This window comes from Micromonospora sp. CNZ299 (genome assembly GCF_002754415.1).
In genome coordinates, this window is record NZ_PEFG01000001.1 from 5,194,871 (window position 1) to 5,251,569 (window position 56,699).

The window sequence follows — 56,699 nt, forward strand, 5'->3', positions numbered from 1 at the left end:
AACGCTGCGCCCGGGCGGGAGGTCAAGAACGTCGATCAGGCTGGGGTCCTCGTCGACGGCATGGTGCAGGTGCCCGACCTTGCCGTCGCTTCCGCTCGCATCGGAAGCTCCGATCAGCTGCCAGACGCCGTCGTCCGCGTCGTGCCTGACGAACAGAACAGGCTCGTCGCGTTCGAAGACCTCAGGGGTCTGAATACAGCTGGTGCCCAGAAGCCAGTGCCGCATCCACCAGGCTCGCCGATCGCGCTGCATGACCTGGTCGGTGACCCACCAGACGAACGGCAGGTCCTCGTGGGCGCGCGACTGGGCCGCGGTCAGGTCCGGGCCGCCCTGCGGGACCCGCTCGAACGGCTCGTCGACGAGCGAGAACGCGTGACCGTCCTCGTTCGCGAAGATGACCGCGTGGAACGTGCCACCGCCAGGATTGCCGGCACCGATCCCGATGGACAGACGGGCGACGTGCGGGTCCGAGCCGGTGGTCCAGCCGAACGCGTACGAGGCAAGCTCACCATGCGGCCCCACGAACTCGCCGAACGCACGCCGGTCCATGCCGCTGACATCGGCCGTCGGCACCTCAACGAGCGCGCCCTCCAGCACCTGGATCTCCACGCCGGCAACATAGCGGATCGGGCCGTCACTGACGACGGCACCTGCACGGGAGCCGGTGGAGCGGCCCCGCCCACCGGCGCGGTGAGCGAGGTCGCCGGCATCGCCGTTCGCGGGCCCTACCGCCGTCGGGGACTGGCTGGCGCGATCACCGCCGAGATCACCCGGCGGCTGTTCACCACGGGCACGGAGATCACCTGGTTGGAGGCCTCCAGCGAGGATTCGTGGCGGATATACGAGCGCGTCGGCTACCGACCCGCCGGTGAACGGCTCTACATCGGTTTGGGCTGAGGTCCGAAACAGGCCCCGGGCCGAGGTCCACCGGCCAAGGCCCGGGGTCGCCTCTCCGGCACACGACGAAACACCCCCGGTCAGGGTTTGCGGGCAACCGCGCCGTACGCGCCGGGCACCGGTCCCGTCGACGCGGCGGCGACCGCCAGGAAACCGCTTACCAGTACGCTATTGACGCTCGTCACTGGCTGTCAGTACCGTGATGCGGGCAGCAAGAAAGCGCTTTCCGACCCTCACCGTCCAACAGGGAGCGAGCGCCCCCATGCCCCGACACCTCCGCGCGTTCTGCCTCATCCTGCTCACCGTCGCCACCGTGGTGAGCACCACCACCGCCCTGCCCGCCGAAGCCGCCCCACGCTTCCGGGTGCTCGTCTTCTCCAAGATCACCAACTTCTACCACGACTCGATCCCGGCCGGCATCGCCGCGATCCAGCAGCTCGGCGCCGCCCACAACTTCGAGGTCGTCGCCACCACCGACGCCGCCGCGTTCACCGACGCCAACCTCGCCACGTTCGACGCCCTGGTCTTCAACAACACCAACTCGCTCCCGACCTCGGGCGACCTGCTCAACGCCAGCCAGCGGGCCGCGCTGCAGACGTTCATCCGCAACGGCGGCGGCTGGGCCGGCCTGCACGCCGCCTCGGCCAGCGAGCGTGACTGGCCCTGGTACGAGGGCCTGGTCGGCACGATCTTCGACTACCACCCCGACTTCTCCTCCACCGGCGGCACCTTCCCCGGCCGGGTGAAGGTGCTCGACCGGGCGCACCCCTCCACCCGCAACCTGCCGGAGCTCTGGGAGCAGAGCGAGGAGTGGTACAACTGGCGGACCAACCCGACCGGCAACGTGCACACCCTCGCGCAGATCAAGGTGCGCGACGGGATCAACGGGCTGGACGAGGGCGTCGACCACGCGTACTCCTGGTGTCAGCGCTACGACGGCGGCCGGTCCTGGTTCACCGCCGGCGGGCACGCCAGCTCCCAGTTCAGCAGCGCGACGTTCCTGGAGCACCTGCGCTACGGCATCGAGTGGGCGGCCGGCGCTGTCGCCGGCGACTGCTCGGCCACCAGGACCAGCAACTTCGAGCGGGTGGGGCTGGTCACCGAGAACCTGGCCGACCCCTTCGAGTTGGCCGTCGGCCCGGACCGGAAGGTCTACTACATCCAGCGCACCGGCGCGCTGAAGGTGGTCAACTCCGACACCCTCCAGGTCACCACACTGCTGGACTTCGCGTACACCTCGGCGATGACCGACCAGTCCGACGGGCTGCTCGGGATGACCCTCGACCGCAACTTCGCGAGCAACGGCTGGATCTACCTGCTCTGGTCGGACAAGACCCTCAAACAGCTGAACCTGTCCCGGTTCACTGTCGCCAACAACAGCGTCGCGCTCTCCTCGGAGAAACGCCTGCTGACCGTCCCCACCTACCGGGGCGAGGGTCGGGCCAACTCGCACATGGGCGGGTCGCTGGCCATGGACGCGGCCGGGCGGCTCTACGCGGCGATCGGCGACAACACCGACCCGTTCGCCTCCAGCGGCTACACGCCCGTCGACGAGCGGGCCGGCCGCGCCGCCTGGGACGCCCAGGGCACCGCCGGCAACACCAACGACCTTCGCGGCAAGATCCTGCGGATCACCCCACAGGCCGACGGTACGTACACAGTGCCGAGCGGAAACCTCTTCCCGGCCGGCACCGCGAAGACCCGCCCGGAGGTCTACGCGATGGGCATGCGCAACCCGTTCCGGATCACCGTCGAGCCGCAGACCAACGCAGTGCTGGTGGCCGACTACGGCCCGGACGCCCGCGCCGCCGATCCCAACCGTGGCCCGGAGGGGACTGTCGAGTTCAACCGGATCACCGGTGCCGGCAACTACGGCTGGCCGTACTGCATCGGCAACAACATCCCGTTCAACGACTACAACTTCGCCACGAGCACCTCCGGGGCGAAGTTCAACTGCGCCGCGCCGGTCAACAACTCGCCCAACAACACCGGCCTGACCACCCTGCCGGCGTCGAAGTCCGCGCTGGTCTGGTACGCGTACTCGGCCTCCACCCAGTTCCCCGAGGTCGGCACCGGCGGTGGTGGGCCGATGAGCGGCCCGGTCTACGACTACGACCCGGCCAACACCCGCACCACGAAGTTCCCCGAGTACTTCGAGGGCAAGTGGATCACCTATGAGCTGACCCGCAAATGGTTCAAGACGCTGTCGATCCACAAGACGGCGCAGACCTTCAGCAACGCGCGCTTCGGCCCCACCGCCGTGGGTGACCTCCAGTCGATCAACGGGATCTTCGGCAACATGAGCTGGATCCAGCCCTTCGAGGCGGAGTTCGGGCCGGACGGCTCGCTCTACGTCATCGACTTCGGCGAGGGCACCGGCAGCGGTCGCGGCGGCAGCAACGCCGGCGCGGGCATCTACCGCATCGACTACGTCGCCAACGGGCGACCACCGGCCGTGAAGATCGCCGCCACCCCGGACAGCGGGCGCACCCCACTCGCGGTGACGTTCTCCTCGGCCGGGTCGTCCGCCGGTGACAGTTCGGCGCTCAGCTACGCCTGGGACTTCACCAACGACGGCAGCACCGACTCCACAGCGGCCAACCCGAGCCACACCTACTCGACCGCCGGCAGGCACACCGCCCGGCTGACCGTCCGCAACAGCGGCAATGGGTTGACCGCCACCGCGGTCACCGAGGTGGTGGTCGGCAACACCCGGCCCACGGTGACCATCACCGTGCCGGACGGGGGCTTCTTCGACTTCGGCGACAAGATCCCGTACACGGTGACCGTCACCGACCCGGAGGAGACCACCATCGACTGCTCGAAGGTCACCGTGCAGACGAAGCTCGGTCACGACTCGCACGCCCATCCGCTGGACGTCTACACCGGCTGCTCGGGGCTGCTCGCCACCGAGGCCGACGCCGGTGACGGGCACGGGCCGGGGCAGAACCTCTACACCGTGGTCACCGCGCAGTACACCGACGGCGGCGCGGCCGGCGGCGTACCGGCACTGACCGGCTCGACCCGGGCCCAGTTGCAGCCCAAGAGCAAGGAGGCCGAGCACTTCACCGCCCAGTCCGGCATCATCGTGAACGACCGGGCGACCGCCCGCGCCGGCAAGCGGCTCGGCGAGGTCGACCACAACGACTGGGTGGCGTACGGGCCGGTGGACCTGCGCAACGTCGGCTCGGTGACGCTCGGGGTGACCAACGGCGGGCTCGGCGGCTCCATCGAGCTGCGGACCGGCTCCCCCACCGGCACCCTGGTCGGCACGGCCACCATCGGTTCGACCGGCGGGTGGGACAACCTGGTGTCGCCCACCGTCACGCTCACCAACAAACCAGCCGGCACCACCACCCTGTACGCGAAGTTCGTCAACGCCGCCCAGGTCGGCGGCACCCCGGACCTGCTGTCGCTGGACTGGTTGCGGTTCAACGGCGCCGGGGTCAAACAGGAACCGGGCGGGACGCTCTCCCTCGCGGCCAACGCGGCCAGCGGCACCGCGCCGCTGACCACCACGCTCACCGCCACCGCGACAGCGCCGTCCGGGCAGAGCATCACCGACTACGCGTGGGACTTCGGTGACAACAGCGCCATCACACACGGGGCGACGCTGCGGTCGACCGCCCACAGCTACCCCCGCAAGGGGACCTTCACCGCCCGGGTGACGACCACCTACACCAGCGGGGAGACCCGCTCGGCCAACCTGACCATCACGGTCAACTGATGATCGAGCGGTGGCGGGCAGGGATCGACCTGTCCGCCACCGCCGGGCCCAAGGCCAAGAGGGGTCTGCTTGCGAGTCACCGAGCCTATCGGTCAGCAGGCGCTGCACGTCGGCGACGACCTGCTCGGCATCCCAGATCGCGGTGCGCAGCAACCGTTGCGATGGCGGCTGCCGGTATCCGGCCAGCCCCGCCAACTGCCAGCAGGTCCTGCGCTCGGCCTGCGACAACAAACCAGCCACGACGGCCCGCGCCGCCAGCCGTTGTTCGCTCCAGACCATCCTGAACACCAACTGCCGCCGGGCAGGGTTTACGCTGTGACTCACGGTCGCTGCACGATCTTCGGCTTCCTCACACCATCGATGATCATGCAAGGAGCCGTGCTCAATTGAGGCACGGCACCGGAGACGACGTGACGAACCAGTTCCAGAAAGCTATGCGGTTGATGCGCAGCAACGACGCACAGACCCAGGAGGACGGGTTCCACCAGCTGCGGCCTCACGTCGTGCAGCACCTCGACGAGCTGATCATCGAGTTCAACCGCGAGACTGCCCATGGCCTGCGCTGCTGGTTACTCGAACTGATCGGTGAAGCCCGCGCCGAACAAGCCCTGCCTGTGCTCATCGACCAGCTCCACGGCGACGACGAATCGCTGCGGTTCTGGGCTGTCAGAGGCCTCGAACGGCTCGACACCAAACAAGCACGTCGCGAGCTGTACCAGGCCCGCACTACCGGCTTGATCCCCTGACCCGCGAAGCCAGATCGCGAAGCGTCACTGGAGTACCAGGCCGTGCTTCTGAAGTGCTCGTGTTGGGCCTACTCGCAACGGTGGGTAGCCTGCCGGCATGGCAAAGGTTGTCACCTACCTGGAGATGAATAACGCCAAGGACCTGCGACCTGGAAAGGTGGTGGCGGACCTTTTCCTACGGCGCGTTGACGGTGGCCTGCCGCTCGTGCGTGCCACCACTGCTCAGGTCGGAGGCCCCTACGGGTGGCGGAGTGCGTCTCGCACGAATGAAGAGTGGCAGGAGCTGATGCAGTGTCGTCCGCTGCGCCAATACTGGCTCATCGCTCTGAAGGACGAGACCGTGGGGGTTGCAAATTTGGAACCCCAGCCTCAGGGAGATGTGGAGATCACCACCTTTGGGCTGTTGCCCGAATATGTCGGGAGGGGTCTCGGTGGCCATGCGCTGACGCTGACCATCCGGCAAGCATGGGACAGTGAGGCCGTGGAGTCTCCGGCTGTACGCAGGGTTTGGCTGCACACATGCTCGTTGGACCATCCGAATGCACTACGCAACTATCACCGACGCGGCTTAACTGCCTATCGCACGGAGGTCGAAGCCGAGTAGTAGTCACGCCAACGAACCCGACTCGAAGACGATTCGCCTACTGTCGTTGCCGTACTAGGCTTCCGCCATGCTGATCATCGATGGCGCGGGCCGGTGGACCGCACCCGCCGGGGCCGCCAACGACTGGGTCGAACAGCTGAGAGTGCCGGACCTGTCGGTGGGGACCTACTGCATCCCGGCGGGCGGTTTCGACGCCCAGAGCCCGCACACCGAGGACGAGATCTACGTGGTCACCGCGGGGCGGGCCCGGATCGTGACCCCGGACGGCGCCGCCGAGGTGGGCCCGGGGTCGGTGATCTTCGTGCCGGCTGGCGAGGAGCACCGGTTCGACGAGGTGACCGAGGACCTGGCGCTGCTGGTGGTGTTCGGCCCGGCGTACGGCTCGCGCGCTCCGGCGCCGCGAGCCGAGTAGAGCGGACGGGTCGCCAGCCCGGAGTTGATGTTGAAATCGCTTGGAGCTGCACCGAGGCGCCCCGGCCGAGCCAGCTTGACTGCGTCGCCGGCTCGGCCGGGGCGGACCACGTAACGGTCGCTCTCCATTGTCATGCCGTGTCTCCCGTGGGGCTCAGATGCGGGTTCATCCTCCACAATGGTTGCACGCTCGAACCATCTGGTTGTAGCGTCGAACCATGCAGCCTGGCGAGATCGACGCGGCGCAGGAGGCCCTGATGCGGTTCGTCCGCAACTTCGGCCTCCATCAGCCCGACCGGACTCCGTGCGGGCAGCCGCTGCCGGTCTCGGAGGCGCACGCCATGGTGGAGATCGCCCGGGAGGGGCAGATCCGGCAGGTGGAGCTGGCTCGCAGGCTGCGTCTGGAGAAGAGCACCGTCAGCCGCCTGGTCACCAACCTGGTCAACAGGGGCTGGTTGCACCGGGAGACAGCCGAGGGTGACGGTCGTGGCGTTCTGCTTCTGCTGACGGCCGCCGGCACCACCGCCGCCGCCCGGCAGGCCGACGCCCGCCGGGACCGGCTCACCACCCTGCTCGATCGCGTCCCCGACGACCAGCGCGCGGCAGTGGTTCGTGCGCTCCAGACCCTCGCGGAGGCCACCAATGAACCGTCCTGACCGCCCTCGTGCCCATCGGGCGCTGCTCCTGGCGGCCGTCGCGGCCGCCGCGCTCAGCGGGGGCTGCGCCGACGACCCGGCACCGTCGACACCGACGGCCAGCTCCAGCCGACAGGCCGACGTCGCCGAGCGAGGCGCGTCCGTCATGCCGTTCGATCTGGATCGCACCACGCACCGCTTCACCAAGACCGACACCGGTGGCGTGCAGACCGTGGTCGCCGACGACCGCCAGGACACCACCCAGATCACCCTTGTCCAGCAGCATCTGACCGCCGAGGTCGAGCGGTTCCGGCGTGGCGACTTCGGCGATCCCGCCCGCATCCACGGCACCGAAATGCCCGGCCTGGCAGCGCTTCAGGCACACGACGGGCGGATCACCATCGAGTACGCGACCACACCCGACGGCGCACAGGCCACCTACACCACCGACGACGCCGCGCTCCGCGATGCCCTGCACCACTGGTTCGACGCCCAGGTCAGCGACCACGGCGAGCACGCCACCCGCTAGACGCCACCGTCGGCCACCCGGGCCGCGTCTCCTCGCCGCCGCCAGAGCACGGTGCACGCCCCGGCCAGGGCCAGCCCGAGCAGCGGCGCGACGCCGACCCCGGCGAGCGTGCAGGCCACCGCCAGCAACGCGGCCGGCACCCAACACCAGGCGGGCACGGTCCGCGGCGCACGACCGCGCCGACGGGCCGCGGCTTCCACGGCCATCGGCACCACCAGCACCGGCAGCGCGGCGGCCAGGAGCGTCAACCAGGGCAGCACGAGGCGGTCGAAACGCGCCACCGCCAGCACCCCGCCGAGGACCGCGACGACCAGCATCGCCGAACGAGCCGGCACGCGGGGGGCCAGGCCACGGATCGCCAGCGCACCGGAGTACGTGGTGGTCAACGCGGCGGCGAAGACCGCCACCGCGACGAACAGATTCGCGTACGCGGCCAGGCCCGAGCCGGCGGCCAGCAGCGCGACCACGTCGGCCGAGCCGGTCCGCAGCCACAGGCCGGCGCCGGCGATCACCCCGAGCAGCGCGGGCCCGATCAGCAGCCCCACGCACCAGGCCAGGTCCCGCCGCCGGGCGAGGCCGACGCTGAAGTCCGGCGCGCGCAGCGCGAACACCGCCGCGTAGCCGATCAGCGCGGCGGCGTCGGCGAGCCCACCGGCGGCGAGGCGAACCGGCGCACCGGGTGGCGGCAGCACCGTCAGGCACCAGCCGACCAGGACCACCGCGCTGAGGGTGGTGAGCACGGCGACCCGGTTCCCGAGCCGGGCCGGCCCCCAGGAGACGGCCACCACCGCCACCTCCAGCAGCACCGGCCCGACCCAGCCCGGCAGGTCCGTCAGGGCGGACAGGGAGGCCCCGCCGAGCCCGACGTTGAACCCGTTCCAGCCGACCATCGACACGGCCAGCACCGCCGCCAGCAGCAGCCGTGACGTGTTGCCCAGGTAGGCGGGCAGCACCGCGGTCAGCGTTCCACCGTCGCCGAGCGGCCGGCGCAGGCCGATCCGGCCCTGCCCCCAGAGCAGCGCCGCCATCAGCACCCCGCCGACCAGCAGCCCGGCGACCGGCACCGCGCCGCCGTGCCGGGCCGCCATCGCCGCGCCGAGCACCAGCGTGGCGGGCGCGGTGCCGATGCCCAACCACGCGCCGACCGCCGCCGGCCAGCGCCGCTCGGCAGCCTCAGACAACGTGGCGCAGGTAGCCGGCTATCGCCGCGTCCAGCACCTCCGCGCCCGGCCGCGCCCACACCTCGGCGGAGAAGACCTCCACCTCGATCGGGCCGCCGTAGCCGGCCGCGTCGACCGCCTCGCGCAACCGGCGCAACTCGATGCACCCGTCGCCGGGCAGCGCCCGCCCGAGCAGCACACCCTCCGGCAGCGGCGTCACCCAGTCGCAGACCTGGAACGCGGCGATCCGGGCACCCGCCCGCGCGATCTGCGCGTACACCGTGTCGTCCCACCAGACGTGGTACGCGTCCACGACCACGCCGACCACCGTCGGGTCGAACCGCTCGGCGATGTCCAGGGCCTGACCGAGGCTGGCGATCACGCAGCGGTCGGCGGCGAACATCGGGTGCAGCGGCTCGATCGCCAGGCGTACCCCGGCGGCCTCGGCGTGCGGGGCCAGCTCACCGATCGCGTCCGCGACCCGCTGCCGGGCGCCGTCGATGTCCCTGCTGCCCGGCGGCAGCCCACCGGACACCAGCACCAGCTCCGGGGCACCCAGTGTGGCCGCCTCCTCGATGGCCAGCAGGTTCTGCGCGCGCCAGTCGTCAGTGGAGAAGAAGCCGCCCCGGCACAGCGACGTGACGGTGAGACCGGCGTCGCGGACCAGCTTCGCGGACCGGGCCAGCCCATGGTCGGCGACCGGCTCCCGCCACAGCCCGACGCCCGGCACCCCGGCGGCCACGCAGCCGGCCACCACGTCGGGCAGTGGCCACCGCTGGGCGGTCGCCTGGTTGAACGAGAACCGCGCGAGGCTCTGTGGGCTTGTCGTTCGCGACTGCGGGGCTCGCAGGACCGGCTCACTCCTCGCGCTCACTGCTCCACCCCCGCCACCGTGAACAGCGCTCGGGCGCGGGAGGCGGCCAGGTCGGCGTCCGGCAACAGTCCCGCCGCGTCGGCCAGGGTGAGCAGCGTGGCCAGATGTGCCGGGGACCGCCCGGACTGCGCGCCGCCGACCATGGTGAAGTGGTCCTGGTGCCCGGCAAGCCAGGCCAGGAAGACGATCCCTGTCTTGTAGTGCCAGGTCGGGGCCGCGAACAGGTGCCGGGCCAGCGGCACGGTCGGCGCGAAGATCTCGTCGTACGCCGCCAGGTCGCCCCGGTCCAGGGCGGCCAGCGCGGCGGCGGCGGCCGGTGCGATGGCCGCGAACACACCGAGCAGCGCGTCGGAGTGCCCCACCTCGTCGCCCCGGATCAGCTCCGGGTAGTGGAAGTCGTCACCGGTGTAGAGGCGTACCCCGGCTGGCAGTCTGCGGCGCAACGCGAGCTCCCGGCCGGCGTCGAGCAGCGACACCTTGATGCCGTCCACCTTCGACTGGTGTGCCTTGATCAGCTCGACGACCGTGTCGGCGGCCAGTTCCAGGTCGACCGCACCCCAGTAACCGGTCAACGCCGGGTCGAACATCGGGCCCAGCCAGTGCAGCACCACCGGCTCGTCGGCGGCGCTCAGCAGCTCGTCGTACACCCGGAGGTAGTCCTCCGGCCCGCGCGCCGCGGCGGCCAGGTGTCGGCTGCACATCAGCACCGGCCGGGCGCCGGCAGCGCGTACGTGGTCGAGCTGCTCCAGGTACGCGGCGGTGACCGCCGCCAGGGTGGCCGGGCCGGCGGGCAGCTGATCCGTGCCGACCCCCGCGACGATCAATCCGCCCGCCGCGCGGGCCTCGGCGGCACTGCGGCGGATCAGCTCCCGGGTCGCCGGGTAGTCCAGCCCCATCCCCCGCTGGGCGGTGTCCATCGCTTCGGCGACCCCCAGCCCGTACGACCACAGGTGCCGCCGGAAGGCGAGGGTGGTGTCCCAGTCCACCGTCGCCGGGGCGCCTGGCACGTTCTCCGCGGTCGGGTCGGCGACGACGTGCGCTGCCGCGTACGCGATCCGGCTGGTCGCCGGCGCGGCCGGGCGGGCGAAGCCGCTCCCCCCGGCCAGCCGGTGCCGTCGCCCGCCCGGCAACACCACCTCGGCGGTCATGAGCGCAGCTCCGGCACCTCGATGCGACCACCCTCGCGGGCGGAGCGCAGCCCCAGCTCGGCGAGCTGCACACCGCGTGCGCCGGACAGGAAGTCCCACCGGAACGGCTCACCGGCCACGACGTGCCGCAGGTACGCCTCCCACTGCACCTTGAAACCGTTGTCAAACTCCTCGTTGTCGGGCACCTCGACCCACTGGGCCCGGAAGTCCTCGGTGGCCGGCAGGTCCGGGTTCCACACCGGCTTCGGGGTGACCGCCCGGTGCTGCACCCGACAGTTGCGCAGGCCGGCGATGGCGCTGCCCTCGGTGCCGTCGACCTGGAACTCCACCAGCTCGTCGCGGTACACCCGCACTGCCCAGGACGAGTTGATCTGCGCGATGATGCCGCCGTCGAGTTCGAAGATCCCGTACGCGGCGTCGTCCGCGGTCGCCTGGTAGACCTGACCGGTCTCGTCGACCCGTTGGGGCACGTGGGTGGCGGTCACGCAGGACACGGCGGTGACCCGGCCGAACAGCTCCTCCAGCACGTAGTGCCAGTGCGGGAACATGTCGGAGGTGATGCCGCCGCCGTCCTCGGTCCGGTAGTTCCACGACGGACGCTGAGCGGGCTGCCAGTCGCCCTCGAAGACCCAGTAGCCGAACTCACCGCGCACCGAGAGGATCTGACCGAAGAAGCCGCCGTCGATGAGGCGCTTGAGCTTGCGCAGGCCGGGCAGGAAGAGCTTGTCCTGCACGACACCGGTGCGTACGCCGGCCGCGTCCGCCGCCCGGGCCAGGTCGAGCGCGGCGGCGGTGTCCTCGGCCAGCGGCTTCTCCGTGTAGATGTGCTTGCCTGCCTCGATGGCCTGCCGGATCGCCTTCTCCCGCTGCTGGGTCACCTGGGCGTCGAAGTAGATCTCGACGTCGTCGCGGGCCAGCGCCGAGGTCAGGTCGGTGGTCCAGTCGGTCAGGCCGTGCCGCTCGGCGAGCTCCCGGAGTTTCGTCTCGTTGCGCCCGACCAGGACTGGCTCCGGCCAGATGGTCGTGCCGTCGGCCAGCGCCACGCCGCCGGATTCGCGGATGGCCAGCAGCGAGCGGACGAGGTGCTGGCGGTAGCCCATCCTTCCGGTCACTCCGTTGACGATGATGCCGATCGACCTGCGGGTCATGGTGTTCCTTCCGTCGTGCTGGTCGTGCCGATCCGCGCTCAGTGGTTGGCGGCCGCGCTGCCGAGCAACCCACGCAGGTCGGTGGCGAGGCGGTCGAAACGGGGGTCCGACATCACCTGCGCGTAGTCGCGGTGCGCCGGCAGCTCGACCGGAAAGGTGCGGATGATCCGGCCGGGCCGGGCGCTCATCACCACGACCCGGGTGCCGAGGAAGACCGCCTCGGCGATGGAGTGGGTGACCAGCACCACGGTGGTGTCGGTCTCCCGCCAGATCCGGTGCAGTTCGGCATTCATCTGCTCGCGGGTCAGCGCGTCCAGGGCGCCGAACGGCTCGTCCATCAGCAGCACCGGCGGGGAGTGCAGCAACGCACGGCAGAGCGCCACCCGCTGCTGCATGCCGCCGGACAACTCGTGCGGCAGGGCCTTCTCGAAGCCGGTCAGGCCGGTCATCTCGATCAGCTCGTCGGCCCGACGGGACGCCTGGGCCCGGTCCATGCCGCGCATCTCGGCCTGGAGCAGGATGTTGGCCCGGGCGCCACGCCACTCCAGCAGCGCGGCCTTCTGGAAGACGAAACCGATCTCCTTCTGTGGGCCGCGTACCGGGCGCTGCAACAGCGACACCGCACCGCTGGTCGGTTTGACCAACCCCGCGACGATCTTCAGCAGGGTGGACTTGCCGCAGCCGGACGGACCGACGATCGTCACGAACTCCCCGGGCTCGATGTCCAGTGAGACGTCGTCCAGCGCGGTGGTCTGCGACCGTCGGGAGGTGAACCGTACGGTCACCCCGGACATCCCGATGGCGGTGCCGGTGGCTGCCGGCGCGGCGGTCACGGCGTCACCCCTGCGCCGCGTACGAGGAGTCCCAGTACGCGTTGGGCGCCCCCGGGTCCTTCAGCTCCGCGTAACGGGACATCAGGTCGATGGTCTCGGTCCACTGGGCCTCGGTGTTCACTCCGGGCGGGCCTTCGGAGCCGAGCAGCGGCAGGTTGAGGGTGAGCTGCTTGGTGAGCACCTCGGGAGCGGGCTCGTTCTCGGCGAGAGCGACCATCGCGCTGACCGCTCCGGCCGGGTCACGTGCGGCGTCGGCCCAGGACTTCTGGGTGGCACGGACGAACTTGCGGGCCAGCTCCGGGTCCTTCTGCAGGGTCTGGGTGTTGGCGATCAGCCCGGTGCCGAGCAGGTTCATGCCGTAGTCGGCGAAGAGCAGCACGTCGACCTTCTTGCCGGTCTTGCTCTCGATGGTCGGCGCCTGGTCGTGGAAGAAGCCCATGATGGCGTCGACCTTGCCCTCGGCCAGGGCGGCGATCTTGCCGGCGGCGTCCACGCTGACGACCTTGACCTCGTCCTTCTTGACGCCGTTCTTCTCCAGCCAGGCCGGGAAGGTGGCGTAGAGGGCGTCGCCGGGCGTGCCGCCGACGGTCTTGCCCTTGAGGTCGGCCGGGGTCTTGATGTTCTCCTCGGTGAAGAACTCCACCGAGGACGGGCCCTTCTCCAGGTACGCGCCGAGGCTGCGCACCGGCATCCCACTGGCCACCGACTTGAGCAGCACCGGGCTGTCCGCCCAGCCGAAGTCGGTCTGCTTCTGGGCGACCTGCTTGACCGTGTTGCCCGAGCCGTTGCCGGGCAGGATCTTCAGGTCGATGCCCTCGGCGGAGTAGTAGCCCTTCTGCAGGCCGTAGTAGAACGGCGCGTGCTCGCCGTAGGGCACCCAGTTGAGGGTGAGGGTGACCTGTTTGCTGCCGTCGGCGCCGGTCTTGCCGGCGGAGTCGTCCCCACCGCAGCCGGTGGCGGCGAGGAGCAGGGCTGCGGTGGCCAGGATGGTGGTGGCGGTGCGTTTCATCGGTGCCTCCGTGATGGGGTCGGTCAGGAGGTGGTGAGGGACACGCCGGCGCGGCGGCTGGCATGCCACGGGATGAGCAGTGCCTCGGCGATCTCGACCAGGACGAACAGGACGATGCCGATGGCGGACATCAGGATCAGGTCGGCGAACAGCAGCGGGGCGTCGAGGTTGCCGTTGGCCAGCAACAGGACGTAGCCGAGCCCTTCGCTGGCGCCCACGAACTCACCGACCACGGCGCCGACCACCGCGAGGGTGACGGCCACCTTCAGGCCGGCCATCAGGTGCGGCAACGCGTTTGGGAAGCGGATCTTGCGGAAGGTGCGCCACGGCCCCGCGCCCATCGTGGCGGCGAGGTCGAGCAGTTCCGGGTCGGTGGAGCGCAGCCCGGCCACGCCGGAGATGACCACCGGGAAGAACGCGATGAGCACCGCCAGGATGATCTTCGGGGTGAGGCCGAGGCCGAACCAGACCACCAGGAGTGGCGCGATGGCGATCTTCGGGATGACCTGTGCGAACAGGACGATCGGATAGAGCGCCTTGTCGAGGGTGCGGGAGTAGGCGATGGCCACCGCGGTGGCCAGACCCAGTGCGGCGGCCAGCACGAAGCCGAGCACCGTCTCGTAGAGGGTGACGAGGGTGTGTCGGGCCAGCTCGGACCACTGACCGGTCATCGTCTCCCAGACCTGGGCGGGTGTGGGCACCAGGTAGTTCGGGACGTACTCCTGCGCGGCCACGAACCACCACGCGGCGAAGACGACGGCGAGCACCAGCGCCGGACGCCAGAGCGAGTCGGCGAAGGCCGCCGCCCGGCGACCGAGCGTCGGTCGGGGTGGTCGGCCGCCGGTTCCGGACGGTCGACCGGCCGCTGTGGACCGGCCCGGACCCTCGGCGGGTTTCGACGTTGCGGAGGCGAGCGAGGCCGCCGGATCACCGCCCGCCGCCTCGGCGGCGGCCTGCCGGCCCGCCGTGTCCAGAGAGTTCTCGGTCACGCGGAACCTCCTCGGGGCCCGGCACGGCACCCGTGGAGGGGGCCGTTCGGCGGATCAGGCAAACGCTTTCCTGGAGCGTAGGCGGCGCCCTCACGCCGGGCAAGGCCTTTCCTCGATCTGTTTCCACCGATGCCTGGTGACCCACCGGCTGTCCCAAAGGGACAGTCAGACGGCCGCCGGGTAGGTGTCCAGCAGGCCGCACATGCCGAGCCGACCCCGCTCGACCGGCTCGTCCACCACGTACACCCCGGCCTCGGCCAGATGGCGGGGATCGCCTCGCCCCAGGGCGTCGAGCTGGCTGTCGGTGCTGGCGGCGGCCCGGCCCGCGCCGGCCTCCCATCGCTGCCGCCACCGCGCCAGCAGCGGCTGGCGCAGGGCGACCGCGGCGGCGTGGAAGGCGGCCAGCGCCGCCGGCCCGCCGGACCGCAGCGCCTGGAAGCCGGTCACCGCCAGATCCCGCCTGCGGTACGCGGCCCGCACGTCCGCGCCCGGCGCTCCCCCATCGGGTAGCGCGACCGCCGCGGCATACGCGCCCGGATCGGCCAGCACGTCGGGCGGGAAGGTCAGCACCGCGTCGCCGGCCTCGGGCAGGCCGCTGTTCTGCATGAGCACCACGATGGCCAGCCCGCCGGTGTTGACCAGACGGTGCACGGTGCCCGGCTCGAACCAGACCACCACCCCCGGCCGCAGGGGTGTCTCCCGGAAGCCGCTGGTCGTCAGGGTCTGCACCGCGCCCTCGCCGTCGGTCACCACGTACCCCTCGGTGCAGCACAGGTGCACGTGCGGCGTGCCGCCGACCAGGCCGTCCGGGGCGACGGTGTCGTAGACACGCAGCCGGGAGACCCCCACCCCGCCGGGCAGCGGGGCCGGCCCGTCAGGCATCGAAGTACTCGTCGGCGAAGCGATCGGACATGGCCGGGCCTCCCTGCGGGAAAGGGCTTTCTCTGCGGTACCGTGACGCTAGCCGGCACGGCGAAATGCCGTCAACAGACCAAGGGGGCGGGCCATGGCGACTCTGTCCGATGTGGCACGCCGCGCGGGCGTCTCCCCCGCCACCGCCTCCCGCGTCATCAACGGCAGCAGCAAGCCGGTCACCGACGAGCTGCGTGAGCGGGTGCTCGCCGCCGTCGCCGAGTTGCAGTACGTGCCGAACGCCCATGCCCAGCTGCTGGCCCGCTCGCACCGCAGCGCCGTGGGTGTGATCGTGCACGACGTCTCCGACCCGTACTTCGCCGAGATCACCCGTGGGCTGCAACGCGTCGCCACCGACCAGGGGCGGCTGCTGATGATCTGCAACAGCTACCGGGACCCGGACCGCGAGCTGGAGTACGTGGAGCTGCTGCGCGGTCACCAGGTGGCGGCACTGATCCTGGCCGGCTCCGGCTACCACGACGAGGCGTTCACCCGGCAGCTCAACGAGAAGCTCGCCGCGTACGAGGCCACCGGCGGGCGGGTGGCGGTGATCGGCCGGCACGAGCACTCCGGCGACGCGGTGATGCCGGACAACCGGGCCGGCGGCTACCTCGCCGGGCGGGAGCTGTGCGGGCTGGGGCACCGGGCGATCGGGGTGGTCGCCGGCCCGCGGATCCTGACCACCACGACCGACCGGCTGGCCGGCCTCCGGCAGGCCCTCGCCGAGCAGGGCCGCGAGCTGCCGGAACGGCGCATCCGGTACGCGGAGTTCGACCGCGACGGCGGCGCGGAGGCGACCGCACGACTGCTCGACGCCGACCCGGAGCTGACCGCGATCGTGGCGCTCAACGACTCGATGGCCATTGGCGCGCTCGCCACCCTCCGCGCGCGCGGGCTGGCCGTGCCGCAGCAGATCTCCGTGGTGGGTTTCGACGACATGCCGATCGCCCGGGATGTGACCCCGGCGCTGACCACCGTGCGACTGCCGCTGGTCGACATGGGGGTGCGCGCGATGTCCCTGGTGCTGGGTGCCGGAGCGCCGGCGCCACGGGTCGAGGTGCTCCCCGCCGAGCTGGTTCGCCGCGACACCGCCGGTCCCGCCCCGCGTTCCTCCCCCGCCACCGCCGCGTCGGCCCCGCGTGCCCGACGGGGTGACGCGGCGTCGTGACCGGAGCCAGCCCCACCCAGCGTGCCCTCCGGCCGGACGAGGTGGCGTATCTGCTCCGCGCCTCACTCGGGTCGCACGTCCAGGTCAGGGACTCCGGTCCACTGGACGGCGGCGGATACGCGACCGTCTGGTGGGCGCTGCTCGACGACGACCGCCGGGTGGTGCTGAAGCTGGCCCCGCCGACCGGGACGCCGCTGCTGCGCTACGAGCGCGGGCTCTGCGCGGCCGAGGCCCGCTACTTCCACCTCGTCGCCGAGCGCGCGCCGCAGGTGCCGGTGCCCGAGGTGCTGCACCACGGCACCGACCCGGCGTACGGCGAGTGGTTGGTCACCGCGATGCTGCCCGGCCGGTCGCTGGTCGACCTGGCCGAGGGTGGTGTCGACGATGGCCCGGCGCGCCACGACCTCGGGGTTGCCCTCGCCGCGTTGCACCAGGTCACCGGCGACCGGTTCGGGTACGACGACGACCGTCCCGGCGGGTCGACCTGGCGGGCCGCGTTCACGGCGATGCTCGATGCGTTGCTCGCCGACGCGACCGACTGGAACGTCCGGCTGCCGGTCACCCCGGCACGCCTGCACGCGCTGGTGCAGCGGCACGCCGCTGTGCTGGACGAGGTGCGCCGGCCGGCGTTGCTGCACTTCGACTGCTGGGACGGCAACGTGCTGGCCGCGCCCGACCCGGACGGCCGGTGGCGGCTGCGTGGCCTGGTGGACGGCGAACGGTTCCTCTTTGGCGATCCACTGCTGGACCTGGTCTCGCCACTGCTCTTCCGGCGTGTGGAGGAGGAACCGGAGCATCCCCTGCTGCGTGGCTACCAGGCCACCGCCGCCGAGCCGCTGCTGCTGGACGCCTCCGCGCGCCGCCGGTTGGGTCTCTACCGGCTGCACCTGTACGTGCTGATGACTGTGGAGATGCCCAGCCGCGGCATGACCGTTCGCACCCACGCGGGGCGGCATGCCCGGCTGGCAGGTCTGCTCGACGAGGAGATCGCCGCGCTCGCCTCGGCCTGACGGCCGGCGCGGGTGGCGCCCGACGCGTGGTCGGACGCCACCCGCCCTCGGTCAGGGCAGGTCGATCGGGCGCAGCACCCGGTCCACCGAGTGCGCGATCTGCCGGTTGCCCTTGTTGACGTCGAAGGTGACGACGCGGGCGTCCCGGTCGTTGGTGTCGGCGTCGATCAGGCGCACCTGGCGGAAGAAGTACAGGTAGGTGCGCACGTCGACCTCGACGGTCGAGCCGAGCGCGGTGCTCAGGTCCGTGCCGTCGGCCCGGACCGCCGTCTTGCGATCGATGGTGGCGCCCGGCACCACGTGGTAGAGCAGCACCGATTCGACGGTGTCGATGCCCAGCCCGGCGACGGCGGAGAAGGCCGCGCTCTCGCTCGGCAGCTTCTTCGCCTCCGTGATCTCGCGTACCAACTGCTGGAAGGCCGCGTCGGTGGGGATGAACGCGGTCAGTGCGACAGTGCCGTCGGTGAGCACCTTGACCGGCGAGTTCGGCTTGGCCTCCAGCACGGCCAGCACGGCCGCGGTCAGCACGTCGAAGTCCCGCGAGTTGCGGTCGAAGCCGCTGGTGTCCTTCGTGAGCACAGCGGCGAGTGAGGTCGTGCCGAGCGGCTTGGCCTTGCCGGTCGCCTGAGCGGCCGGCACAGCGATGGCCGTGGTGGCCAGCGCGGTGGCCATGGCGCCCACCGCCATCCTGGCGGCGAGTCGTGCGATCTTCATCAGCGGGCCTTTCGTCGAAGCGTCGGATCCGTGACGTCTCGTCACGACCCATGCTTCGCACCGGGACCGCTGCTCGGATGCACCCGGGGATAACCGATTGTCCGGGGCTCGTCGCGGGCTTAACCTCCCCCGGTGCTGATTCGGGAGTTCGTCGACCAGGACTGGTCGCAGGTGTGGCCGATCATCGAGGGGGTGATCGGGGCACAGGAGACCTTCACCTACGATCCGGCGATGACCGCCGAACAGTCGTACGGCATGTGGGTCGAGGTGGCACCAGGTCGGACGGTCGTGGCGGTCGACGGCGAGCGGGTGCTCGGCACCGCGAAGATGGGCACCAACCGGCCCGGGCCGGGCGCGCACGTGTCGACCGCGAGCTTCATGGTCGCCGCCGACGCGCGGGGCCGGGGCGTGGGCACCGCGCTGTGCCGCGATGCTCTGACCTGGGCCCGCGAGCAGGGGTACGCCGGCATGCAGTTCAACGCAGTGGCGGAGAGCAACCGGTCGGCGGTGGAGTTGTACCGGCGGGAGGGCTTCGCGGTGGTCGGCACGGTGCCGGGCGCGTTCCGCCATCCCGCCCTCGGCCGGGTCGGGCTGCACGTCATGTACCAGGAGTTCTGAGCGGCCGAGTCTCGCGGACGCCCGAATGCGGCTGGCGAATGGGATGTGCTGCTCGGTGCCTGTAGAGCTGCCCCATTCGTGGGGCGGGACTCCCGGTCCGCGGTTGCCTCGGTCCGCGCCCGGCGGGGGCGGCATCCGGGAGACGGCAGGTCGCCTGTCTGACCATGCGGGCGGGGCCGCGCCCCTGAGGGCGGGCCACGACCATGAGCGCAGGCCACGACCATGAAGGCCGGCCACGACCATGCGGTGGCTACGGGCGTGGCTGCCCCACTGACGGGGCAGCTCGACAGGCACCGCGGGACATGTCGCCCGGAGCCACCGCCCAGGCGGAGTGCCGACTCACGCCGTCGAGGGATGGTCCGCCGGTGGCTGACTGACCCCGCCCCGCACGACTGCGGCAGGTGGACGACGCGGCTCGGAGCCGGCGCGGCGGACCGGGCTGAAGAGGCCACCGACCGCTACCAGCAGGCACCCCGCTCCGGCCGCGAGCGTGACGGCCGCGACGCCGAACCGGGCGGCGGCCCAGGTCAGCACGACGGCGCCAGCCGGACCGAGCGCGTAGTGCGTGCTCCAGAACGCCGACGTGACCCGGCCGAGCAGGTGGTCAGGGGTGATCTCCTGGCGCAGCGACATCGAGCAGATGCCGCCGACGCTGAGGCAGCACAGGTACACGGCGGTCAGCGCGGTGACAGCGGGCACGCTCGTCGCGATGCCGACGCCCGCCACCGCGAACCCGCAGACCGCGTGGGCGCCGATCCACGTCGCGCCGAATCCGCGCCGTCGACGCAGCGGGGCCACCAGCAGCGCGCCGGCGACTGTGCCCAGCGCAGCCAGGCCGAGCACCGTGCCGACGGTGCCCTCGGAGCCGCCGAGGTCGTGGGTGACGTGGTAGATCAGCACGTCGACGAAGCCGTAGGTCAGGAAGATGAAGACCGACAGCAGGATGGTCAGCGCGCGTAGGACGGGCTGTCGCCACAGGAACCGCGCCCCGGCCAGGAACTCGGCCAGCGGCCGCTCCCGGGTCACCGTCGCGGCGCCGTCGGCCGGTGCGGGCCGTAGTCGGATCATCCAAAGCCCCGCCGCGGACAGCGCGAAACTCGCCGCGTTGACGGCGATGGCGGTCGACGGGCCGAAGCGGGCCGACACCACGCCGGCGAGCAGCGGCCCGAGGACGGCCGCCGCCGCGTACGTCGCCTGCAACCGACCGTTGGCCTCGGTGAGCCGATCACGATCGACGAGGTTGCGGATCGCGGTGACGGCGGCGACCTGGAACACCATGCCGGCGGCCTCGCAGATCGGCAGCACGACGAAGAGCAGCCACACCTGCGGGCCCGCCAGCCACGCCAGCGGCACCAGGCCGTACAGCACCAGACGGGTCAGGTCTGCCACGATCATCAGCGTGCGCCGGTCGTACCGGTCGACCAGAACCCCGCCGAAGATCCCGGCGGCGACGGACGCCGCGCCCGCGACGGCGGTGAGCAGGCCCATCTGCGCCACCGACCCGGTCGCCTGGAGCACCAGCAGCGGCACCGCCAGGTACGCGAACGAGTCGCCGGCCGCCGAGAGCGACTGCGCGACCCAGTACGTGCCGAAGGTGCGGTCCCGCCACAGCGGAGGCCGGTCCGCGCCGGCAGGTCGGCTCATGCGGCCGAGGGTAGTACGCATCGCCGATCCGGTTGGCCCGCACATGCGGGCACGGCGGCGGCCGCGGGAAGGATCCCGCGGCCGCCGCCGGAAAGCCCGAAACGGTCAGCCCTTGCGCAGCGGAGCGAGCGCGCCGCTCCAGGCGACCACCTGGTCGAGCGTGGTGGTCAGCGCGTCCTGCTGGAACTGGTTGGGCTTGAAGGTGCTGAAGTTCTCGAAGTCGGTGAAGAGCGACAGCGCGACCTGCGAACGCACGTCGGCCATCTGGAGCTCACCGGAGATCAGACGCAGGTGCTCCACGGCGCGCGCCCCGCCGACCGAGCCGTAGCTGACGAAGCCGACGGCCTTGTTGTTCCACTCGGCGTAGAGGAAGTCGATCGCGTTCTTCAGGGCGCCCGAGGTGGAGTGGTTGTACTCGGGGGTGACGATGATGAACCCGTCGTACGAGGCGATCGTCTCGGCCCAACGCAGCGTGTGCGGCTGGGAGTACTGACCCATCGAGGGCGGGTACGCCTCGTCGAGGTGCGGCAGCTGGTAGTCGAGCAGGTCGATCAGCTCGTACTCCGCGTCGGAGCGCTGCTTGGCGATCTCCAGCACCCAGCGGGCGACGGCTTCCCCGTTACGCCCCGGACGGGTGCTTCCGAGGATGATCCCGATCCTGGTCATGTGTGGTGCCCTTCCAGAGGTCCTTGCCTGACGGCCAGAACGCTAACCGGTGCTTGATTGGTCAAGCAAATACTCTCGTTATGGTCGTAGTCACACGGAGGGTAAGCATTTGCTCCGTCAAACAAGTATGATATGAGGATGTCCAACCCCTCCACGCCGACGCCGCAACCTCTCAACCTTGACGAGGAGGCCCTGGTCCGCGCTCTGGGCCAGGTGATGCACGTGTTGCCCCGTGCGATCGACGCAGACATGGTCGGTGACCGTCAGTTACCGCTCACCGAGTACACCGCCCTGATGAACCTGTCGGAGGCACCGGACCGGCGGATGCGCATGCACGAGCTCGCGGCGCTGTGCCATCTCTCGCTCAGCGGCATGACCCGCACGATCATCCGGTTGGAGACGCAGGGCCTGGTCAAGCGCGAACGGTGCGAGGAGGACGCCCGCGGCTGGAACGCCGTCCTCACCGACGCCGGCTTCGCCCGCCTCCAGGAGTCCTGGCCCAGTCACCTGGCCGCCGTACGCCGCCGGTTCCTCCAGCACTTCGAGGGCTTCGACCTGGCCGAGCTGGCCCACGCGTTTCAGCGGGCCGGCACGGCGGAGCCGACCCGCTGAGAGTCCACGGTCAGCGGGTCGGTGCGTGGGCCGCCATCGGGTTGACGAGGGTGCCGATGAACTGGAGAGCCGCCGACGGGTCGGCCAGATCGATCATCTGCTGGTTGTTGCGTAGCTGGAGCCGGTTGAGGCAGGACAACGTGAACTCCGGGGCGAACAGGTCGTAGTGGCGGACCCGCTCGGCCAGGTGCGGCACCCGGTCGAAGTAGTCGGTCGCGCAGGCCGCGACCGTACGCCAGAAGTCGTCCTCGGCGAGCACGCCGGCCTCGACCAGGACCGCGTTGAGGTGACGCAGGAAGCAGTCCACCACGTCGGTGAAGATGGTCAGCAGCTTGGTGTCGTCGGGCACGTCGACCCGGATCCGCTCCACCTCGGCGGGCAGCTCGACGTCGGCGCTCATCACCGCGATCTCCTCGGCGATGTCCTTGAAGATCACCCGCTCGACCGTGTCGTGCTCGTCGAGGACCAGGATGACGTTCTCGCCGTGCGGCATGAACGCCAGGTCGTGGGCGTAGAAGCTGTGCAGCAGCGGGGTCAGGTAGGCGTCCAGGTAGCGACGCAGCCAGACCTCGGGCGCCAACCCGGACCGGGCGATCAGCGCCGCCGCCAGCGAGCCGCCGTCGTTGTCCACGTGCAGCAGCGCGGCCATGGTGGACAGTCGCTGCCCCGGCGCCAGGTCGGGCACCGGGCTCTCGCGCCACAGGGCGGCCAACATCTTCCGGTACGGGGAGGTGCGGTCGGTCGCCGCCTCGTACTGCCGGTGCCGGTAACCCACAGCGGCCCGTTCCCGGATCACGGTCAGGCCGGTGCCGGTCAGCACCTCGTCGCGCGCGATCAGGTCGGCCAGCCAGTCGTTGATCGCCGGGGTGGCCGCCATGTACGCGGCCGACAACCCCCGCATGAAGCCCATGTTCAGCACCGACAGCGCCGTCTTCACGTAGTGCCGGCTCGGCTCGCTCACGTTGAAGAAGGTGCGGATGGACTGCTGGGCGAGGTACGCGTCCGGCCCGGGGCCGAGGTGCACCAGCCGACGTTCGGCCAGCTCCCCGGCGAAGGTGACCGCCAGCTTGTTCCACCACTGCCACGGGTGCGCGGGGATCAGATGGTAGTCGGCGAGGTCGAGGCCCAGGTCGGCCATCGTGGCCGCGAACCGGGCCCGGGTCTGCGCGTCCAGCTCGCTCTCGATCAGCGCCTCGTAGTCGAGGTCGGCGGCGCTGCTGAACGTCGAGTGGTCCCGGTGCGCGGCGAGCCACTCCAGGCGTACCGCCTCGGCGGTCTCCGGGGCGTAGCGGTGGTACTCGTCGACGCCGAAGCCGAGGCGGCCGTTGTTGGCCACGAAGCAGGGGTGGCCCTCGGTCATCGACGTCTCGATGGTCTGGAAGTCCGCAGTGGCCAGCTCGGCGGCGCTCGACGCGGCCTTGGCCAGCTTGTACGCGGTGCCCGCCAGCGTCGAGGTGATCTCCTCCAGGTAGACCGGGAGCACCCGCGCGGAGAGCCCGAGGGTGCCGCGCAGCTCGACGATGAAATCCACCGCGTCGGGTGGCAGCGGCGTGCCGTCGCGGTGCCGGGTGATGCTGTCGGCGTCGATCTGCCAGTGCGCCAGGGCGAGCACCCGCGCGGCGAAGCGGTAGGTGACAGTGCCGTCGTCGCTGCGGACCTCGTAGAACTGCCGGTCGTCGGGGCCCGGCACCGGCTCCGGTGCGAGCAGTCGTTCGTGGGTGAACTCGGCGAGCGCCTTGCGGACCAGCAGCCGGTTGGCCCGGGCCCAGCGCTGCGGGGTGAGGTGCCCGACCGGGTCACCGGAAGCGGCGTGCCCGGCGGCGGCTGACGTCTGGGTGGGAACGGCGGTGGCGGTCACGCCGGGGCTCCTTCGGTTCGGGCGGCGGCAGCGCGGTCAGCGTCGGCGGGGCGGTCTGCGGCGGCGAGATCGACGGCCTGGAACTGGGCTCGGGTGCAGACGCTGAGCAGCGCGTCCTTCTCGGGCTTGGCGATCGGGCCGACGACCTCGAAGCCGACGGCGGCGTTCAGCGCGTGCACGGCCGTGTTGCGGACGTCCGGCTCGACCACCACCCGTCTGGTCGTGGGGTCGTCGAAGAGCCACGCCATGACAGTGCCGAGGACCGCCCGGGTGAAGCCGTGCACCGGAGTGCCGACGGGCGCGCAGAGGAAGTGCATGCCCACGTCACCGGGTTGGTGGTCGTAGAGGCCGGCCAGCTCGACGTGGGCCGGGTCGTAGCGCTCGGCGAGGAAGGCGGGACTCCCCCGCCACAACCCGAGGTACGCGTCGTGGTGCGGGTGTTCGGCGATCCGCTGGTACTCCTCGGTCACCCGGGCCAGGTCGGCGTCCTGCATCAGCCAGAACGCCGCCTTCGGGTGGGTCACCCAGGTGTACAGCAGCGCGGCGTCGGTGTCCAGGTCGAGCGTACGCAGGGCGAACTCGCCGAGCCGATCGTCGGAGCGGGCGAAGACGACGCTCACGACGTCACCCCGAACTCCTGGAAGGTGATGCTCTTCTCGATCGGGTAGTACTCCCGGCCGAGCAGCTCACGGATGATCCAGGAGTTGCGGTAGGGGCCCATGCCCAGGTCCGGTGAGGTGATGCTGTGCGTGTGGGTGCCCGCGTTCTGCAGGAAGATGCCCCGCCCGCTGTGGTCGATGCTGTAGTTGCGGGCCACGTCGAACCGGCCGTGCCCGTCCCAGCGGATCCGGTCACGCACCGGCGCGAGGAACTCCGGCACCCGGTAGTGGTAGCCGGTCGCCAGCACCAACCCCTCGGTACGCACTGTGAAGTCCCGCTCCTGCTCCACCTGACGCAGTCCGAGCGTGTACACCCCGTCCTGGTGGTCGGCCCCGACCAGCTCGGTGTTGGTGAGCAGACGGGTGTTCACCGGTCCGTCGACGGTGTGCGCGTACAGCAGGTCGAAGATCTCGTTGATCAGATCCGCGTTGATCCCCTTGAACAGGCCCTTCTGCTCGGTCTCCAGCCGGTAGCGGGTCGCCTCGGGCAGCGCGTGGAAGTAGTCCACGTAGTCCGGTGAGGTCATCTCCAGCGTCAGCTTGGTGTATTCGAGCGGGAAGAACCGCGGCGAACGGGTCACCCAGTTGAGCTGGTAGCCGTACCGGTCGATGTCACCGAGCAGGTCGTGGTAGATCTCGGCGGCGCTCTGCCCGCTGCCCACGACTGTGATGCTGCGCTTGGTGCGCAGCGCCGCCCGGTGCTCCAGGTAACGGGAGTTGTGCACGGCGTCCCCGGGCAGCGCGGCCACGGCGTCGGGCAGGTACGGCGGGGTGCCGGTGCCGAGCACCAGGTGCCGGGCCGCGTACTCGACGGTCTCTCCGGTGCCGGTGCTGGCCCGCACCACGTACCGGTCGTCGGCGGCGTCGTACTCCACAGTGGTCACGGTCTGACCGAAGCGCACGTTCGGCAGCTTCGCCGCCGCCCACCGGCAGTACGCGTCGTACTCGCTGCGCAGCGGGTAGAAGCTCTCCCGGATGTAGAACGGGTAGAGCCGGCCGATCTCCTTGAGGTAGTTGAGGAAGGAGTACGGCGATGTCGGGTCGGCGAGGCTGACCAGGTCGGCGATGAACGGGGTCTGCAGCCGCGCCGACTCCAGCAGCATGCCGGGGTGCCAGGCGAGGCTCGGGCGGGCCTCCAGGAACACCCCGTCCAGCTCGTCGATCGGCGCCGTGAGGCAGGCCAGGCCCAGGTTGTACGGGCCCAGCCCGATGGCGATGAAGTCGTGGGTGGACATCCGGCCCTCCAGGCCCAGATTGGATTTCATCGGCGTCAGCCGACTGGGCAGGTCGATCGGCATCAGCCGACGTGGCAGGTCAGGTCGGCGGTGACGTGGTCGTGCACGTAGCGGCCGGCGTGGGTGGCGATCAGGTCGAGGACGTAACCGACGTCTTCGACTGTGGTCGCCGGGTTGAGCAGGGTGAACTTCAAGAAGTGCCGGCCGTCGACCCGGGTCCCGGCGACCACGGCGAGGCCGGACGCCGCGAGGGCCTCCCGGGCGTGCAGGTTGGCCGCGTCGGCCAGGTCCCGGCCGGGGCCGGTGGGCAGGTAGCGGAAGACCACGGTGCTCAGCTCGGAGCGGGTCACCACCTCGAAGCGGGGGTCTTCGCTGACCAACTGCCAGGCGTCGGCGGCCCGGTCGACCACCTCGTCGAAGAGCGCGCCGAGCGCGTGCGGGCCCATCACCCGCAGTGTCAGCCAGAGCTTCAGCGCGTCGAAGCGGCGGGTGGTCTGCAGGCTCTTGTCGACCTGGTTGGGGATGCGCTGCTCCACCATCCGGGCCGGGTTGAGGTAGTCGGCGTGGTAGGTGGCGTGTCGCAGCACCCCGCGGTCGCGGACCAGCAGCGCGCTGGAGCTGACCGGCTGGAAGAACGACTTGTGGAAGTCGACTGTCACCGAGTCGGCCCGTTCGATGCCGTCGAGCAGGTGTCGGCGCGTCGGCGAGATCAGCAGACCGCAGCCGTACGCGGCGTCCACGTGCAGCCAGACACCGGTCGCCGCGCAGATCCCGGCGAGCTCCGTCAACGGGTCGATGGAGCCGAAGTCGGTGGTGCCGGCGGTGGCGACGACGGCCATGACCACCAGCCCGGCCTGCCGGCAGCGCTCGATCTCCTCGCGGACGGCGGACGCCCGGATCCGTCGCCGGGCGTCGGTGGGCACGGCGATCACGGCGTCCGGGGCGAGGCCGAGCAGTTTGGCCGACTTCTGCACGCTGAAGTGACCGGCCGCAGAGGTGAGCACCCGCAGTCGGGGCAGCAGCTCCGCGCGGGCCGCCGGGCCGACCGCGTCGACGCACGCCTCCTCGCGGGCCAGCAGCAGCGCCTGGAGGTTGGACTGGCTGCCGCCGCTGGTGAAGACGCCGTCCGCGCTGGGGCCGAGGCCGATCCGCTCGGCGGTCCAGTCGATCAGGCGCCGCTCGATGAGGGTCGCCCCGGCGCTCTGGTCCCAGGTGTCCAGGGACGAGTTCACGGCGGTGAGCACCGCCTCGCCGAGCAGCGCCGGGATGGCCACCGGGCAGTTGAGGTGGGCGAGGTAGCGGGGGTGGTGGAACCAGACGGCGTCGCGCAGGTAGACGTCCTCCAGCTCGTCCAGCGCGGCGCCGGCGTCGCCCAACGGCCGGTCCAGGTCCACCCGGTCGACCAGGGGGGCCAGCTCGGCAGGCGTGATCCCGGTGACGGGACGGTCCACGGTGGCCACCCGACGGGCGACGCGGTCGACGCCGTCGGCGATCGCCCGCCGGTACTGCTCGACCGAGCCGTCGTGCAACAGTTGGGCCCGCGCGGCGGCGGGCGCCGGTGACGGCGCGGTGTTCTCGACGGGGTACGTCGGCACGGTCACTCGAAGTCCTTCCACGTTCTGGACGAGGGGCAGCCGGAACCTCCCCCCGGCGCGGCGGTGCGCCTCGGGGTGGTGCTGCCTTTCTGATGGGTTCGCCACTCAGGCCGTGGCGCCGACCAGCGCCTCGGCGCGCAGGTCCTCTTCCGGGAGCCCCCAGCGCCAGTAGCCGGCGAAGGTCACCCGCCGACGGTCGAAGCCGCGCTCGCCGTCAGGTCCGCACCGCCGACGGTCACCCGCACCAGCGAGGCGCCGACCCGACGGGCCCGTACGACGTGCGCGGCGAAGAAGCGGTACTGGAGGGCGATCGGTTCGACGGTGCTCGTACTCATGGCGTCAGCTGACCTTCTTCGCGTTCCGGATGGCGGTGGCGAGGTTTTCCAGCAGCGGCGCGGAGCCGGCGTACGAGAAGCGGGGCACCGCGTCCCAGGCGGTGACCTGGTTGGCCTTGACCGCCGGCAGTTGCTGCCAGGTCGGCTTGGCGGCGAGGTCCTTGGGCTGGAGGGCGGTGCTCCGGTTGTCCAGCAGGATCAGGTCGGCCGGGAACTTGCCGGTGTTCTCCCAGCTCAGCGCCTCGAAGTAGTCGCCGGATTCGAGCTTGTTGGGCACCACGATGTCGACGCCCAGCTCGGCGAAGTACATCAGGTCGGTGCTGACCTTCGGGTTGGAGACGTAGAACAGGTCGGGGCTGCCGGAGCAGGCCATCACCTTGATGCCGGGGTTGGCCTTGACCGCCTGCCGGACCGCCTCGGCGGCGGCGTCGAAGCGGGTCTTCGCGTCGGTGACCTTCTTCGCGGACAGGTCCGCGCCGAGCGACTCGGCCAGCGCGGCGTAGCGCTCGATCGGCTTGGTCATCGGCACCCGGGCGGTGGTGATCGCCACACTGGGCGCGAGCGGGAGGATCTTGCTCTTGCTCTCGTCCGGCACGTACCAGAGGGCGTCCGGGTCGTACATGTGGGTGACCAGCAGCTCGGGGCGCAGCGCCGCGTACTTCTCCAGGCTGAACTCGCCCCAGACGTTGCCGAGGATCTCGACGCTCTCGACGTTCAGGTCGCCGGCCTGGGGGTCGGCACTGCCGTCGGCCCGCTTGGTTTCACCGAACACTCCGACGAGCTGCTTGTCGAGACCGAAATCGATCAGTGCCGCCGCCACGCCGGTGAAGGCCACGACACGGGTTGGGCGGGCTGCGGCATCGACCTTCGTACCGCGGTCGTCGGTGAACGACCAGGGACCACTTCCGTTGCCGGCGGCAGGCTTCGCGGTGTCGTCCTTGCCGCAGGCGGCGAGCAGGGTGGCCAGCGTGGCGGCACCACCGGCGGCCAGCAGGCCACGGCGGGAGAGGCGACGTGCGGACAGGGCATCGGTCATGGTGTTGTCTTTCGATCAAGGGTCTGGCCGGGCTCGACCAGGGTAGCGGGGTTAGGTTAGCCTAACCTCGGTCATTGTCAACAGCGGTTCGCCGTGCCACCACAACTCCGGAGCCCACACTGGACGCCACAGCTACCGTCACCGAGGCGACACCGTCGGTGACGGACAGGAAATCGGCCGGGCCCCCGGCTCGGCGCGGTGCGCGGACGGCCCGCGCCGCCGGCCTGGTCGCCGCCGTGGCGCTGCTCGGGGTGATCGTGGTGCTCAGCATCGCGGTCGGAGCGAAATCCCTACCGCTCGCCGACGTCTGGTCCGGGTTGCTGCACCGCGACGCCACCGAGTACGCCGTGGTGCACCGGATGCGCCTGCCGCGTACCCTGCTCGGGCTGCTTGCCGGCGCCGCGCTCGGCGTGGCCGGCGCGGTCATGCAGGCCCTCACCCGCAACCCCCTCGCCGACCCCGGGCTGCTCGGCATCAACGCCGGCGCGTCCGCGGCCGTCGCCACCGCCGCCGCGTTCCTGGGCGTTACCGCCATCGGCGGGTACGTCTGGTTCGCGCTGTTCGGCGCGGCGGTGGTGACCGCACTCGTCTACGCCGTCGGCGGCGGGCGTGGCGCCACCCCGGCCCGCCTCGCGCTGGCCGGCGCGGCCCTCAACGCCACCCTCTACTCGTACGTGAGCGCGGTGATGCTGCTGGACACGGCCTCGCTGGACCGCCTGCGGTTCTGGACGGTCGGTTCGCTGGCCAGCGCGGACTCCGCGACGGTGACCCGGGTGCTGCCGTTCATCCTGGTCGGCCTCCTGGTCGCGCTCGGCGCCGCCCGACCGCTGAACGCCCTCGCGCTCGGCGACGACGCCGCACGGGCCCTGGGTGCCCGACCCGGGCTGATCCGCGCCGCCGTGATCGTGGCGGTCACGCTGCTCTGCGGCGCCGCGACCGCCGCCTGCGGCCCGATCGTCTTCGTCGGGCTGCTGGTGCCCCACCTGGTACGCGCCCTGACCGGCCCGGACCTGCGCTGGCTTCTGCCGTACTGCGCGGTGCTCGCGCCCGCCCTGCTGCTCGGCGCCGACGTGCTCGGTCGGGTGCTGGGCCGACCCGGAGAACTCCAGGTCGGCATGGTGACCGCCGTGCTGGGCGGCCCGCTCTTCCTGTGGCTGGTCACCCGCGCGAAGGTGGCCCACCCGTGAGCGAGCGCAGCGAGCGAACCAGCAGGCTCAGCACTGTGGCGCGTCGCGCCATCGCGCAACGAAGCGGAGTGATGGCGTGACCGTTCTTCGTACGCCCGGTGGGTTGTCGGTGCGGTTCCGTCCCCGCGCGATGGCCATCGGTCTCGGCGCGGCAGTGCTCGCGGCCGGGTTGGGCCTGGTCGCCCTGGGCAGTGGTGACTATCCGATGGGCCCGACCGACGTGCTGCGCACCCTCGTCGGCGGCGGCACGCCGGCGGAGCAGTTCATCGTGCACGAGCTGCGACTGCCCCGACTGGTCACCGCCCTGCTGGTCGGGGCGGCGCTGTCGCTGGCCGGCACGGTGTTCCAGTCGCTGGTCCGTAACCCGCTGGGCAGCCCGGACATCCTCGGCTTCACCCAGGGCGCGTCGGCCGGCGCGCTGGTCGTGATCGTGCTCGGTGGCAGCAGCCTGGCGCTGGCCGGCGCCGCGGTCGTCGGTGGCCTCGCCACCGGCCTGGTGATCTACGCGCTCGCCTGGCGACGCGGGGTGCACGGGTTCCGACTCATCCTGGTCGGCATCGGCATTTCCGCGATCCTGACCGGCGTCAACGGCTACCTGCTGACCCGGGCGCCGCTGATGGACGCCGCTCGCGCGGTGCTCTGGCTCACCGGCAGCCTGGACGGGCGTGGCTGGGCCAACGCCGGGCCGCTGCTCGTCGTCCTGGTCGTGTTGGCGCCCGTGGTGCTCATCGGATGCGGCACGGCGCTGCGGATGATGGAGCTGGGGGACGACACGGCCAGTGCCCTGGGCGTGCCGGTGCGCCGGCTGCGCCTGGTGCTGCTCGCGGCGGCGGTGCTGCTGGTCTCGTTCGCGGCGGCCGCCGCCGGGCCGGTGTCGTTCGTGGCGCTGGTCGCGCCGCACGTGACGAAGCGGCTGACCCGGGCGCCCGGCCCGAACCTGCTGCCGTCGATGGCCGTCGGTGCGGCGCTGCTGGTCGGCGCCGACCTGGTGGCCCAGCGCGCGTTTCCCGGGCACCAGCTTCCGGTCGGTGTGGTGACCGGAGTGATCGGCGGCGGCTATCTGGTCTGGCTGCTGGCGATGGAACGCCGGGCGGGCCGGCTGTGAACACCCGCGACGCCCTCGAAGGAGCACCCATGCACCCCGGCAGTTCCCGGCTCGGCGGCACCGCGCTGACCCTCGCCTACGACCAGCGCACCATCACCGAGAACCTGACCGTCGCGGTACCCGACAACTCGTTCACGGTGATCATCGGGCCGAACGCGTGCGGCAAGTCGACGCTGCTGCGCGCGCTGTCCCGGATGCTGCGCCCGACCGCCGGCACCGTGCTGCTCGACGGGCGGGACATCCACGACCTGCCGGCCCGCAAGGTGGCCCGCACTCTCGGTCTGCTCCCCCAGTCGTCGATCGCGCCGGACGGGATCACCGCCGCCGAGTTGGTCGCCCGGGGTCGCTACCCCCACCAGGGGCTGCTGCGGCAGTGGTCGCGCGAGGACGAACGGGTGGTCGAGGAGTCGATGGCCGCGACCGGTGTCGACGACCTCGCCGACCGGTCGGTGGACGAGTTGTCCGGCGGGCAACGCCAGCGGGTGTGGATCGCCATGGCGCTGGCACAGCAGACCCCGCTGCTGCTGCTCGACGAGCCGACCACGTACCTCGACATCGCCCACCAGATCGAGATCCTGGACCTCTGCGCCCGGTTGCACGAGGAGCAGGGGCGCACGCTGGTCGCGGTGCTGCACGACCTGAACCACGCGGCCCGCTACGCCACGCACCTGATCGCCATGCGCGACGGGCGCGTGGTGGCCGCCGGGGAACCGTCGTCGGTGGTCACCGCCGACCTGGTGGCGGAGGTGTTCGGGCTGCCCTGCCGGGTCATCGACGACCCGGAGACCGGCACCCCGCTGGTCGTGCCGGCGGCCCGGCGGCGTGCCACCACCCTCGCCCCGGAGCCGGCGTGAGCGAGCGCGGCGAGCGAACCAGCAAGCACAGCAGCGAGCGCGGCGAGCGAACCAGCGAGCAGACCGGCAGGCGCGGCGGCGCCCGGCGTTTCCGTGACCCGTGGGGCGTGCCGCACCTGCGGGCCGGCGACCCGCTCGCGTTGGCGGCGGCGCAGGGCCGGGTGACCGCGTACGACCGGGCCTGGCAGATCGAAGTGGAACGGCACCGCGCCCAGGGCACCAGCGCCGCATTCCTCGGCGTCGACGCGCTCGACTGGGACCGGTTCGCCCGGCAGGTCCGGCTCGACGACACCGCACGCCGCTGCCACGCGGCGCTCGACCCGGCGACCGCCGAGTGGGTGGGCGCGTACGTGGCCGGGGTCAACGACGGTCTCGCCGCCGGGGCGGCCCGCGCGCCGGAGTTCGCCGCCACCGGGCTGACACCGGGCCGGTGGGAGCCGTGGACGCCGCTCGGGGTCTGGTTGGGCCACCACATCCTGTTCGCGGGCTTCCCCGGCAAGCTCTGGCGGGAGCACGTGGCGCAGCGGCTCGGCCCGGAGGCGGTGGACGTGTTCGCCACCGACGGGCCGTCCGTCGCTGGCAGCAACGGTTGGCTGCTCGCCGCCGAACGCACCGGCACCGGCGCCGCGCTGCTCGCCGGGGATCCGCACCGGTTCTTCGAGGATCCGGGCGTCTACCAGCAGATCCGGCTGGCCTGCCCGGAGTACGACGTGGTCGGGCTGGCGGTGCCCGGAGTGCCGGGCATCGCGCACTTCGGGCACACCGGGGCGGTGGCCTGGGCGATCACCAACGCGATGGCCGACTACCAGGACCTGTACGCCGAGCGGCTGCGCCGGGACGGCGGACAGGTGCAGGCGTTCGGCCCGGACGGTTGGCGGCCCGCGCACTCCCACCTGGAGACGATCGAGGTGGCCGGGGCGGACCCGGTCGAGGTCGAGGTGGTGGAGACCGACCGAGGTCCGGTGATCGTCGGCGGGCCGGACGACGAGACGGCCATCAGCCTGCGCTATCCGCCCCGGGTCCGCGCGGAGCTGGGCTTCGCGACGCTGCCGGAGTTGCTGCGCGCCCGCACCGTGACCGATGTGGACCACGCGCTGCGGCACTGGGTGGAGCCGGTCAACGTGGTGCAGGCCGCGGACACCGCCGGAGGGCTGTTGCACCGGGTCGCCGGGGCGGTGCCGGTGCGGCATCCGGACAACGGGCGACGGGTGGTCCCCGGGTGGGACGCCGAGCACGCCTGGCAGGGCTGGTATGCGCCGATGCCCCGGGCCACGGTGGTCGGCCGGGCGGTGATGGCCAACGAGCGAGGGTTGGCGGCACCGCTCGGGGTCGAGTTCGCCCCGCCGCACCGGGCGCACCGGATCGTCGAGCTGCTCGACGCCGGTCACGACTGGACTGCCGACGGGCTGGCCGAGGTCCACACCGACACGTACCTTGGCTCGGCCGAGCCCCTGCTGGCGGTGCTGGAAGGGCTGACCGGGCTCGACCCGGCCACCGCAGCGCTGCGTGAACGGCTGCGACGCTGGGACCGGCGGATGGCCGCCGACAGCACCGACGCGGCGCGGTTCGCCGTCCTGCGGGCCGCTGTCGTACGGCGGATCGCCGCCCATCCGGCGCTGGCCGCGTTGGCCGAGCCGCCCGCGTACCCGGAGGTGTTCGCGCCCTGGCTGGCGCTGACGCCGCGCGTCGGTTACGCGCTGGAGCACCTGCTCGGCGCGGCGCCGCTGCCCGGCGTGGACGTGGCCGCGCTGGTGCGTGCGGCGGCCGACGAGGTCGCTGGCGCGGCGGAAGACCCGGTGCGCTGGGGCGATCTGCACCGGCTGGCGGCGTGGCGGGCGTTGCCCGACCCGGACGCCGGGCTCGGCCCCCGACTCGACGGCGATCACGACTGTGTGCTGGCCACCTCCAGCGTGCCCGGGGTCACCCACTGGTGCTTCCGGGGGCCGACGGCGCGCTTCGTCTGGGACCTGGCCCGACGCGAGGACAGCCGTTGGGTGGTCCCGCTGGGCACCTGCGGGGTGCCCGGCGACGCACACCACGACGACCAGAGTGCCGCCTGGCTGTCCGGGGAGCTGCTGCCGGTGATCACCGAATGGGATCAGCTCGTCGAGGAGCGGGACGCCCACGATCGGAACGCGGACCGGCCGCTGCCCGGGATGCGCCAGGCAGCGGCCGATCTCGGTGGCGTCAGCGCAGGCCGGACGCCCGGCTGAACGCTGCCATGGCGCAGACCCGCCATCGCCGGCTCACCTCGCGGGCACGCCGAGGGTGGTCAGCTCGGCCAACCGGTCCAGCTGCTCCGGGTCGGACAGGGCGGAACCGACCGCCACCACCCGTACGCCGGCTTGCAGGAACGCGCCGGCGTTGCCCGCGTCCAGGCCGCCGGTCGCGACGAACCGCAGCTGCGGCAGCGGACCGGCGACGGCCTTGAACCAGGCGGGCCCGAGAGAGATCGCGGGAAACGCCTTGAGCCAGGTGAGGCCGTGCCGCAGCGCCTGCTGGGCCTCGGTGGGGGTGGCCACACCGGGCAGGTGCGGCAGACCACGCGCGGCGGCGGCGTCGGCGACTGCGAGGTCGAGGCCGGGCGCGACGGTGAACGCGGCACCCGCGTCGGCCGAGGCGGCGACCTGCTCGACGTCGAGCACGGTGCCCGCGCCGACGATCCGCCCGCGCTCGGTGCCCGCCTGGACTGCGGCGCGCAGAGCCGGCACCGCCTCGGGGGTGGCCACCGGAACCTCCACCACGTCGATGCCGAGGTCCCAGGCCCGCTCGGCGAGCCGGACCGTCTCGGCGACCGGCAGGCCGCGCAGGATGGCCATCACCCGGGCGCCGCCGAAGATGTGGTCGAAATCCGCTGTGCTCATGGTCCACTCCATCCGAGATCGCGGTGAGTCTGTTGGCTGCTGGCCCGATCGGAAACCGACCACTCAGACCCGCGCTGGCGCGCCGGTCAGGTCGAGCGGCGACCAGGCCTCGTCGGGGGCGGCGAGCAGCCGCTCGAACCAGGCCCACGGCGGGACCGGGGCGTTGTCGCCGCTGCTGGTCAACGCCTGCGCCGCGACCAGGTGGCCGAGGCGCAACCGCCGCACGGGATCCAGGTCGCGCAGCAGCCCGGCCAGGTAGCCGGCGGCGAAGGCGTCGCCGGCGCCGACCGGCTCCACCACGGCCACCCGGGGAGCGGGCACGAAGACCGGCTCGGCGTCACGGCACATCGCTGTGGCACCGACCGCGCCGTCCTTGACCACCAGCGTCTCCGGGTCGGGCAACAACCGGCGTACGGCCAGCGGGTCGGTGGTGCCCCACAGCGTCTCCGCCTCGTCCTGGCCCACGAAGACCAGGTCGCAGCGGTTGGCGAGGTCACGCAGCACCGGCGCGGCCTGCTCGGCAGGCCACAGCCGGGACCGGTGGTTGACGTCGAAGCTGACCAGCGACCCCGCCAGCGGGCGGGCGGTCACCGCGTGCTCGACCAACGCCCGGCAGGACGCGGAGAGCGCCGGGGTGATGCCGGACAGGTGCAGCACACGGGCGCCGGCCAGCCCCGGGTCGGCCAGCGTCTCCGTGGCCATCCGGGAGGCCGCCGACCCGGCCCGGTAGTAGTGCACAGCGGTGCCCTCCGGGCCCGGGTCCTTGACGTACAGGCCGGTGGGGGCGGCCGGGTCCACGACGACCTGGTCGACCCGGACGCCGGCGGCGGCGACGTGCCGGACGACGGCCCGACCGAAGGGGTCGTCGCCGACCCGGCTCACCCAGGTCGCCCGGTGCCCCAGCCGGGCCAGGTAACCGGCCACGTTGGACTCCGCGCCGCCCACCGAGACGGCGACCCGTTCGGCGTGCTCCAGCGGCTCACCCGGCGCGGGGCAGAGCACCACCATCGTCTCGCCGACCGCGACCACCTCGACCGGCGCAAGGCCGCCCGGGACGGACGCCAGGTCAGGTCGGTGGTCGGTCGGCATGGGCGCACACGTCCTCGCGGCGAGAGTCCTGGGCGCCGCCGAGCCTATGGTGTCCCGCGTGAGCCGGGCAACCCGGTGCCGAGGGTCACGGCAACGTCAGCCCGTACGCGGCCAGCACCTCTGCGATCGGCTGGTAGTAGGTGGTGCCGCCGGAGGTGCAGTTGCCGCTGCCGCCCGAGAGGATGCCGAGGATGGCGCCGGTGGAGGCCACGTAGAGCGGTCCGCCGCTGTCCCCCGGCTCGGCGCAGATATTGGTGCGGATCAGGCCGTAGATCACCCCGTTGGCGTAGTTGACGGTCTGGTTCAGACCAGTGACGGTGCCACACCGCACCCCGGTGGTCACACCGCTGCGACACACCGCCTGACCGACGTACGCGTTGCCGGGACCGTTGATGGGCAGCAGTCCGGGGTAGGTGTAGACCGCGCTCGGATGCGCGATCCGGCCGGTGTAGCGGATCAGCCCGTAGTCGTTGCCGGGGAAACTGGTGGCGGCGCGGGTGCCCAGCACTGTGGTCTGGGCGCTGTCGGCGTACCAGGTGCTGGCGGTGGTGGTGCAGTGCCCGGCGGTGATGACGTAGTAGGTGCTGCCGCTGCGCACGTTCGCGCCGAGCGAGCAGCGACCGCCGCCACCGCCGTAGATGCCCTGCCCGGCGGCGATCAGTGTGCGCAGGGTTCCGGGTTCGCGGCGCAGCAGCGCGCCCGCCCGGTCGGCCGTTGCCCGCAGCGCCCTCAGCTCGGCGGGGGTCACGGTGTCGTCGGCGGTGAGGGTCATCCGGCCGGTGGCGGGGTCGACGCCCCAGGCGGTGCCGGCGGTGCGTACCCCGGCCAACACGGCCGCCGGGTCGGCGGCGGGCGCGGCGGCCCGGTCGGGGACGGCGGCCTGCGCCGCGCCGGGTGCGGCGAGCAGGAGGACGGTCAGGACGAGGGCGACGAGCGGGGAGCGGCGCATCCAAGCCTCCGCGGAGATCGAGCTAGATGGATGCCGTTCAGCATCGCCCGGCGTCCGACGCGGTGGCAACCTTCGGCCGTCCTCTTCCCCGACCCGCGGGAATCGCCGATCCGGGGACGGGCCGCGCCGACACCGCCGATAATCCTCGGAGACACGGCGGGAGGCCGGGCATGACCACCGGAGGCACCGCGGCGCTGGTACGCCGTCGGGACGGGTCGACCCGGGCGACGCTACTGGAGTTGCTCTTCGACGTGGTCTTCGTGGCCGCGCTCGCGCAGACCTCGAAGCTCCTCGCCGATCAGGAATCCTGGGCGCGCAGCGGTGCGGTGTTGCTGATGCTGACGGCGATCTGGTGGACGTGGTCGGTCACCTCCACCACGACCGAGTTCTACGACCCGCAGCAGCGCCCCATCCAGGCCATTCTCATGGTGGCCATGGTCGGCTCGGTGGGGATGGCGGCCTCGCTGCCGATGGTCGCCGGAGGGCAGGCCATGGCCTTCGCGCTCGCCTACGTCGGCACCCACGTGGTGCGCGGCATCGTCCTGGTCAGCACGTTGTACCGACAGCAGCACCCCTCGGCCATGGCGCGAGCCACCCGGTTCCTGTTCTGGTTCCTGGTGTCGGGCGTCCTCTGGATCGTCGGGGCGCTGGCCGACACCGCGCGGTGGTGGATCTGGACCATCGCGATCGCCATCGACCTGCTCTCCGCGGCGGCGCGCTACCCCACACCGCGGCTCGGCCGGGTGCCTCTCGACCAGTACGACCGGACCACCGCGCACCTGGGCGAGCGGTACCAGCAGTTCGTCATCCTGGCCCTCGGCGACATCATCCTGGTGCCCACCCTGGAGCTCAGCCGCAGCGAGTTCGACCGCCTCAGAATCACCGCCCTGCTCTGCGCGTTCGTCATCATGCTGCTGCTGTGGCAGATCTATGTCTATCGGGCCGGCGAGTTGCTCGAAACCGCGGCCGCGTCAGTGCCCGGCCGGTCCACCAGGATCGCTCCGTACACCCATCTGGTGCTGCTGGTCGGCGTGGCGGTCACGGCGGCCTCCTTCGACCTGGTCGTCGACCGGCCGACCGGAACGACACCGGTGCGGTGGCTGATGCTGATCATCGGCGGACCGCTGTTGTTCGTGCTCGGCCGGGCACTGTTCACCTATCTGTTGTCCGCTCGCGTGCCGTGGCGGCGAGTGATGTGGCAACTGCTGCCGCTGCTGCTGCTGCCCTGGGCCGGCGGCTGGCCACCGGTGCTGGTCACCGCGATCGTGGCCCTGGGGCTGGCCGGGCACGTCCTGGTCCCCACCGGCGACGGCCGGGAGACCAGGCGGGGGCTCGGACCACGAGAGGCCGCCGGATGACACTCGCCGGTCAGGCGATGTGTCGGCCGGCCCACTCGGCGAGGTCCCGGGCGCACGCGTCCACCGACTCCTTCCAGGTCCGGGCCGCGCCCTCCCCCGCCTCGTCGCTGACCTGCTTGACCACTCGGCACGGCACACCGGCCTGCGCGGCGGCCCACGCCACCGCGTACCCCTCCATGTCGACCAGGTCGGCACGCTGCGCCAACCGGTCCCGGGCGGCGTCGTCGGCCACGAACGTGTCACCGGTGGCCAGCACCGCGCCCTCGGTGGCCAGCGACAGTGGCGCCCCGTAGGTCTCGCCGGTGAGCGTCCGCAGCAGGTCGGTGTCCAGGTCGTGCTGGAGCACGGTGGCGACCTCGTGGATGCCGGCCCACCCGGGGCGCAACGCCCCGGCCGTGCCCAGGTTGAGCAGCAGGCGCGGTCGTGGCCCGGCGGCCAGCACCGCCGCCACCGCGCTGGCGGCGTTCACCTTGCCCATGCCGGTGAGCAGCACCGGCAGGTCGGGCGGCAGGTAGCGGGCCTCCTCCCCGACGGCGAGCACCACCAGCGGACGATCGGCGCGGACCGTACCCCGAAGATTCACCGGAGCATCGTACGAGCCGGCTCCTCGACCACCAACCGCACCCAGCCACCGCTCAGCGGGGACGCATCGCGCGTTCAGCCGGGTGCGGCAGGCTGAACCGGCGAGCAACCGGGCGACGGCGGTCCGGTCCGCCGACGGAGAGGTGACGACGGTGTACGACGGACAGGAGTTCCTGCGCGACAACCGCTGGTGCCTGAGCCGGCGCGGTCTGCTGACCGGGGCGGGCGCTGTCGGTGCCGCCGGGCTGCTGAGCGCCTGCGGCGCCGGTGACAGCCCGACGGGCGGTACGGCGTCCGCTGCGGCCGGCACCGTGCTGGCCCGCACCGGGGACGTTCCGGTCGGTGGCGGCACGGTCGCCGAGGGCGTGCTTGTCGTCCAGCCGGAGGCCGGCACCTTCAAGGCCTACGACGCGACCTGCCCGCACCAGGGCGTCCGCGTCGGCGCACCCCGCGACGGAGTGATCACCTGCCCCGCGCACAACTCGACCTTCTCCGTCGGCGACGGTGCCCGACTGGGCGGCCCCGCCACGAAGGGCCTGACGGAGATCCCGGTCCGCGTCGACGGCACGACCATCGTGCGCGCCTGACGTTCGGTCAGTCTTCGGCGAAGCGGTAGAGCACGAAGTCCTTCTCCGCGCCGCAGGCGATCACGTGGGTGTTCCAGGAACAGGACGCGCTGCGGACGTCCTTCAGCTCGCCCAACTCGTCCACCTCACCGGACTCGGCCCACACACCGGCCAGTACGCGGTTGTCCGCGACCACGCTGGGCGCCTTGGCGAAGACCAGCAGGTTGCCCTCGTCCAGCCGGACCGCCACACCGCCCCGGTCGGACAGCACCGGCTTGCCGGAGGCGTCGAAGAGGGTGACGGTCGGGTCCGGGTACTCCCGTTGGGCGAGCAGCCGCTCACCCAACGGGACCAGGTCGGTCACGCCCGGCGCCGACCAGCGGATCGCGGGCTCACCCTCGGTCGCCGCCACCACCTCGGTGCGCGCCGCGTCGTTGTTCGGCACCTGCAACAGGCAGGCCCGCCGCTCGCCGCAGGCCACCAGTCCCTTCGGGCGGTAGTCGTCGTTGCCCGCCCGGTGCAGCACCACCGGCGCCGCGTCGGAACCCAGGTCGTACGACAGCAGCTGGTACCCGCCGTCGTTGCCGGCCACGTACAGGCGGTCCTCGTGCGCGACCACCAGGTCGTCCAGGTCGGCGACGCTGCCCCAGCGGCGCAGCACCTTGCCGGACGCCATGTCGAGCAGCCGCACCGACCGGTCCGCGCCGACCTGGATGAGCTGCCGCCCCTTGCCCGTCCATGAGTTGCGGGGCGTGCCGTCGAGGAAGGCCGGCCCGCCCGCCGCCTTCGCCGTGCCCACCGGCCGGACCACTGTGCGGCTGCCGTCAAACTGGTCGCGGGGGGTGGCCTGGGCCCACTTCTGGGTGCCGTTGCTCAGGCGCAGGCCGACCAGTTGGGCCGCGGTCCGGTCCACGAGCACCGCCGTGTCGTCGGCGAAGTAGACGTTGTCGTCACCACGGACCTCCCGCTGCCAACGCTGTGCGCCCGTACGCGCGTCGAGCACGGCCAGCGGGCGGAGGGTGCTGTCCCCCGACGCGTCGGCGAGGACCGCGACCGCCCCCGGGACGGCGATGATCGCCTCCCAGTCGTCGGCCCGCGCGTCGGTCTGCTCACGCCACAGCTCGTCGCCGGTTGCGGTGTCGACGGCCACCACCTCCAGCCGGTCGTCCGGCAGCGGGAACCCGAGGTAGGCCCGGTCGCCGAGCATCGCCGTCCACATGCCGGCCGGCCGCTCGGTCCCGGCCTTGGGCCGGGACAGTTCACGCAGCGACCCGAACTCCAGATCCGGGTATCGGTCACGGGTCAGGTAGATCGTCGCCGCGGCGCCCACCCCGACCAGGGTCAGCACCGCGCCGAGCACCACCCAGCGCGCCCGCCGCCAGCGCGGCCCACCCGCCGGCAGGGTCGGGGCCGCTGCGGCCCAACCCGGCCCGGGAGGCGGGCCCGCCGGCGGGGTCGACCCCGGCCACGGCTGCGACGGTACGACCGGCGCGGCGGCTCCGGCCGGCGCGGGCGGACTAACGGGGCCCGGCGCGGGCGGGCTCACAGGGCCCGGCGCGGACGGTGGCCCCGCGTACGCCGGGGCGGGCAGCGGCTTGCGCAGCGGCAGGTCGGTCAGCGCACCCTCGGCCACCGGCAGCTCCGGCTGGTCCAGCACGGTCGGGGCGACCCCCAGCTCGGCGTGCAGCATCCGGGCCACCAGCGGGATCCGTGACGAGCCGCCGACGAGGAACAGCCCGGCGAGCTGGTCGGGGCTGAGACCGGCCGCGGCGATCACCTCCCGGGCCCGATCCACCGCCCGACGCAGCAACGGCGTGGCCGCCCGCTCGACGTCCGCCCGGGTCAGCTGGACCGTATCGGCCACCCCCGGCACGGCGACCGGCGCGACGGTGGAGCGGGACAACGTCTCCTTCGCACCCCGTACCTCGTCCCAGAACCGCACCTGGTCGCGGCGCTGCGCCGGGTCCGCCGGCCGGGTCAACCGGGCCCACTGCGCGGCGTGCCGTTCACCGACCAGCTCACCGACCCGCCGCACCAGGGCCGCGTCGAGGTCCAGACCGCCCAGGTCGGGCAGGCCACCGTCGGCGACCACGCTGAAGCCGGAGTCACCCCACGGGTCGGCGCCCTCGTTGCGCAGCACCGCGACGTCGAGCGTGCCGCCACCGAAGTCGAACACCGCGATCGCGCCGCCGACCGGCACCGGACGATGCAGCACCTGCGTGTAGTAGCGGGCGGCGGCCACCGGCTCCCGCAGCAGCCGGGTGCCCGGCGGCGTCGGCCCGGCCAGGGTGTGCTCGGCCACCTGCGGCCACCCCGCCAGCAGCAGAGCGTCGGCGAGCACCTGCCGTCGCGTCACGTCCCAGGCGGCCGGGCAGGTGAGAACGGCCGGGGGCAGGAAGCCGACGGTACCCACCGCGGCCCGCGCGACCGACGCCAGCACCGCGGCGAGCAGGTCGGCCGGCGGGTACGAGCGATCGCCGAGCACAATGGTCGGCTCGTCCACCCGGCGCTTCGGGTTCGCCTCGAACCGGGCCGGATCCGCCTGCGCCAACCGTCGGGCGTCCCACCCGGTGTGCAGGGTGCCGTCCGGGTCGGCGTACACGGCGGAAGGGCTGAGCGGTTGACCGTCCATCAACAGTGGACGGGTGCGCCCGTCGGGCCAGCGCAGCACTGCGACGGTGTTGGACGTACCAAGGTCGACGCCGAGGGCGAAACCCTCGTGCTGGCCTGCCATCTGCCCGATACCTCCGCCGCGACGAGGGGAACTCGACCCCGCATCGTACGCAGGCCCCGCCGCCGGGCTGATCACTCGGTCAGGGGACGGTCGGGATCGTCCGCTCAGTGCGTGGAACGTTCGCCGACGACCTCCCCGTCGCTGCTCTCCCCGGTGGGGCGAAAGCCGAGCTTCAGGTAGAACTGCTCCGGGCCTTCCGCCCCCGGATGCCACGTCGTGAAGACGCGGTCGTGCCCTCGTCTGCGAGCCTCCGCACGCACGGCGTCCACCGCGAAGCGGCCGTACCCGCGGCCCTGGTGCTCGGCGGCGATGTTCAGCCGCCACAGGCCCGAGCGCAGGTCGTCCGGTCGGGCCGGGTCCCACACGATGTCGAAGAAGCCCATCAGGAAGCCGACGATCTCGTCACCCTCGACGATCAGACGTGGCCACGCGACCTCGCGCTGCGCGTACGCCTCGGCGAGGGACCAGGCGACCGGGGACGAGAACTTCTCCTGGTCCGGCCGCACACTCACCCGGCATGCGGCTTCGACGTTGTCCGGGGTGATCTGCACGAGTCGCGGCACGCCGGCCACCCTATCCACCGACCCTCTCGTTGGTCGTTTGCACGTCGGCCGCTCGCAGGAGCCGGAGTTGACCGATCTCCGCGACGTTCTTCATCAGCTCGGCGTTGACCCAGCCGATCGTGTGCGTGACCGTGTGGTCGGTTTCGCCCGGCCAGGGGAACGTCGCGTTGCCGTCGAGGTCGGCGTCGCTGAGGTGGTCGAGCAGGCCCAGCCATTCGGTGCGCAGGTCACGCAGCCACGCGACGCTCGGCTCACCCGCGCCGGGCCAGACCACGGCCGTGCGCTGGCGCGGTGGCGCACCCCGGAGATGATCCATGGTCACGGTCCACCACCAGCCGATGTGCCACGTGAGCCAGCCGATCGTCGGCGCCGGGACCGGGTCGGGTTCGGCGTCGGCCCAGTCCGGCGTCCAGGTGCCGTCGGCGCTGCGCCGGACCGACCAGCAGTGCGGGGTCGGCTCCCAGAGGAAGTCGTCGGCTTCGAGTCGTTCGAGGTGGTACTCGAACAGCGCCCACGTCAGGTCGAACTGCCAGCGCAGGAGGGCAATGGACGTTACGGACATCCGAGGATTCTGTCGGGGCACCGACGTCGCCGTCGACAGAATAAGCAGCCGCCGGCTCATGACCGGCGTGCGGGTGATGCCTGTGCGGCATCAAGATGCCCCACAGTCATCACGCTCGCAGCGAATACCCTTCCGGCGCGCGGGCAGCGCGACAATCAGGCGGCGGCGCGGGCCCAACGCGACGATCAGGAGTCGGCGGCGCAGCGCGCGGAGAGGGCGTAGCGGAGCAGGACCACATCGCCGATCTGGCGGGCCTCGGCCAGCCGGGCGCGGCGGCCCGGGTGCCAGGGGAAGCGACCCTCGCCGACGAACCGGGGCGCCCGCCCGTCGCCGACGAAGAACGGGGCGACCACCAGGTGCAGTTCGTCGGCGAGACCGGCGGCGAGGAACTGGGCGTGCACCGTCCCGCCGCCCTCCACCATCAGCCGCTGCACACCCCGCGCGGCCAGGTCGGTCAACAGCCATCCAGGGTCGACCGGCTCGCCCGCGTCGATGACGGTGGCCAGGCGACCGAGGCGCTCCCGGGTCTTCTCGACCGCGTCGGTGGCGCAGTAGACGAGCCGGGTCGAATCACCGGCGGTGAAGAAGCGGGCGGTTGGGTCGAGATCACCCTGGGCGGTCAGCGTGACCTTGGTGGGTGACTCGGGTCGGCCGGACGCGGCCCGCTCCGCCCGCCGACTCGGCGAGCGCACCAGCAGCCGCGGGTCGTCGCGGCGGACGGTGCCGGCGCCGACCAGGATCGCGTCGCAACTGGCCCGGACCGCGTCGACCCGGTCCAGGTCGTCGTCGTTGGACAGCAGCAGGCGTTGCTCGGAGGCGTCGTCGATGTAGCCGTCGATCGAGGCCGCGCAGCTGAGCAGCACGTACGGTCGCGAGGGCTCCGGCTGGCAGCTCATCGGGGGCCAGCCCGGTCGGAGGTGCCACTCGTGAGCGCTTCCGCCGCCTCGGCCTCCGCCGCCTTGGCCGCTTTCGCCGCCAGGTAGTCGGCGTTGGCCGGGGAGAGGAACACGCTGGTGGGCACCCGCTCGGCGACGTCCACGCCCAGCTTCGTCAGCTGCTCGGCCTTGTCCGGGTTGCTGCTGAGCAGTCGGATCCGCGGCACGTCCAGCGTGGCCAGCATCTGCGCGGCGGCGGTGTAGTCCCGCTCGTCCTCGCCCCGGCCCAGCGCCACGTTGGCCTGGTAGGTGTCCAGCCCGGCGTCCTGCAACGCGTACGCGTCGAGTTTGGCGTACAGGCCGATGCCGCGACCCTCCTGGCGCAGGTAGAGCAGGAAACCGCCAGCTTCGGTGATCCGCTGCACCGCCTCGCGCAACTGCGGCCCGCAGTCGCAGCGTTGGCTGCCGAACACGTCGCCGGTCAGGCACTCGCTGTGCGGGCGGACCAACGGGGGCTCTCCCCCGGCGGCGAGCCGGTCCAGAGCGCCCGCCCAGTCGCCGAGACCGAGTGCGAGGTGCTCCCGGCCGTCCACCAGGCCCTTGAACGAGAACACCCGGACCGTCGTGGAGTAGCCGTCGGGAAACGTCAGTGGCACCGTGACCTGCGTACGGATCGTGGCGACCGGCAATGCTTCGGGCATGGGACTCCTCTGTCCGGCGCCGCCGACGCGCGGCGACGCGTACGTCTCACAACCGACTCAACAGCCGCCGGCGGGGGCGGCTTCCCGGGGGGCGGCCGGAACTCGGTTGCGCCGGGCCAGCAGCACGGCGGCTCCGGGCAGGCTGGCGACCAGGATCAGTGCACCGTAGACGGTGGCGGTGGCGACGCCCTCGGCCGCGCTGAGGCCGGCCGCGCCGAACACCCACGCGGCCACCCCCTCGCGCGGGCCGAAGCCGGCGACGTTCAACGGCAGGCCCATGGCGAGCAGGGCGAGCAGCGTCAACGGCAGCAGTCGTGACAGCGGGGCGTCCGATCCGGCGGTACGTGCCGCCACCAGGAAGGTGGCCAGGTGACCGGCGACCATCACCGCGGAGGCGATCAGCACGCCGAGCCAGGTGCGGCGGGCCAGCAGCCCGGACCGCACGTCCGCCACGGCGGTGCGCATCGCAAGCGCCCAGCGCGAGGGGCCGGCGTTCGGCACGGCCCGGGCCAGCAGCACGGTGACCACCCCGCCCGCGAGCAGCAGCCCGGCGGCGATCGGCAGGTACGGCCGCACCGGAGACGGGAAGGCCGCGAGCACCACCAGCGCGACGCCGACCAGCACCACCTGCCCGGCGGTGCGTTCCCAGACCACCGCGCGGATGCCCCGGCTGACGTCACCGGCGTCCCTGCCGTGGCGGACCGCCCGGTGCACGTCGCCGAGCACACCGCCGGGAAGGGTGGCGTTGAGGAAGACGGCCCGGTAGCAGTGCGCCACGGCGGTGGCCAGCGGCAGCCGCACGCCCAGGCCACCGGCGACCAGGCTCCACCGCCATGCCGCGCAGACAGTGGTGAGCACCCCGATGACCAGCGCCGCGGCCAGCGCCGGCGCGTCGATCAGTCGCACCCCGGCGAGGAACGGGCCGGTGCCCACCTGCCACAACAGGACGGCGAGCAGACCCACCCCACCGACCACTCGTGCCCAGGCCCAGAACATCGGCGTCGGCCCTCCCCTTGAAGATCGTCCACTTGCCCTAGTCCACGTACCCAGGGTGAGAACGGTTCATCCGTCGGCGAGGAGGTCACTGTGTTCGACCAGGACGGTGAGCCGCCCGGCCGCCGCGTCGGTCAGCCGACGCCGGGCGTACGCCTCGGCCGGGCCGGCCAGGTCGGGACGCTCTTCGCAGGCCGCGCCCAGCCAGCCCCGGAACCACTCGGCGGCCAGGTCGGCGTGCTCCGGGCCCAGCCGCCACGGGCTGGGCCGTTCTCGCACGTGCACGCCCCGCCGGGCGAACGCGGCGACGGTGGCGGTGACGGCGTCCGGGCCGAGCAGCCGGCGGCCGTCGACCGTACGCCGTTGGTGGTCGTTGAACGCGGCCTCGACCACCGCGTCCAGTGGATCGGTCGGGGTGAACCGGACCCGCCCGGTCACCGAGAGGGCGAAGAGGGTCGGCCGGCCCACGCAGGCGGCCACCACCCGCTCGATCTCCTCGACGCTGAGCATGTCCAGCAGCGCGGACGCGGTGAACAGCGAAGCATCGGCCAGGTCGGCGGCGCTCAGCCGGGTGAGGTCACCGCAGCGGGTGCTCACGGTGACCGGGGCGCCGTCGGAGGCGGTCACCCCGGTCATGCCCTCGGCGGCGCGGGCCAGCAGGTCGGCGTCGCGGTCGTGCAGCACCCAGTGCTGCGGGCCGGGCAAGCGGGGTGCCACCCAGCGGCTCATCGAGCCGGTGCCGCTGCCCAGGTCGTGGATCACCGTCGGGGCGTCACCGGCCAGTCGGGGGCGAACGGCGTCCAACAGGTCCTCGGCACGCGCCGCCGCGTCGGCCGGCTCCCGCAGTCGCAGCCAGTCGGCGAACGGCAGGGTCTCCTCGACGGTCATCCCGCCACCTCCTCCAGCGCGGCGGCCAGCAACGCGGTGGTCACCGGCCAGTCGGTCAGGGTGTCGCGCCGGGCCAGAGCGGCACGCCGCAGTCGGGCCCGCAGCGGGTCGTCGGTCAGCCAGCGGGTCAAGGCGTTGGCCAGCGCGGCGGGGTCGTCCGGGGCGACGAGCAGGCCCGGCCGGTCACCGCCGGGCGTGTGACCGAGCGCCTCCGGCAACCCGCCGACCTCGGTGGCGAGCACCGGCAGGCCGCGCGCCAGCGCCTCGGTGACGACCATGCCGTACGTCTCGCCCCGCGACGGCAGGACCAGCAGGTCGGCGTCGGCGTACGCGGCGTCCAGCGCCGCTGCGGTCAGCGGACCGACGAGCCGTACCCGCTCGGTGAGGCCGGCGCCCGTGAGCCGTTCCCGCAGCCGCCGCACGAGGCCCGGCTCCCGGGTCAGGGTGCCCGCGCACACCATCGTCCAGCGCAGCCCGACCAGCGTGGACAACGCGTCGACCAGCACGTCGTGCCCCTTGTGGTGCGTGACGGCCGCGACGCAGAGCAGCCGGTCGCCGGTGACCGAGCCGGGTGCCGGCGGTGCCGGCCGCACCCCGGGAGGGGCCGCCCGGATCCGGTCGGCGAGCGCCGGATGGCGGGCCACCAGGTGACGGCGGGTCCACTCGCTGGTGGTGACGACGGCCCGGGCGGTGGTCAGCGCCCGGGCCTCCGCCTCGTCGTCGAACGGCAGGTGCACGAGGACGACCAGGCGCAGCCGGCGGGCGTGCGGCACGAGCAGGTCCGGCACTGCCGAGGCGATCAGGCCGTCGAGCAGCACCACGGCGTCGTCGGGCGTTGCGTCGAGCAGCTCGGTCAGCTTCGCCCGGTCGACCGGGTCGGGGGCCGGCCACGCGCCGGGCACCGGATGCTCGCGCACCGACCAGCCGCGCTCACCGAGCCCCGCGCAGACCCGCCGGTCGTACGTGTTGCCACCGCTGGGAGTGGCCACGTCGTCGATGTCACCGGGCAGGACGACGTGCACCGTGCGGAAGGTCGTGTCCGACCCGCCGGTGGACGCCGTCGGACCGGCATCGATCACAGCGAACGCTCGTAGCTCGCCCAGGCGATGTGCGACTCGTGCAGGGTGACGGTGATGCCGGTGAGGTCACGCGCCCCCGCGCCCAGGTCACCGGCGTGGACCCGCTCGACCAGCCGGTCGGCGATGGTGCGGGCCAGCACCTCGGTGGTGGTGTTCACCCCGGCGAAGGCCGGCTCGTCGTCGAGGTTGCGGTAGGTCAGCTCGCCCAGCACGGCCCGCAGCTGCTCGGTGGCCAGGCCGATGTCGACCACGATGCCGTCGGCGTCCAGGTCGGGCCTGCGGAACGTCGCGTCCACCACGAAGGTGGCCCCGTGCAGACGCTGGGCCGGGCCGAACACGTCGCCCCGGAAACTGTGGGCGATCATCATGTGATCCCGAACGGTCACGCTGAACACTGTCACTCCCCGTCGTCGTAGGTGATGAGGTGGCAGAGCGCGGGCAGGTCGCCCGTGCTCAGTCTGGCAAGCACGTCGGGCAGCTCCGCGAACCGGGACGCACCGGTGATCAGGGCGTCGAAGGCCGGGTCGTCGAGCAGGTCGAGGGCGAGCGCCAGCCGGTCGGCGTAGCTGCGCCGCCCACGCCGGGCGGGCGCGACCATGCCGACCTGGCTGCTGCGTACGCTCAACCGGCCGGAGTGGAACGCCCCACCCAGCGACACCTGCACCTGGCGGTCGCCGTACCAGCTCAGCTCGATGACAGTGCCCTCCGGCGCGAGCAGGTCCAGCGAGCGTTGCAGCCCGGCGCCGGTGGCGCTGGCGTGCACCACCAGGTCCCGGTCGCCGGTCGCGTCGTCCGGTTGGGCGAACTCGACGCCGAGCGCGCCGGCCACCCCGGCCCGCCGGGCGTCGGTGTCGACCAGCTCGACGTGCACGCCGGGAAAACGGGCGAGCAGCGCGGCGACACAGCAGCCCACCATGCCCGCACCCACGACGGTGACCCGGTCACCGACCAGCGGCGCCGCGTCCCACAGCGCGTTGACGGCGGTCTCCACCGTGCCGGCGAGCACCGCCCGGGCCGGAGGCACCCCGTCCGGCACAGGCACCACGGCGGTGGCCGGCACGACGTACGCGCTCTGGTGCGGGTGCAGGCAGAAGACCGTGCGCCCGAGCAGGTCCGGCGGGCCCTGCTCGACCACGCCGACACTGAGATAGCCGTACTTCACCGGGCCGGGGAAGTCACCCTCCTGAAAGGGCGCGCGCATGGCGGCGTGCTGGTCGGCAGGCACCCGGCCGGCGAAGACCAGCGTCTCGGTGCCCCGGCTGACCCCCGAGTACCGGGCTCGGACCAGCACTTCCTCGGGCCCCGGAGCGGGCAGCGTCACAGGCCGGATCTCCGCCGCGCCGGGCTCACGCACCCAGCAGGCGTACGCCTCGCGGTTCACCGTCGCGCACCTCACCTCTTGCTCGAGGCCGCACCGAGCGGCCTGGCTTCCGTGCCCCTCCCGGGTTGTCGATCATAAACACGGAGCGGAGGTGTCCACAGTTCGAAGTGGTCCGATGACGGCTGACCACGCGACTGCTACCAGCGGTTGCGTGCCTCCTCGGCCCAGCCGACGAGCCCGTCGAGGCTCACCTTCGTCCCGTCGTCCGTCTTCGCCCAGCCGGAGAAGTGCCCGAAACACTGGTGCGTCTCGTTCGCGACGACACCCAGGTTGGTGCGGGCCACCTTCTCGTGGAACGGCTGGAACTCGACCTCGACCCGTTCCCCGCTGATCCGCCACGGGCGAAGCCAGTCCGACCGGTCGTAGGTCCAGCGCAGTTCCTCACCGACCTTGTGCAACCGGCCGTCGACGAACAGGCCGTTCTCGGTGACCCCGGTGCCGTCGGTCCACTGACCGCCGAGCTGGATCGCCCGTCCCGGTGCCGCACCGGCGGCCCAGTTCCACGTGATCGCGTACGGCCATCTGCCGCGACCGTGGTCCAGCACGGCGAACGCGTCCGGCCCACCGATCTCGTACGTCTGGCCGTGCAGTTCCAGTGTGCCGAGGACAGGGCGGCCGACGTCCTTGACCGTGTACTGGAATCGAGTGGGGCTCCACGGCACGACCACGCCGAGCGACTCGTGACCGGCCGGCAACGGCACGTCCACCTCCAGCCGTACTCCGGGGGCGCTCGCCGAGATGGCGGTGCCGTCCGGGCGCTGAGCGATCCGGATCGCCAGGCCACCGCCCTGTGCACGAACCTCGCCCACGCCGCTGCGCGGCGGTAGCACCGTTCCGCGCGCCAGCGGCACCACCACGTCGGCCTTCGTCTCGGTGCCGCTTGCCCGGTCGAGCACATAGACGCTGTGCACACCGGCGTAGTCCAGCGACGAGGCGACCAGCCCGACGATGTGCTGCGGCGTCACGATGCCCCAGTACTCCCACCGCTTGGTCCGGCCCCAGCCGCGCAGGTTCGCGGTGTGCAGCGGGCGGCGTGTCCAGCCGACCGCCGCGGGATTGAGCCGCCCGCCCGGTTGGCACAGCTCGACAGGTGAGGACAGTTCGCGTTCGTGGGTCACGAGGTGCACGATAGCCCCGCCACCCTCCCAGGCCCTGGACCACGAGCCGAGACTGCGCGCCGTGCGTGCCACCAATCGACGGCGGTCGAGGCTGCCTGCGCTGCGCCGAGGCGGTGCGGTGACGGCGCTGGGCCTGGGTCGCGACCCACCCGGCGATGTTCGGTCTGTCGACCCAGGAGCGAACACTTGACGGACACATCGATGCGCCCTAGGTTCATACGACATCAGACATAGGATGTCATAGGATGTGGTGCATGCGGCAGCTTCGGCTGCTCCTGACTTCTTTCCTCCCGATCGTCCCCTTCGCTGCTCGCCCCTGGCTCACTGGTCCAGCGCGGGTGGCCGGCCCGGCTCCACCTGCGGCCACGGCTCCATCGCGAACCTGCACGAGACCGGCAGGACTCCCTCGTCATCAGCCGCTTCAGCTCCGCCGGGCTGGCGCGGCCCGACGCTGCCGAAACCAGTCGTACAGCCACGGACACCGGCGTCCTTGGCGCCCAGGCATCCCCTTGAAGGAACAGGACCCCATGAAGCTGTCTGCCCTCGGCCGCATCGCTCTGGCCACAGGCATCGCCGTGCTGGCCACCGCCACGCTCCCCGGCACCCCCGCGGCCGCCGCCCCGGTGAAGAGGAAGATCCTCCCCGTTCTGGTCGAGTTCAACGACGCTTCCTTCCAGTTCCCGGACAAGGTGAAGGCGTCCACGCCGGACACCTACTTCGGCGCGAAGAGCGACTCGGCCGCGTCGTACCTGTCGGAGTTGTCGCGTGGGCAGTACACGCTGGTGCCCGCCGTACCGGAGCAGTTCCTCGGCCCGATCAAGCTGGACCTGAGCGCCGCCGGTTGCCCTCAAGGCAAGATCAATCAGATGACCCGGGAGGAGCTCACCAAGCGCGGCCTGGTCGCGGGCAAGGACTACGAGAGCCTGTCGATCGTCTTCCCGGCACAGAAGACGAACTGCCCCTGGGCCGGCCTCGCCACCCTCCCCGGCCCGACCACCTGGATCAACCTGTACGGCACCGCCAGCGGCATCGACGTGGTCGGCCACGAACTCGGACACAACCTGGGCTTCGGGCACCAGGGTCGCGTCAAGTGCACCGGCGGCAACCTGGGCGCGTGCAAGTCAGGGGGCGCCAGCCACACGACCATCATGGCCGGTGGGTACCGGCCGGCCGGCTTCTCCGCACCGGAGATGATCCGTGCCGGATGGCTCAACGACGGGGCGTCTCTCAAGGTCACCAAGTCGGGGGTCTACACGCTGCGCTCCCTGCACGGCAAGGGCAGCGGAGTCCGGGCCCTGGACATCGCCCTGGGCGGCGACCGGCTCGTCATCGAGTACCGCCACGCGGCCGGCAACTTCGACGCGAAGCTCGAGGGCGTCCACGCCTACCGTGTCCCCAAGGGCTCCTACGGTGCCTCGTCACTCATCGACACCACGACGGCGGACAAGACTGCCACCAACAACGCACCGCCGAACGCGGACGCCATCACCAAACTGACGGACAAGGCGAGCAAGCTGTCCCTCGCCGTCGTGTCCTCCGGCGGTGGTCAGGCCAAGGTCAAGGTCGCGCTGAACGGCGATTCGCTCGCCGCCATCGACCCGGCCCCCTCGAAGTCCCCGTCCGCGTCCCCGACCCCCAACGCGGCCACTCCCACCCCCAGTGCGAGCGCGAGCGCCGGCACGGAAGCCGTGACCGACGGCTCCGAGCCGGTCACCGAGCTCGGCTCCGAGGAGCTCACCGCCGGTGGCGGTCGCTCGACCGTCTTGCCGCTCGCCGCCGGCGGCGGTGCCGCAGTGCTCGCGGTCGGCCTGGGATTCCTGCTGGTGAAGCGTCGTCGCAATCGCGCCTGACCGGCCTGTCGGGCCCCGGAGGACCGCTCGCGGGCGGGCGACCGGGGCCCGGTCAGACGGTCAGTCGAACTCCTCCACGTACTCCTCGGTGGGGCCCAGCTCAGGATGGTCGCGCAACTCCAGGACCGGGCCGAGCCGGTCGGTCTCCAGTACGACGACCGTGTTCTCGCCGGCGCGCAGCAGTGGCGCGGGGCAGTAGAGCGTCACCTGCGGGCCGATGTCCCAGTAGCGGCCGAGCAGGAATCCGTTGACCCAGACCAGGCCGTGCACCGACCCGGGCAGGGCGAGGAAGGTGTCGGCCGGCTTCTCGATGGACACTGTCGCCACCGCGAAACCGGCGCCGGTGCTGGCCGGCCCGGCAGAGGTGGCGCGGCGCAGGTCCTCCGGTGTCCACTCGGACAGGGCGATCGGCGAGCTGGTCCAGCCGTGCACGATCCGACGGTCGACGAGCACCGGCCCGAGCAGGCCCTTGTGCTGACCGACCAGCGGGCCGTAGTTGATACGGCCCAGGTTCTCCACCAGGATCTCCAGGCGCACTGCCGCACCGGTGCCGCGAATCGGCAGCTCCGGATGCTCGGAGTCGGCGACACCGATCGGCACACCGTCGACGAGGACGATCGCCCGGTCGCGTACGTCGGTCAGGATGACGACGTGGTCACCCGTGGGGATCCTCGGGTGGGCGGTGAGCAGCACCATCCCGGCGTCCAGGCCGAGCTGCTCGAAGGTCGCCGGTCGTGCACCGGTCGACTCCGGGGTGGGCACGGCGCGCAGGCCGGCGATCAGGTCGGCACGGTGGGTCAGCGGCACCTGTGCCGGCGGGAGCACCGGCATCCGCTCGGAAACTCGCAGCTGTCCGGTCGCGCCCAGTGCCGCGCGCATGGCGTGGAACTTGGCGGTCAGCGTGCCGTCCTCGGCGATTGGCGCGTCGGAGTCGTAGCTGGTGATGGTGGGCTGCAGCCGGCCTCGGTCCGCGTTGGCGCCGGCCCACAGGCCGAAGTTGGTGCCTCCGTGTGCCATGTAGAGGCTGACGCTTCCGCCCTCGTCGATGATGGCGTCGAGAGTCTTGACCGCGCTGTCCACCGCGCGGACGTGGTGTCGCTCGCCCCAGTGGTCGAACCAGCCGTTCCAGTACTCGGCGACCACGAACGGTTCGTCGGGCCGGCGCCGGGCGAACAGGCTACGGGCGGCTTCGGGCTTCGAGCCGAGGGTGGCCGCGGCCAGTGTTCCGGGCACCGTCCCGGCGTCGTGCATCAGTTCGGTGGGGCCGTCGGCGGTGAACAGCAGCTCGGTGATGCCGCGGTCGAGCAGTGCCGAGCGAATCCAGCGCAGGTACGCCTCGTCGTCGCCGTAGCTGCCGTACTCGTTCTCGACCTGCACCGCCACGACGGGCCCGCCCGCCTGCGTCTGCTGCCGTGCGATGCGGGGAATCAGCTCGTCGAACCAAAGCTCGACCGGCCCGGTGAACGCCGGGTCGGAGCTGCGCAGGACCACGTCGCGGGCGGTGAGCCAGGCTGGCAGGCCACCGTTGGACCACTCCGCGCAGATGTACGGGCCGGGCCGCAGGACGACGTCGAGGCCCTCTTCACCGGCGAGCGCGACGAACGCCTCAAGGTCGTGCCAGCCGTCGAAGCGGGGCGCGCGGTCCGCGTGCGGCTGGTGGAAGTTCCACGGCACGTACGTGTCGAGGGTGTTGAGACCGAGGTCGGCCAGCCGCCGGATCCGGTCGCGCCACAGCTCCGGGTGGACCCGGAAGTAGTGCAGGGCGCCGGAGAGGATGCGGTGGGGGACGCCGTGTCGGTGGAGCTGACTGTCGCTCCAGCCGAGCGCGGGCGATGGCCTGTTCAACGGTGTCAGTGTGTTGCCCGGCCGGGTCGTCTCGATCATGGCGGAAGCCTATGTTACCCGTGCCATCCGTAACAATGGCGCTAGGATGCCGCCGTACCGGGTTCTCAGGAGGGCGGGGCGGATGACCGAGGCGACAATGCGTGGCAGGCAGCCGAGCATGGCTGACGTGGCACGCGCCGCCGGTGTGTCGGCGCAGACGGTCTCGCGCACGCTGCGCGACTCGCCGAACGTCAACGCGGAGACCCGGCGTCGCGTGCTCAACGCGGTCGAGCAGCTCAAATACCGGTACAACGGCGCTCCCCGACTGCTGTCCTCGGGTCGAAGCTTCACGCTCGGCCTGGTCCTGCTGCAGGCCGGCGGCTACTACTCGCGCTCGGCGGTGACCGCCGGGGTGGAGGCGGCGGCCGGTCAGGCGGGTTACTCGGTGAGCATCGCGACCCTCGCCGAGCTGGACACCGCGTTGATGGAGAAATCCCTGCTCAAGCTCTCCGACCAGGGCGTCGACGGCATCATCATCGCGGTCCCCCTGATCTCCGTGACCCAGCGGATGGAGGACATCACGCGGGACATTCCCACCGTCACGGTGGACGGCTCGCGCACCACCGGGGCGCGGGTGCTGGGCATCGACCAGCACGAGGCGGGGCGCACGGCCACCCAGCACCTGCTGGACGCGGGGCACCGCCAGGTGTGGCACGTGGCCGGGCCGGACGAGTGGATCGAGGCACGGCAACGTCGGCAGGGCTGGCAGGAGTGCCTGGCGGCTGCCGGGATCGACGCGCCACCGGCGCTGGAGGGCGACTGGTCGCCCGAGTCGGGCTACCGCCAGGGGCAGATCCTCGCGATGATTCCCGAGGTCACCGCCGTCTTCGTCGCCAGTGACGAGATGGCCTTCGGCGTGATCAAGGCGCTGCGGGAGCGCGGGCGGTCGGTGCCGCAGGACGTGTCGATCGTGAGCGTGGACGACATCGAGCTGGCCGCGTACTGCCACCCGCCGCTCACCACCGTTCGGCAGGACTTCTACCGCTCCGGGGCGGCTGCGGTCGCGCTCCTGCTCGGCACCGACGAAGACGGCGAAACGCTGACGCCGGCGACCCTGATAGTCCGGGAGTCGACAGCGGCGCCGCGCGCCCGCTAACGGTCATGCCGTCGGCACGTCGTTCTTGACGGCTCATGTTACGGGTGCCACAGTAACAACGCGCGGCCCGCCCCAGTGATCTAGCGGACCGCGCCCCCGTGCATGCCGATCACTCCCGCACCGATGTGCGCCCCGCCCCGGAGGACCACCCCCATGTTGAGAAAACCCATCGTCCTAGCTGTCGTCGCGACGACAGCGCTCAGCCTGATCGCGGGCTGTTCCGGAGGCGACGACAACGCCGACGGCAAGAAGACCCTGAAGGTCGCGGCCTTCGAGGGCGGCTACGGCCGGGACATGTACGTCCAGGTCGTCGAGGCGTACAAGGCCAAGCACCCCGATGTGGACGTGCAGCTGCAGCTCTCGAAGACCCTTGAGGACGAGATCAGCCCGAACATGAAGGCCGGCAAGTTCCCGGACGTCGTGGTGCTGCCCCAGGGCCGCAAGGCCGCGCTCGCCGAGACGCTGGTCAAGGACAAGGCGCTGGAGGACCTTACCGGCGTCCTGGACATGACCGTGCCGGGTGAGCAGACCACGGTGCGGGCCAAGCTCGCCGACGGGATCGTCGGCAACCTCAGCACGAACCCGTACAACGACGACAAGACCTATCTGATGCCGATGTACTACGCGCCGACCGGCCTGGTCTACAACAAGGGCCTCTTCGCGCAGAAGGGCTGGCAGGTCCCCGCCACCTGGGACGACATGTTCAAGCTCGGCGACACCGCCAAGGCCCAGGGCATCGCGCTGTTCACCTACCCGACCGCGGGCTACCTCGACTCGTTCTTCTTCGCGCTGCTCGCCGACGTGGGCGGTGACCAGTTCTACAAGGACGTCATGACCTACTCCGACGGCGTCTGGAAGACCGCCCAGGCCCGGCAGGTCCTGGACATCACCACCAAGCTGCTGAGCTACGCGGCGAAGACCACTGTGGGGTACGCGAACGAGCAGGACTTCACCAAGAACCAGCAGTCGCTGCTCGACAACAAGACGCTGTTCATGCCGAACGGCACGTGGGTCGTCGGTGAGATGAAGGACGCGCCGCGCGCGAACGGGTTCGAGTGGGCGATGGCTCCGCTGCCGGCGGTCACCGCAGGTGGCAAGCGCTACTTGACCACGATCGTCGAGTCGGCCTGGGTTCCGAGCGGAGCCCAGAACAAGGACGCCGCGAAGGACTTCGTCGCGTACCTCTACTCCGACGAGGCCGCCGGCATCTTCGCCAAGTCCAACGCGATCCAGCCGGTCAAGGGCATCGCCTCGACGCTGCCCGCCGAGATCGCCCCGTTCTACCAGCTCTACGAGGACCCGACCGTCACCGCTCTGGTTGGCGGCTTCGCCAGCACCGCGCCGGTCGAGGGCGTGAACATCAAGGGCACGCTCTTCGACACCGCGAACAGCATCATCAGCGGTGACAAGACCGTCGACCAGTGGCAGACCGCGCTGAACGACGCCAGCGAGAAGCTGCGGCAAGCGGGCAAGTGACGCCCCGGCGGCAGCCCGGGACCGGGCTGCCGCCGATCCCCTCCCCCGCGAGAACCAAGGACTGGTCACGGTGACGACGACCCTCACTCCACCACCCACGGGCACCAGCAGGCGTACGCCCAGCAGGTCCCCGGCGTCAGCGCGTGGCTCCGCCGCACGCGGCCGGCGCGGCG

General features: G+C 71.9%; 56 protein-coding genes (2 of these 56 running past the window's edge). 22 read left to right on the forward strand and 34 right to left on the reverse strand.

What is annotated here, in order from left to right; all coding sequences use genetic code 11:
* Positions 1-597 carry the 5' portion of a hypothetical protein gene (locus CLT68_RS23740; protein ID WP_486482290.1) on the reverse strand. It extends 42 nt beyond the left edge of the window, so only the first 597 of its 639 coding nucleotides appear in the window; the start codon lies at positions 595-597; its stop codon lies off the left edge, out of view.
* On the opposite strand from CLT68_RS23740, the gene CLT68_RS23745 reads away from it, so the two are divergent.
* The 8 genes from CLT68_RS23745 (at position 511) to CLT68_RS23775 (ending at position 7,549) form a co-directional block, all read left to right on the forward strand.
* On the forward strand, positions 511-897 hold the full coding sequence (locus CLT68_RS23745) for a GNAT family N-acetyltransferase (RefSeq protein WP_099857545.1): 387 nt from the start codon (positions 511-513) through the stop codon (positions 895-897). The two genes, CLT68_RS23740 and CLT68_RS23745, sit on opposite strands and share 87 nt — an antisense overlap.
* Before the next feature lie 262 nt (positions 898-1,159).
* Positions 1,160-4,624, forward strand: coding sequence for a ThuA domain-containing protein (locus CLT68_RS23750; protein ID WP_099854145.1), 3,465 nt, complete (start codon positions 1,160-1,162; stop codon positions 4,622-4,624).
* A 69-nt stretch (positions 4,625-4,693) separates the two neighbouring features.
* Entirely contained in the window at positions 4,694-5,014 is a 321-nt protein-coding gene (locus CLT68_RS32670; RefSeq protein ID WP_143743228.1) for a hypothetical protein, read from the forward strand.
* A gap of 20 nt (positions 5,015-5,034) precedes the next feature.
* Positions 5,035-5,370, forward strand: coding sequence for a HEAT repeat domain-containing protein (locus tag CLT68_RS23755; protein ID WP_486482291.1), 336 nt, complete (start codon positions 5,035-5,037; stop codon positions 5,368-5,370).
* Positions 5,371-5,467: 97 nt separating this feature from the next.
* Positions 5,468-5,974 (forward strand): GNAT family N-acetyltransferase, encoded by a 507-nt coding sequence (locus CLT68_RS23760; RefSeq protein WP_099854147.1) that lies wholly within the window; start codon positions 5,468-5,470, stop codon positions 5,972-5,974.
* Positions 5,975-6,041: 67 nt separating this feature from the next.
* Positions 6,042-6,386, forward strand: a complete 345-nt coding sequence (locus CLT68_RS23765; protein ID WP_099854149.1) for a cupin domain-containing protein — start codon at positions 6,042-6,044, stop codon at positions 6,384-6,386.
* 217 nt (positions 6,387-6,603) lie between these two features.
* Positions 6,604-7,041, forward strand: coding sequence for a MarR family transcriptional regulator (locus CLT68_RS23770; RefSeq protein ID WP_099854151.1), 438 nt, complete (start codon positions 6,604-6,606; stop codon positions 7,039-7,041).
* The gene (locus CLT68_RS23775; protein WP_099854153.1) at positions 7,028-7,549 is read left to right on the forward strand and encodes an aspartate carbamoyltransferase; all 522 of its coding nucleotides are present in this window, start codon (positions 7,028-7,030) and stop codon (positions 7,547-7,549) included. The genes CLT68_RS23770 and CLT68_RS23775 overlap by 14 nt, the downstream gene beginning before the upstream one ends.
* On the opposite strand, the gene CLT68_RS23780 is transcribed toward CLT68_RS23775, so the two are convergent.
* The 8 genes from CLT68_RS23780 to CLT68_RS23815 form a co-directional block, all read right to left on the reverse strand.
* The gene (locus tag CLT68_RS23780) at positions 7,546-8,730 is read right to left on the reverse strand and encodes a hypothetical protein (protein WP_099854155.1); all 1,185 of its coding nucleotides are present in this window, start codon (positions 8,728-8,730) and stop codon (positions 7,546-7,548) included. The two genes, CLT68_RS23775 and CLT68_RS23780, sit on opposite strands and share 4 nt — an antisense overlap.
* A complete protein-coding gene (locus CLT68_RS23785) occupies positions 8,723-9,559 on the reverse strand; it encodes a sugar phosphate isomerase/epimerase family protein (RefSeq protein ID WP_099857549.1) in 837 nt (278 codons plus the stop codon). Before CLT68_RS23785 ends, CLT68_RS23780 begins: the two co-directional genes overlap by 8 nt.
* Before the next feature lie 20 nt (positions 9,560-9,579).
* Positions 9,580-10,731, reverse strand: coding sequence for a dihydrodipicolinate synthase family protein (locus tag CLT68_RS23790; RefSeq protein WP_099854157.1), 1,152 nt, complete (start codon positions 10,729-10,731; stop codon positions 9,580-9,582).
* On the reverse strand, positions 10,728-11,879 hold the full coding sequence (locus tag CLT68_RS23795; RefSeq protein WP_099854159.1) for a Gfo/Idh/MocA family protein: 1,152 nt from the start codon (positions 11,877-11,879) through the stop codon (positions 10,728-10,730). The genes CLT68_RS23790 and CLT68_RS23795 overlap by 4 nt, the downstream gene beginning before the upstream one ends.
* Positions 11,880-11,917: 38 nt before the next feature.
* On the reverse strand, positions 11,918-12,673 hold the full coding sequence (locus tag CLT68_RS23800; RefSeq protein ID WP_247666864.1) for an ABC transporter ATP-binding protein: 756 nt from the start codon (positions 12,671-12,673) through the stop codon (positions 11,918-11,920).
* Between the two features lie 43 nt (positions 12,674-12,716).
* Complete coding sequence (locus CLT68_RS23805) at positions 12,717-13,721, reverse strand: ABC transporter substrate-binding protein (RefSeq protein ID WP_099854163.1); 1,005 nt, start codon at positions 13,719-13,721, stop codon at positions 12,717-12,719.
* A gap of 23 nt (positions 13,722-13,744) precedes the next feature.
* Complete coding sequence (locus CLT68_RS23810) at positions 13,745-14,710, reverse strand: ABC transporter permease (RefSeq protein ID WP_099854165.1); 966 nt, start codon at positions 14,708-14,710, stop codon at positions 13,745-13,747.
* A gap of 165 nt (positions 14,711-14,875) precedes the next feature.
* On the reverse strand, positions 14,876-15,592 hold the full coding sequence (locus tag CLT68_RS23815; protein ID WP_099854167.1) for a cupin domain-containing protein: 717 nt from the start codon (positions 15,590-15,592) through the stop codon (positions 14,876-14,878).
* Between the two features lie 124 nt (positions 15,593-15,716).
* On the opposite strand from CLT68_RS23815, the gene CLT68_RS23820 reads away from it, so the two are divergent.
* Together CLT68_RS23820 and CLT68_RS23825 are read left to right on the forward strand one after the other, a co-directional pair.
* Positions 15,717-16,790, forward strand: a complete 1,074-nt coding sequence (locus tag CLT68_RS23820; RefSeq protein WP_099854169.1) for a LacI family DNA-binding transcriptional regulator — start codon at positions 15,717-15,719, stop codon at positions 16,788-16,790.
* Positions 16,787-17,800, forward strand: coding sequence for a phosphotransferase (locus CLT68_RS23825; protein WP_099854171.1), 1,014 nt, complete (start codon positions 16,787-16,789; stop codon positions 17,798-17,800). Before CLT68_RS23820 ends, CLT68_RS23825 begins: the two co-directional genes overlap by 4 nt.
* A 51-nt stretch (positions 17,801-17,851) precedes the next feature.
* Here the strand turns inward: CLT68_RS23825 and CLT68_RS23830 are convergent, their stop codons facing one another.
* Positions 17,852-18,514, reverse strand: a complete 663-nt coding sequence (locus tag CLT68_RS23830; RefSeq protein ID WP_099854172.1) for a fasciclin domain-containing protein — start codon at positions 18,512-18,514, stop codon at positions 17,852-17,854.
* Positions 18,515-18,646: 132 nt separating this feature from the next.
* Between CLT68_RS23830 and CLT68_RS23835 the strand changes: the two genes are divergently transcribed.
* The gene (locus CLT68_RS23835; RefSeq protein ID WP_088948515.1) at positions 18,647-19,132 is read left to right on the forward strand and encodes a GNAT family N-acetyltransferase; all 486 of its coding nucleotides are present in this window, start codon (positions 18,647-18,649) and stop codon (positions 19,130-19,132) included.
* A 339-nt stretch (positions 19,133-19,471) separates the two neighbouring features.
* On the opposite strand, the gene CLT68_RS23840 is transcribed toward CLT68_RS23835, so the two are convergent.
* A complete protein-coding gene (locus CLT68_RS23840; protein WP_099854175.1) occupies positions 19,472-20,776 on the reverse strand; it encodes an MFS transporter in 1,305 nt (434 codons plus the stop codon).
* A gap of 105 nt (positions 20,777-20,881) precedes the next feature.
* Entirely contained in the window at positions 20,882-21,442 is a 561-nt protein-coding gene (locus CLT68_RS23845; RefSeq protein WP_099854177.1) for an NADPH-dependent FMN reductase, read from the reverse strand.
* Between the two features lie 138 nt (positions 21,443-21,580).
* Here CLT68_RS23845 and CLT68_RS23850 point away from each other — a divergent pair, with 138 nt between their 5' ends.
* Complete coding sequence (locus CLT68_RS23850; protein ID WP_099854179.1) at positions 21,581-22,054, forward strand: MarR family transcriptional regulator; 474 nt, start codon at positions 21,581-21,583, stop codon at positions 22,052-22,054.
* Positions 22,055-22,064: 10 nt separating this feature from the next.
* Here the strand turns inward: CLT68_RS23850 and CLT68_RS23855 are convergent, their stop codons facing one another.
* The 6 genes from CLT68_RS23855 to CLT68_RS23885 form a co-directional block, all read right to left on the reverse strand.
* The gene (locus CLT68_RS23855) at positions 22,065-23,912 is read right to left on the reverse strand and encodes an IucA/IucC family protein (protein ID WP_099854181.1); all 1,848 of its coding nucleotides are present in this window, start codon (positions 23,910-23,912) and stop codon (positions 22,065-22,067) included.
* Complete coding sequence (locus tag CLT68_RS23860; protein ID WP_099854183.1) at positions 23,909-24,532, reverse strand: GNAT family N-acetyltransferase; 624 nt, start codon at positions 24,530-24,532, stop codon at positions 23,909-23,911. Before CLT68_RS23860 ends, CLT68_RS23855 begins: the two co-directional genes overlap by 4 nt.
* Positions 24,529-25,806 carry a lysine N(6)-hydroxylase/L-ornithine N(5)-oxygenase family protein gene (locus tag CLT68_RS23865; RefSeq protein ID WP_099857551.1) on the reverse strand — a complete coding sequence of 426 codons (1,278 nt, stop codon included), beginning with the start codon at positions 25,804-25,806 and terminating at the stop codon, positions 24,529-24,531. Before CLT68_RS23865 ends, CLT68_RS23860 begins: the two co-directional genes overlap by 4 nt.
* A 62-nt stretch (positions 25,807-25,868) precedes the next feature.
* Positions 25,869-27,407 carry a pyridoxal phosphate-dependent decarboxylase family protein gene (locus CLT68_RS23870; RefSeq protein WP_099854185.1) on the reverse strand — a complete coding sequence of 513 codons (1,539 nt, stop codon included), beginning with the start codon at positions 27,405-27,407 and terminating at the stop codon, positions 25,869-25,871.
* 176 nt (positions 27,408-27,583) lie between these two features.
* Positions 27,584-27,736, reverse strand: coding sequence for a hypothetical protein (locus CLT68_RS23880; RefSeq protein WP_199177132.1), 153 nt, complete (start codon positions 27,734-27,736; stop codon positions 27,584-27,586).
* A 4-nt stretch (positions 27,737-27,740) separates the two neighbouring features.
* Entirely contained in the window at positions 27,741-28,772 is a 1,032-nt protein-coding gene (locus CLT68_RS23885; RefSeq protein ID WP_099854187.1) for an ABC transporter substrate-binding protein, read from the reverse strand.
* 236 nt (positions 28,773-29,008) lie between these two features.
* Here CLT68_RS23885 and CLT68_RS23890 point away from each other — a divergent pair, with 236 nt between their 5' ends.
* The 4 genes from CLT68_RS23890 to CLT68_RS23905 all read left to right on the forward strand — a co-directional run bounded on the left by CLT68_RS23890 (position 29,009) and on the right by CLT68_RS23905 (position 34,131).
* Entirely contained in the window at positions 29,009-29,959 is a 951-nt protein-coding gene (locus CLT68_RS23890) for a FecCD family ABC transporter permease (RefSeq protein ID WP_088948522.1), read from the forward strand.
* Between the two features lie 76 nt (positions 29,960-30,035).
* Positions 30,036-31,064: a FecCD family ABC transporter permease gene (locus CLT68_RS23895; RefSeq protein WP_099854189.1), complete on the forward strand. Its 1,029-nt coding sequence runs from the start codon at positions 30,036-30,038 to the stop codon at positions 31,062-31,064.
* Between the two features lie 29 nt (positions 31,065-31,093).
* Complete coding sequence (locus CLT68_RS23900; protein ID WP_099854191.1) at positions 31,094-31,918, forward strand: ABC transporter ATP-binding protein; 825 nt, start codon at positions 31,094-31,096, stop codon at positions 31,916-31,918.
* Positions 31,915-34,131 (forward strand): penicillin acylase family protein, encoded by a 2,217-nt coding sequence (locus CLT68_RS23905; protein WP_099854193.1) that lies wholly within the window; start codon positions 31,915-31,917, stop codon positions 34,129-34,131. The genes CLT68_RS23900 and CLT68_RS23905 overlap by 4 nt, the downstream gene beginning before the upstream one ends.
* 33 nt (positions 34,132-34,164) lie before the next feature.
* Here CLT68_RS23905 and CLT68_RS23910 read toward each other — a convergent pair whose 3' ends face one another.
* From CLT68_RS23910 to CLT68_RS23920, 3 genes are all read right to left on the reverse strand, one after another.
* Entirely contained in the window at positions 34,165-34,782 is a 618-nt protein-coding gene (locus tag CLT68_RS23910; RefSeq protein WP_099854194.1) for a bifunctional 4-hydroxy-2-oxoglutarate aldolase/2-dehydro-3-deoxy-phosphogluconate aldolase, read from the reverse strand.
* Between the two features lie 63 nt (positions 34,783-34,845).
* Positions 34,846-35,871 (reverse strand): sugar kinase, encoded by a 1,026-nt coding sequence (locus tag CLT68_RS23915; RefSeq protein WP_099854196.1) that lies wholly within the window; start codon positions 35,869-35,871, stop codon positions 34,846-34,848.
* A gap of 85 nt (positions 35,872-35,956) precedes the next feature.
* On the reverse strand, positions 35,957-36,820 hold the full coding sequence (locus tag CLT68_RS23920) for a trypsin-like serine protease (protein ID WP_099854197.1): 864 nt from the start codon (positions 36,818-36,820) through the stop codon (positions 35,957-35,959).
* 170 nt (positions 36,821-36,990) lie between these two features.
* Here CLT68_RS23920 and CLT68_RS23925 point away from each other — a divergent pair, with 170 nt between their 5' ends.
* On the forward strand, positions 36,991-38,178 hold the full coding sequence (locus CLT68_RS23925) for a low temperature requirement protein A (protein ID WP_158240918.1): 1,188 nt from the start codon (positions 36,991-36,993) through the stop codon (positions 38,176-38,178).
* Positions 38,179-38,188: 10 nt separating this feature from the next.
* Here CLT68_RS23925 and CLT68_RS23930 read toward each other — a convergent pair whose 3' ends face one another.
* Positions 38,189-38,761: a nucleosidase gene (locus CLT68_RS23930; protein WP_099854201.1), complete on the reverse strand. Its 573-nt coding sequence runs from the start codon at positions 38,759-38,761 to the stop codon at positions 38,189-38,191.
* A 151-nt stretch (positions 38,762-38,912) separates the two neighbouring features.
* On the opposite strand from CLT68_RS23930, the gene CLT68_RS23935 reads away from it, so the two are divergent.
* Positions 38,913-39,347 (forward strand): Rieske (2Fe-2S) protein, encoded by a 435-nt coding sequence (locus CLT68_RS23935; RefSeq protein WP_486482292.1) that lies wholly within the window; start codon positions 38,913-38,915, stop codon positions 39,345-39,347.
* 7 nt (positions 39,348-39,354) lie between these two features.
* Here CLT68_RS23935 and CLT68_RS23940 read toward each other — a convergent pair whose 3' ends face one another.
* From CLT68_RS23940 to CLT68_RS23990, 11 genes are all read right to left on the reverse strand, one after another.
* Positions 39,355-42,060, reverse strand: coding sequence for an Hsp70 family protein (locus CLT68_RS23940; protein ID WP_099854203.1), 2,706 nt, complete (start codon positions 42,058-42,060; stop codon positions 39,355-39,357).
* Between the two features lie 104 nt (positions 42,061-42,164).
* A complete protein-coding gene (locus CLT68_RS23945) occupies positions 42,165-42,623 on the reverse strand; it encodes a GNAT family N-acetyltransferase (protein WP_099857555.1) in 459 nt (152 codons plus the stop codon).
* Positions 42,624-42,633: 10 nt separating this feature from the next.
* Positions 42,634-43,185, reverse strand: coding sequence for a DinB family protein (locus tag CLT68_RS23950; protein ID WP_099854204.1), 552 nt, complete (start codon positions 43,183-43,185; stop codon positions 42,634-42,636).
* A 185-nt stretch (positions 43,186-43,370) separates the two neighbouring features.
* Positions 43,371-44,081 (reverse strand): RibD family protein, encoded by a 711-nt coding sequence (locus CLT68_RS23955; RefSeq protein ID WP_088948533.1) that lies wholly within the window; start codon positions 44,079-44,081, stop codon positions 43,371-43,373.
* On the reverse strand, positions 44,078-44,761 hold the full coding sequence (locus tag CLT68_RS23960) for a GTP cyclohydrolase II (protein WP_088948534.1): 684 nt from the start codon (positions 44,759-44,761) through the stop codon (positions 44,078-44,080). Before CLT68_RS23960 ends, CLT68_RS23955 begins: the two co-directional genes overlap by 4 nt.
* 57 nt (positions 44,762-44,818) lie before the next feature.
* Positions 44,819-45,757 (reverse strand): lysylphosphatidylglycerol synthase transmembrane domain-containing protein, encoded by a 939-nt coding sequence (locus CLT68_RS23965; RefSeq protein WP_099854206.1) that lies wholly within the window; start codon positions 45,755-45,757, stop codon positions 44,819-44,821.
* A 66-nt stretch (positions 45,758-45,823) separates the two neighbouring features.
* Positions 45,824-46,642 carry a class I SAM-dependent methyltransferase gene (locus tag CLT68_RS23970; RefSeq protein WP_099854207.1) on the reverse strand — a complete coding sequence of 273 codons (819 nt, stop codon included), beginning with the start codon at positions 46,640-46,642 and terminating at the stop codon, positions 45,824-45,826.
* Positions 46,639-47,721 (reverse strand): glycosyltransferase family 4 protein, encoded by a 1,083-nt coding sequence (locus tag CLT68_RS23975; RefSeq protein WP_486482293.1) that lies wholly within the window; start codon positions 47,719-47,721, stop codon positions 46,639-46,641. Before CLT68_RS23975 ends, CLT68_RS23970 begins: the two co-directional genes overlap by 4 nt.
* Positions 47,718-48,116, reverse strand: a complete 399-nt coding sequence (locus tag CLT68_RS23980) for a 6-pyruvoyl trahydropterin synthase family protein (RefSeq protein ID WP_088948537.1) — start codon at positions 48,114-48,116, stop codon at positions 47,718-47,720. Before CLT68_RS23980 ends, CLT68_RS23975 begins: the two co-directional genes overlap by 4 nt.
* A 2-nt stretch (positions 48,117-48,118) precedes the next feature.
* Entirely contained in the window at positions 48,119-49,102 is a 984-nt protein-coding gene (locus CLT68_RS23985; RefSeq protein WP_099854209.1) for an NAD(P)-binding protein, read from the reverse strand.
* Between the two features lie 137 nt (positions 49,103-49,239).
* Positions 49,240-50,220 carry a DUF2804 domain-containing protein gene (locus CLT68_RS23990; protein ID WP_099857559.1) on the reverse strand — a complete coding sequence of 327 codons (981 nt, stop codon included), beginning with the start codon at positions 50,218-50,220 and terminating at the stop codon, positions 49,240-49,242.
* Between the two features lie 527 nt (positions 50,221-50,747).
* Between CLT68_RS23990 and CLT68_RS23995 the strand changes: the two genes are divergently transcribed.
* Positions 50,748-52,070, forward strand: a complete 1,323-nt coding sequence (locus CLT68_RS23995; RefSeq protein WP_099854223.1) for a hypothetical protein — start codon at positions 50,748-50,750, stop codon at positions 52,068-52,070.
* Between the two features lie 60 nt (positions 52,071-52,130).
* On the opposite strand, the gene CLT68_RS24000 is transcribed toward CLT68_RS23995, so the two are convergent.
* Positions 52,131-53,954: a glycoside hydrolase family 35 protein gene (locus CLT68_RS24000; protein WP_099854225.1), complete on the reverse strand. Its 1,824-nt coding sequence runs from the start codon at positions 53,952-53,954 to the stop codon at positions 52,131-52,133.
* 118 nt (positions 53,955-54,072) lie between these two features.
* On the opposite strand from CLT68_RS24000, the gene CLT68_RS24005 reads away from it, so the two are divergent.
* The 3 genes from CLT68_RS24005 to CLT68_RS24015 all read left to right on the forward strand — a co-directional run.
* Positions 54,073-55,050 (forward strand): LacI family DNA-binding transcriptional regulator, encoded by a 978-nt coding sequence (locus tag CLT68_RS24005; RefSeq protein WP_231927417.1) that lies wholly within the window; start codon positions 54,073-54,075, stop codon positions 55,048-55,050.
* A gap of 153 nt (positions 55,051-55,203) precedes the next feature.
* On the forward strand, positions 55,204-56,526 hold the full coding sequence (locus CLT68_RS24010; protein WP_099854227.1) for a carbohydrate ABC transporter substrate-binding protein: 1,323 nt from the start codon (positions 55,204-55,206) through the stop codon (positions 56,524-56,526).
* Positions 56,527-56,596: 70 nt separating this feature from the next.
* Positions 56,597-56,699 carry the start of a carbohydrate ABC transporter permease gene (locus CLT68_RS24015; protein ID WP_231927418.1) on the forward strand. It continues 872 nt past the right edge of the window, so 103 of the gene's 975 nt are visible here — the first part of the coding sequence; its start codon is at positions 56,597-56,599; the stop codon falls past the right edge of the window.

Bases quoted from the DNA above. Each gene is read 5' to 3' on its own strand.
- CLT68_RS23850 (WP_099854179.1), top strand. From the start codon at position 21,581: ATGTCCAACCCCTCCACGCCGACGCCGCAACCTCTCAACCTTGACGAG.
- CLT68_RS23960 (WP_088948534.1), bottom strand. From the start codon at position 44,761: ATGCCCGAAGCATTGCCGGTCGCCACGATCCGTACGCAGGTCACGGTG.
- CLT68_RS24000 (WP_099854225.1), bottom strand. From the start codon at position 53,954: ATGATCGAGACGACCCGGCCGGGCAACACACTGACACCGTTGAACAGG.
- CLT68_RS23955 (WP_088948533.1), bottom strand. From the start codon at position 44,081: ATGAGCTGCCAGCCGGAGCCCTCGCGACCGTACGTGCTGCTCAGCTGC.
- CLT68_RS23970 (WP_099854207.1), bottom strand. From the start codon at position 46,642: ATGACCGTCGAGGAGACCCTGCCGTTCGCCGACTGGCTGCGACTGCGG.
- CLT68_RS23920 (WP_099854197.1), bottom strand. From the start codon at position 36,820: ATGCGCCGCTCCCCGCTCGTCGCCCTCGTCCTGACCGTCCTCCTGCTC.
- CLT68_RS23770 (WP_099854151.1), top strand. From the start codon at position 6,604: ATGCAGCCTGGCGAGATCGACGCGGCGCAGGAGGCCCTGATGCGGTTC.
- CLT68_RS23800 (WP_247666864.1), bottom strand. From the start codon at position 12,673: ATGTCCGGGGTGACCGTACGGTTCACCTCCCGACGGTCGCAGACCACC.
- CLT68_RS23880 (WP_199177132.1), bottom strand. From the start codon at position 27,736: ATGAGTACGAGCACCGTCGAACCGATCGCCCTCCAGTACCGCTTCTTC.
- CLT68_RS23965 (WP_099854206.1), bottom strand. From the start codon at position 45,757: ATGTTCTGGGCCTGGGCACGAGTGGTCGGTGGGGTGGGTCTGCTCGCC.
- CLT68_RS23885 (WP_099854187.1), bottom strand. From the start codon at position 28,772: ATGACCGATGCCCTGTCCGCACGTCGCCTCTCCCGCCGTGGCCTGCTG.
- CLT68_RS23830 (WP_099854172.1), bottom strand. From the start codon at position 18,514: ATGAAGATCGCACGACTCGCCGCCAGGATGGCGGTGGGCGCCATGGCC.
- CLT68_RS24005 (WP_231927417.1), top strand. From the start codon at position 54,073: ATGGCTGACGTGGCACGCGCCGCCGGTGTGTCGGCGCAGACGGTCTCG.
- CLT68_RS24010 (WP_099854227.1), top strand. From the start codon at position 55,204: ATGTTGAGAAAACCCATCGTCCTAGCTGTCGTCGCGACGACAGCGCTC.
- CLT68_RS23995 (WP_099854223.1), top strand. From the start codon at position 50,748: ATGAAGCTGTCTGCCCTCGGCCGCATCGCTCTGGCCACAGGCATCGCC.
- CLT68_RS23910 (WP_099854194.1), bottom strand. From the start codon at position 34,782: ATGAGCACAGCGGATTTCGACCACATCTTCGGCGGCGCCCGGGTGATG.
- CLT68_RS23795 (WP_099854159.1), bottom strand. From the start codon at position 11,879: ATGACCCGCAGGTCGATCGGCATCATCGTCAACGGAGTGACCGGAAGG.
- CLT68_RS23840 (WP_099854175.1), bottom strand. From the start codon at position 20,776: ATGAGCCGACCTGCCGGCGCGGACCGGCCTCCGCTGTGGCGGGACCGC.
- CLT68_RS23865 (WP_099857551.1), bottom strand. From the start codon at position 25,806: ATGTCCACCCACGACTTCATCGCCATCGGGCTGGGCCCGTACAACCTG.
- CLT68_RS23915 (WP_099854196.1), bottom strand. From the start codon at position 35,871: ATGCCGACCGACCACCGACCTGACCTGGCGTCCGTCCCGGGCGGCCTT.
- CLT68_RS23765 (WP_099854149.1), top strand. From the start codon at position 6,042: ATGCTGATCATCGATGGCGCGGGCCGGTGGACCGCACCCGCCGGGGCC.
- CLT68_RS23775 (WP_099854153.1), top strand. From the start codon at position 7,028: ATGAACCGTCCTGACCGCCCTCGTGCCCATCGGGCGCTGCTCCTGGCG.
- CLT68_RS23745 (WP_099857545.1), top strand. From the start codon at position 511: ATGCGGCCCCACGAACTCGCCGAACGCACGCCGGTCCATGCCGCTGAC.
- CLT68_RS23845 (WP_099854177.1), bottom strand. From the start codon at position 21,442: ATGACCAGGATCGGGATCATCCTCGGAAGCACCCGTCCGGGGCGTAAC.
- CLT68_RS23950 (WP_099854204.1), bottom strand. From the start codon at position 43,185: ATGTCCGTAACGTCCATTGCCCTCCTGCGCTGGCAGTTCGACCTGACG.
- CLT68_RS23900 (WP_099854191.1), top strand. From the start codon at position 31,094: ATGCACCCCGGCAGTTCCCGGCTCGGCGGCACCGCGCTGACCCTCGCC.
- CLT68_RS23760 (WP_099854147.1), top strand. From the start codon at position 5,468: ATGGCAAAGGTTGTCACCTACCTGGAGATGAATAACGCCAAGGACCTG.
- CLT68_RS23925 (WP_158240918.1), top strand. From the start codon at position 36,991: ATGACCACCGGAGGCACCGCGGCGCTGGTACGCCGTCGGGACGGGTCG.
- CLT68_RS23790 (WP_099854157.1), bottom strand. From the start codon at position 10,731: ATGACCGCCGAGGTGGTGTTGCCGGGCGGGCGACGGCACCGGCTGGCC.
- CLT68_RS23805 (WP_099854163.1), bottom strand. From the start codon at position 13,721: ATGAAACGCACCGCCACCACCATCCTGGCCACCGCAGCCCTGCTCCTC.
- CLT68_RS23940 (WP_099854203.1), bottom strand. From the start codon at position 42,060: ATGGCAGGCCAGCACGAGGGTTTCGCCCTCGGCGTCGACCTTGGTACG.
- CLT68_RS23820 (WP_099854169.1), top strand. From the start codon at position 15,717: ATGGCGACTCTGTCCGATGTGGCACGCCGCGCGGGCGTCTCCCCCGCC.
- CLT68_RS23815 (WP_099854167.1), bottom strand. From the start codon at position 15,592: ATGCCTGACGGGCCGGCCCCGCTGCCCGGCGGGGTGGGGGTCTCCCGG.
- CLT68_RS23750 (WP_099854145.1), top strand. From the start codon at position 1,160: ATGCCCCGACACCTCCGCGCGTTCTGCCTCATCCTGCTCACCGTCGCC.